Annotated in this window: 26 protein-coding genes (2 of these 26 cut by a window edge); 2 read left to right on the top strand and 24 right to left on the bottom strand. The window is 43.2% G+C overall.

All coding sequences use genetic code 11. The annotated features are described in order from the left end of the window. The 3 genes from K6V21_RS00200 to K6V21_RS00210 form a co-directional block, all read right to left on the bottom strand. Positions 1 to 1,934 carry the 5' portion of a DUF4978 domain-containing protein gene (locus tag K6V21_RS00200; RefSeq protein WP_224320483.1) on the bottom strand. It extends 43 nt beyond the left edge of the window, so 1,934 of the gene's 1,977 nt are visible here — the first part of the coding sequence; it begins with the start codon at positions 1,932 to 1,934; its stop codon lies off the left edge, out of view. 76 nt (positions 1,935 to 2,010) lie between these two features. Beyond that, positions 2,011 to 4,062 carry a RagB/SusD family nutrient uptake outer membrane protein gene (locus K6V21_RS00205; protein ID WP_224320484.1) on the bottom strand — a complete coding sequence of 684 codons (2,052 nt, stop codon included), beginning with the start codon at positions 4,060 to 4,062 and terminating at the stop codon, positions 2,011 to 2,013. Between the two features lie 12 nt (positions 4,063 to 4,074). Further along, positions 4,075 to 7,392: a SusC/RagA family TonB-linked outer membrane protein gene (locus tag K6V21_RS00210; RefSeq protein WP_224320485.1), complete on the bottom strand. Its 3,318-nt coding sequence runs from the start codon at positions 7,390 to 7,392 to the stop codon at positions 4,075 to 4,077. Positions 7,393 to 7,797: 405 nt separating this feature from the next. Here K6V21_RS00210 and K6V21_RS00215 point away from each other — a divergent pair, with 405 nt between their 5' ends. After that, on the top strand, positions 7,798 to 11,829 hold the full coding sequence (locus K6V21_RS00215) for a two-component regulator propeller domain-containing protein (protein ID WP_224320486.1): 4,032 nt from the start codon (positions 7,798 to 7,800) through the stop codon (positions 11,827 to 11,829). A gap of 201 nt (positions 11,830 to 12,030) precedes the next feature. Here K6V21_RS00215 and K6V21_RS00220 read toward each other — a convergent pair whose 3' ends face one another. From K6V21_RS00220 to K6V21_RS00290, 15 genes are all read right to left on the bottom strand, one after another. Then, positions 12,031 to 13,011: a glycoside hydrolase family 43 protein gene (locus tag K6V21_RS00220; protein ID WP_224320487.1), complete on the bottom strand. Its 981-nt coding sequence runs from the start codon at positions 13,009 to 13,011 to the stop codon at positions 12,031 to 12,033. Between the two features lie 120 nt (positions 13,012 to 13,131). Further along, the gene (locus tag K6V21_RS00225; protein ID WP_224320488.1) at positions 13,132 to 16,227 is read right to left on the bottom strand and encodes a glycoside hydrolase family 2 TIM barrel-domain containing protein; all 3,096 of its coding nucleotides are present in this window, start codon (positions 16,225 to 16,227) and stop codon (positions 13,132 to 13,134) included. 134 nt (positions 16,228 to 16,361) lie between these two features. Further along, the gene (locus tag K6V21_RS00230; protein WP_224320489.1) at positions 16,362 to 18,293 is read right to left on the bottom strand and encodes an alpha-L-arabinofuranosidase C-terminal domain-containing protein; all 1,932 of its coding nucleotides are present in this window, start codon (positions 18,291 to 18,293) and stop codon (positions 16,362 to 16,364) included. A gap of 33 nt (positions 18,294 to 18,326) precedes the next feature. Next, on the bottom strand, positions 18,327 to 20,846 hold the full coding sequence (locus tag K6V21_RS00235) for an alpha-L-arabinofuranosidase C-terminal domain-containing protein (RefSeq protein ID WP_007218902.1): 2,520 nt from the start codon (positions 20,844 to 20,846) through the stop codon (positions 18,327 to 18,329). 45 nt (positions 20,847 to 20,891) lie between these two features. Further along, the gene (locus K6V21_RS00240) at positions 20,892 to 23,813 is read right to left on the bottom strand and encodes a glycoside hydrolase family 97 protein (RefSeq protein ID WP_224320490.1); all 2,922 of its coding nucleotides are present in this window, start codon (positions 23,811 to 23,813) and stop codon (positions 20,892 to 20,894) included. 40 nt (positions 23,814 to 23,853) lie between these two features. After that, the gene (locus K6V21_RS00245; protein ID WP_224322105.1) at positions 23,854 to 25,746 is read right to left on the bottom strand and encodes a family 43 glycosylhydrolase; all 1,893 of its coding nucleotides are present in this window, start codon (positions 25,744 to 25,746) and stop codon (positions 23,854 to 23,856) included. Positions 25,747 to 25,980: 234 nt separating this feature from the next. Beyond that, positions 25,981 to 27,054 (bottom strand): glycoside hydrolase family 88 protein, encoded by a 1,074-nt coding sequence (locus K6V21_RS00250; protein ID WP_085959776.1) that lies wholly within the window; start codon positions 27,052 to 27,054, stop codon positions 25,981 to 25,983. A gap of 307 nt (positions 27,055 to 27,361) precedes the next feature. After that, entirely contained in the window at positions 27,362 to 28,648 is a 1,287-nt protein-coding gene (locus K6V21_RS00255; RefSeq protein WP_224320491.1) for a BNR repeat-containing protein, read from the bottom strand. A 40-nt stretch (positions 28,649 to 28,688) separates the two neighbouring features. Further along, positions 28,689 to 29,939 (bottom strand): DUF2264 domain-containing protein, encoded by a 1,251-nt coding sequence (locus tag K6V21_RS00260; RefSeq protein WP_224320492.1) that lies wholly within the window; start codon positions 29,937 to 29,939, stop codon positions 28,689 to 28,691. A 133-nt stretch (positions 29,940 to 30,072) separates the two neighbouring features. Next, the gene (locus K6V21_RS00265) at positions 30,073 to 31,200 is read right to left on the bottom strand and encodes a glycoside hydrolase family 43 protein (protein WP_224320493.1); all 1,128 of its coding nucleotides are present in this window, start codon (positions 31,198 to 31,200) and stop codon (positions 30,073 to 30,075) included. A gap of 145 nt (positions 31,201 to 31,345) precedes the next feature. Beyond that, entirely contained in the window at positions 31,346 to 33,385 is a 2,040-nt protein-coding gene (locus K6V21_RS00270; protein ID WP_224320494.1) for a RagB/SusD family nutrient uptake outer membrane protein, read from the bottom strand. A gap of 12 nt (positions 33,386 to 33,397) precedes the next feature. Continuing rightward, positions 33,398 to 36,739 (bottom strand): SusC/RagA family TonB-linked outer membrane protein, encoded by a 3,342-nt coding sequence (locus tag K6V21_RS00275; RefSeq protein WP_408912635.1) that lies wholly within the window; start codon positions 36,737 to 36,739, stop codon positions 33,398 to 33,400. Positions 36,740 to 36,934: 195 nt separating this feature from the next. Next, positions 36,935 to 37,150, bottom strand: coding sequence for a hypothetical protein (locus K6V21_RS00280; protein ID WP_224320495.1), 216 nt, complete (start codon positions 37,148 to 37,150; stop codon positions 36,935 to 36,937). 31 nt (positions 37,151 to 37,181) lie between these two features. Beyond that, positions 37,182 to 43,037: an InlB B-repeat-containing protein gene (locus K6V21_RS00285; RefSeq protein WP_224320496.1), complete on the bottom strand. Its 5,856-nt coding sequence runs from the start codon at positions 43,035 to 43,037 to the stop codon at positions 37,182 to 37,184. 177 nt (positions 43,038 to 43,214) lie between these two features. Then, entirely contained in the window at positions 43,215 to 47,414 is a 4,200-nt protein-coding gene (locus K6V21_RS00290; protein ID WP_224320497.1) for a hybrid sensor histidine kinase/response regulator transcription factor, read from the bottom strand. Between the two features lie 338 nt (positions 47,415 to 47,752). Between K6V21_RS00290 and K6V21_RS00295 the strand changes: the two genes are divergently transcribed. Then, complete coding sequence (locus K6V21_RS00295; protein ID WP_224320498.1) at positions 47,753 to 47,941, top strand: hypothetical protein; 189 nt, start codon at positions 47,753 to 47,755, stop codon at positions 47,939 to 47,941. Positions 47,942 to 48,186: 245 nt separating this feature from the next. Here the strand turns inward: K6V21_RS00295 and K6V21_RS00300 are convergent, their stop codons facing one another. The 6 genes from K6V21_RS00300 to K6V21_RS00325 form a co-directional block, all read right to left on the bottom strand. After that, positions 48,187 to 50,073 carry a family 43 glycosylhydrolase gene (locus K6V21_RS00300; protein ID WP_217712650.1) on the bottom strand — a complete coding sequence of 629 codons (1,887 nt, stop codon included), beginning with the start codon at positions 50,071 to 50,073 and terminating at the stop codon, positions 48,187 to 48,189. 93 nt (positions 50,074 to 50,166) lie between these two features. Beyond that, complete coding sequence (locus K6V21_RS00305) at positions 50,167 to 51,636, bottom strand: BT_3987 domain-containing protein (protein WP_217712651.1); 1,470 nt, start codon at positions 51,634 to 51,636, stop codon at positions 50,167 to 50,169. A 19-nt stretch (positions 51,637 to 51,655) separates the two neighbouring features. Then, positions 51,656 to 52,555 (bottom strand): discoidin domain-containing protein, encoded by a 900-nt coding sequence (locus tag K6V21_RS00310; RefSeq protein ID WP_224320499.1) that lies wholly within the window; start codon positions 52,553 to 52,555, stop codon positions 51,656 to 51,658. 33 nt (positions 52,556 to 52,588) lie between these two features. After that, positions 52,589 to 54,256: a RagB/SusD family nutrient uptake outer membrane protein gene (locus tag K6V21_RS00315; RefSeq protein ID WP_224320500.1), complete on the bottom strand. Its 1,668-nt coding sequence runs from the start codon at positions 54,254 to 54,256 to the stop codon at positions 52,589 to 52,591. A gap of 31 nt (positions 54,257 to 54,287) precedes the next feature. Next, on the bottom strand, positions 54,288 to 57,308 hold the full coding sequence (locus K6V21_RS00320; RefSeq protein ID WP_224320501.1) for a SusC/RagA family TonB-linked outer membrane protein: 3,021 nt from the start codon (positions 57,306 to 57,308) through the stop codon (positions 54,288 to 54,290). A 35-nt stretch (positions 57,309 to 57,343) separates the two neighbouring features. Next, on the bottom strand, positions 57,344 to 57,671 hold the 3' end of the coding sequence (locus K6V21_RS00325; RefSeq protein WP_217712655.1) for a RagB/SusD family nutrient uptake outer membrane protein. 1,598 nt of this gene lie beyond the right edge of the window; the window shows 328 of its 1,926 coding nt (coding positions 1,599-1,926); its start codon lies off the right edge, out of view; it ends in the stop codon at positions 57,344 to 57,346.

Below are 57,671 nucleotides of genomic sequence, written 5' to 3' on the forward strand. Positions count from 1 at the left end.
TAGACCACACGATTCACCCGTTTATAATTTCCTGTGGATTCTAATTTTATCAGATTGTCCATAGCAGCATTAAGAGTTACCATAGTTTCTACTGTACGATAATTAGTCCAAGAACCGGTATCTTCCAATTGAATCACCTGCATCTTTCCATTCACAAAAAGCAGGCATTTGACAGCTTTTCCACTCCCATTAGAATATCTTATTTTTAAAGTTTTCTTACCACCAGCTTTTCCATCAACTCTCTTCCAAATGATACACGCACCTTCAGAAGAAGGTAGTTGTGCATATCCATTACCGGCAAAGCCAACGCCTTCAATTGCAGCATCTGATTTCGTCCCAGCACAAAGGATAGCATTCTCTGCCTGATAAATGATATAGGGAATAGTAAGTCCCAAGTCTTTACAAATAAGCAGTACCGTTGTACCAGCTTCCACAGACAAAGACCTGTTAGTGGAAGGAGATGCATCGAAGAGTACTGATGAAGACAAAAGAACTTCCCCCTCATTTACCCAACAATTATTATCATCAAAATAACCTTTGCTGGCAGAAAGTACATCAATACCGTCTGGAAGTGTAAAACGCCCTCCTTTGGAACTCATTAACACAAGTTCGGTATTACTCCTCAAAATACTTATGCCTTGAGATGTCGGATAATTAGGTTCAAACACAATTCCTGCATTACTGACACTTGGAGTAGAATTTCCTCCTTCCCAATTGTGTACAAACAGACCATAACCGTGGGCATTTATAGCAAGATCAACCCTGTCACTACTCAATATCTTATTTACCAAACGAATATCCTCAAGATAGGCAACTAACGGCTTTACCATATCTCCATCCCTTCCATATAAACTTTCAATACTATAAAAGTCAAAAGCAGAATTTCCAGACAAAGCTGCCAGATGCATCTGTGCTGCATAAGGCACATTCGTATTAGTCTCCATTATCATACGAAAATTCTTACCCACATAAGGCATATTGTACCTCATACTTGCCACAAATGAGGTGTCTGACGAGAAATGATGCCGATAAGTATCGATACCCATAAAATCAAGATTTGTACCTTCTTTCGAAATACGACGTTCCTCATTCCCATACACACGAGCCATGACATTCCAATACACACAATTGGCCCGTGTCCACACAACATAGTCAGATTGTTTCACAGCACTTGCCACTTTACTTAAATAAGAAATGACTTCGGAGTTTGCGAATAGTCCCTTCTGTCCTATCGCTTCATTGTTTATCTGCACGCCGATAATCGGATGTTTGTTCCCATTAGCTTTATCCCATTCACTTATATGCTTCATCACCACTCCTAACACATATGTTTCTCTTGCACATAAACGATCATCCGTCATATCCATGCTATAATCCGACATATCACGACGGATGCGGTAATCGCTTGTCGTTTCTTTTGAATCCGGTGCAGGAGAGTAAAGTACATAGTCAGGAGTACGTAGATGGTTCGGCATCTCTTTCGAGCGACTCAGCCATTGCACATGACCTCCACTATTGGCACCAAACCACAGCATTTCCATCTTCAGCCCATATTTATTCACCAATGTCAGGTATTCATCCAAAATCTTCCAATCAAAGTTATCTTTTTCCGGTTCTACTTCATACCAATGTACGGGAATGGAAACTGTATTAAATCCATCGGCCGCAGCCTGTGCAACCAAGGCTTCACAAGCGGCATCACTCCATTTCTCGGAATAACGCAACAAATCAAGCCGTATCTGGATATTAATCATATAATAAGGGGTTCCATCTACCCGCAACACGTATTTCTGTGCTCCTTCCAAACTCGTATCAACCCATGATACCGCATCCACGTTCTTCTTACTTTCAGAAATACGATTTTTAGCATCCAGTAATAAAGAGACATTTAACAGCAAGACACAAACTAAAATCCATCTATATTTTGGCTTCACAATCATCCTTTTTATATTTAAAGATTATCCGCATATTTGAGCAAAGTATGCGGATAACCTGTTTTTATTCTAATATTTATTTCTCAGCAGGCATATCGGCTGTAACAGGCCAATATGGATTTTGATAAATAGGAGAAGTTTCAACCGAACGTCCATCAGTCGATGTTATGAGGAATTGATCTATTCGGATAGGTTCCAAATAATGAGCCATTTTCCAGACAAAACCATCATGACAAATCTGATTACTTCTTTTTCTATAAGGACGGAGATATTCACTGTCATCCGGTGAAGAAACATTGGCTTTGCTATCATTTCCATATACCAATATAGTATTTCCTGTATTATCATTATACCAGTTTTGCATAGGTGTATTCCATAGATGAAAACCTTCGGGGATATAAGGTTCAGTAAGCATCTGATCCATAGCTCTCCAACGACATAAATCCATCCAACGGAAACCTTCGGAAAGAAGTTCACAACGACGTTCCCGGCGAATGTTATATAGTGTTTTGTCAGTCAATATCTGTCCCGCAGAATAGGCTCCCCAGTCGTTTTCAGCCTCTTTACTCATATTAGTTGCCACTATAGTAGCGTCAATATCTGTACTAACTAAAGCCCTGCTACGAAGTTTTTGCCAATATTCACGCGCCAAAGCATCAAGTGTTCCATTTCTCTCATAACTGGCTTCCATATAGTTCAACAACGCCTCTACCGACCGATATATGACAAGTCCTAAATAACCCTTATTCTGAACCAGATACTTACTATCCCAAGCACCTCCCTTACGTAATGCATATCCTGTTGTATAGGCATATTGCAAAGAACCTGTTGTTATATCAGGATAGGGTTCATCCAACCAAATATTGGTAAGCCCGGTAACACTTTCCACTAAAACATTCTTTTGCCCTGGTTCTTTCAAGAAAAGACTCAAACGACTGTCCCGATTTTGACGTACATCATTAATAGTTTTGTCTCCCTTATAATAGCCGTCGCCATCAGCATAAGTACCATGAGCATAAACAGGAAGTCCATCAGCCATCAAGAAGTTCTGTACATACCCACGCGTCATACCAACTCCCCAGTTGCTCTCATCTGCTGCCAAAGCCACATCTTGTCCACTACCCAGACCCGATACATATTGACGCCACATCAAAACCTCGTCTACACCAGACAAATCCTCTGAACCAAACATTGCAAAGAAAGGATTCTCCGGAGTATTCACATCTTGTTTCAATATACCCGTATTCTCAGTTAACCGATCTTTATATTTCTCTGCTACTTCTTTTGAAGCAGCCATAGCTTCATCCAGGAACCAATTAATTTCATTGTCTATACTTCCACTGGGATATTGATAATTCGCATTGTATTCTTTACTCTTGCCTGGCCACCCTTCGCCATTGGGCACAAAAGCCGTACCTTTAAAATATTTCAGCCATGTACCTTCATAAAGAGCTACGCGTGATTTAAGCAATAAAACTACATCCCTATTGATACGGGTTTTCTGCATATCTTTTCCAGCCAGCAAGGCAGCAGCTTTATCCAAGTCTGACAGAATGAACCTTGCTACTTCATTACGTGGAGAACGCTTGGCCGCTTCAGTCAATACCAACATATCATCAGCCAAAGGCTCTGTTATAATAGGAAAATCCCCAAATTGCTGGTAACGGTTGAAGTATTCGAGTGCACGCAAAAAATACATTTCTCCAATATAGTGTTTCACATTCTGTAAATCACCAGTAATAGTATTCTGGCTTCCCGATAAATCTTCGCCGAACTTAGGCAATACACAAGAGAAAAAGAAATTCAGATTATAGATAGTTTTAAAGCTCCAATTTCCACTACTATTAGGTACTTTCCATTCACCCGGAAAGAAATAAGAGGGAGCACTTTCAGCAATCTGATTATCTGTACCCTGATCATTAGCATAAATACCATAGGAGTTGCCGGGACAAGAAGGAAGTACACTTGCATACCATTTATCGGCATATGCCTGCAATTGTGAGGCATCCGTAAAGTAGGTCTCGGGAGCAAGATCAGACCTCGGTTCCATATCAAGAAAATCATCACACGATGCAAACATGCCACCCAGTACGAAAGCTGTTAATATTATATATTTAGTCGTTTTCATTTTTCATGAAGATTAAAAAGTTAAACTTAAACCAAAAGACCATGTAGAAGAGAGTGGATAGGCATTCCCCCCCCAACCGCCAGTACAGGTTTCAGGATCAAACAAAGAATTTAAAGAAGTAAAAGTCAATAGGTTCTCACCGGAAACAAAGATACGACAGTTGGATACACCCACCTTTTGTAACAAAGATGCAGGTAAAGAATAACCCAATTGTAAGTTCTTCAGGCGCATATAACCTGCATTTTGCATATAACGGCTCTGTACTTTCTGATTCTTTGCACCGAAACTCGTTCCATCGGATGACTTGGAGAAAATAGGTCTTGGATAATAAGAATTCAAATTAGCAGGAATTTCATGCCCGTCCAGTCCGAGAGGTTCATCACGAAAGTAATCACCATGCTCTTCCAAGCCAATAGTGAACCATTTACTAAAGCCACCACGAACCCCCCAGAAATAAGAAGACATTCCTGGCCAAAAATCATGTTTAATAACCCCTTGCAAGAAACAACGAAAATCAAAGCCTTTCCAACTGGCGGTAAGATCAATACCATAGAAATAGTGAGGATTAGCATCACCCAGTAATTTTAAATCACCATGATCTTCTAATGTAGATGATCCTTCGCTGATTTTACCATCATTATTCAAGTCTTTATACATTATATCTCCCGCTGCCCACTGCGACCCCAGTGCAGTCTGACCGCCATTGGGCAAAGAAGCTAAATGAGCATCCATCTCTTCTTGCGTTTTAGCAATACCTATGGTCTCATACCCCCAAATCTCATTAATTTTGTGCCCTGTTATATAACCTGTTTTATATTTATTTTCCGTAAGACTATAATATGGCAGTGTTCCGGTCTTATTACCCGGATAACTGTCAATATAAGTCACTTGATCAGATAATGACACACTTATTCCATAATTCAGTCCATTATTCAAACGGTCTTTCCACGAAAGTGAGACCTCCCATCCCTTAGTCTTTAAATCACAGTTATTCTTCTTCGGCACATCCACCCCCAACGTATTGGGCAGTTGTTCTGCAGGTCCCACCATATTCTTAGTATAACGGATAAAGTAATCAAATGATCCTGACAAGCGATTATTGAAAAAACCATAATCCAATCCTACATCCCATGTACGTACCTTTTCCCATGTCAATGACGTACTAATCAGACTTCCTACACTAGCAGTATTAGGACGCGCACCGTTCTGAATCCAATCACCATTCAATGCTCCCAGATCCATTACACGGTAAGTAGGATACCATGAGTTTGTATTCTGGTTGCCTAACTCTCCATAAGAGAATCTCAATTTTAATTGATCAACAATATGGTTGACCGGGGCAAAGAATTCTTCCTGAGCAATATTCCATCCGGCAGAAAAAGAAGGTGACAGTTGCCAACGGCTGCCACGGCGGAAACGAGAAGTACCATCGTAACGCATATTCACTTCAAATAAATAGCGTCCTAAATAATCATAATTGAGACGACCGAAGAACCCTGCCGTAGCCCATTCGTTAGTATAGCCCTCTACTCCCGTATCTTTAGAATTACCTTTACCATCCAATCCATTCGTCAAGTCAAAATCCCAAAAGTCTTCTTGCTCTGTAATCAATCCATATTTGGTGACCGAAAAATAATGTTGCTTCATCTTCTCCGCCTGAAATCCAGCCATAAACTTAAGATTGTGCTTATCGGCAAAACTGTGAGAATAAGAGCTATAGACATTCAGATTCAAATAATTTTCCTTAAGTTGCGATTCAAATAAGCTAGTACTTTGGCTACCGTTATTTATTTCGTTACCTTGCGGATCATAATTATAATAAGTAAGCGTAGCTTCCTTCACGTGATCATTTTTAATATGATAATTGAACTCGACATTAGTAATCCAATTCTTTACAGGTTCCAGAATAAAAGCACCCTGATAATATTGGCGGTCAATTTGCTGATTCCTCTGTCCACCTTCGGCCAATTGGCGAGGACCATCCTGATTGATATGCCCGTTACGATCGTAGACAGGTAAATTGGGCCAGTTTCCTCTTCCCAAACCATCGTAATAACTATCCGTAAATGCTCTTGGTCTCCAACCGTCAGTACGCGTAAAACGAGTACTCCAGTTAAATTTCAGCCAATCCGTAAGGGTGGCATTGATTTTACCAGTGGCATTGTAGCGTTTCTGTCCTTCTTCACCGAACCGTATCAAACCCTCCTGATCCAAATAATTGAAAGAAGCGTAATAAGACATCTTCTCACTACCTCCCGTCACACTCATATTATGTTCGTGCGAGAATACGGAACTTTTATAAGTTTCCTTCCAGATATCAGTATTGGCATATCCTTTCGTCCAACGGTCCTCCCATGCTGAACTATTCTTTTCATCAAGTCCATACTGTAGTTTTCCTGCTTGGAAATCAAGCATTTTTTGTAATACATCATCAGTATAGTCTTGTCCTACTCCCTGGTTAACACCTGCATAATTCATCATGACTGCAAATGAATAGGAATCCATAGCTTCAGGCATATTGATTGGAGTGGAAATACGGAAACTATTGTTATAATTGACAGAGATTTTACCCTCCTTACCCTTCTTTGTCGTTACAAGGATCACACCGAAGGGAGCACGTGAACCATAAATAGAAGAAGCGGCAGCATCCTTCAAGACTGAGATATTCTCAATATCCTGCGGATTTACCGTATTAATATCTCCCTCCATTCCATCAATCAGAATAAGAGGTGCACCACTCGATCCATCACCAATCGTACCCGTGCCACGCACTGATATATCCATATTTTTTCCCAACTGGCCAGTATTCGTCGTAATCTTCAGACCCGGAACCAAGCCTTGCAAAGCCTGTGTTGCCGATGATACCGGACGGGATTCCAACTCTTTCGCTGTAGCAATTCCCACCGAACCGGTCAGATTCACCTTCTTCTGAGTACCAAAACCTACCACCACAACTTCATCAAGCATTTCAGTATCTTCTTTCAAAGTTACATCAATAACTCTGCCTGCCACTGCCTGTACTTCCTGCGCTTTATATCCTATATAAGAAATGAGAAGCGTTGCACCGGAAGGTACTGAAAGAGAAAAGTTACCGTTGACATCAGTAATAGTGCCATTAGATGCATTCCCTTTTTCTACAACACTGGCACCGATGACCGGCCCCAGCGCATCACTTACAGTTCCGGAAACTTTGATTTGTTGTTGAACCGTTTGCACACTTTGTTCATTGCCCGTAGCCCTCACCGTGAGGGGTTGTCCGGCAATGAAACCAGTGCAAAGCAATAAGGCCGCAAGTGCCTTCCGATTGTTTCTAAAAGAATCTGATTTCATTGTTTTCCTTTTAAATTAGATAATAATAATAAGGTTAATAGAATCTCAAAACTATGTCCCATTATGGGATATGCAAAGATATCGAAGTAATAAAGAAAACATAGGGGACAAATTCGCTTTCGAGAAAGGACAAATTTGTCATGGCTATTTTATCCCACTCTTTGACCAATCTGTCTTAGACTGATATAGGTAGACTAACAAAAAAGTATCAGCCAACTTTAATTTGTTCCTGCACAACCATCAAATGATATGAGAAAAAGGCAAGAGTGCTTATTACAGTAATACAAAGGCAAGGCAAATTCATCAAATCACAGAGGCAAATCGGGCAAAACCAAAGCAACAAGTACATTAAATACAGATTTATCGTATATTTGTTGCAAAGACAACCCTAAAACAGGAACAATCATGCGAAGCTACAAACTTCTTCTATTCTTGCTATGCAGACTGCTATTCTGTACTGATAGCATGGCACAACCTTATACCTTGCGACATTTGGGTGTAGAAGACGGATTGTCGAACAATTATGTCCGCGACATTGCACAAGATAAACAAGGCTGCATCTGGGTGGCAACAGAACTTGGACTGAACCGGTTTGACGGATGCAACTTCACCACCTATAAAAGTAATAACTCACAATTAATCAATGATGCACTAAACGTACTACTATATGACGAAACAGAAAATGTAGTATGGATAGGTGGAAAATTCGACGGTATAAGTGCATTGGACTGTTCCACTTACCAGTTCTACTCTTATACATCCCAAGACGAGATTAGGGCAGATAATATCGTGCACCTGTCGCATGCCTCCGATGGAGGGCTTTGGTTGACTCCACATTACGGGAACATTGTTCATTACGATAAACATAGCCGTACATTCACATCGCTCGCAGATATGGGCATAGAGAACCTGAATAAATCCAACTGGTGCTGTTTCGACGATGGAGAAGGGCACCTTTATATCGGACACGCCCAAAGCGGAATGAGTATTATCAACCTGAAAAACAAAACAGTACGTAAGCTCAGTCATGCAAACAATAATCCGCAAAGTTTGCCCGGAAACAGTATTTATTCCATTTATAAAGATCATTTGCAAAATATTTGGGTAGGCACCAACAGGGGGGTGGGCTTATTTAATCCGAAAACAGAAGAATTTACCGTATTCAGGCATGAATCCGATAACCCTCATTCTCTGATTGCCGACCATATTTATGATATTAAAGAAATGAATGACGGCACATTATGGATTGCCAGCGATATTGGGGGGATCAGTATACTCGATTTACATAGTATAACTTTTAAGAGTCCTGAAAAGGTACAGTTCTACAATATCACCGCCGACAATAGCAAGCACGGAGTTACATCAGGAAATATACGCACCTTGTTACAGGATTCTTTCGGAAATATCTGGATAGGCAATTACAGTAGCGGTATAGATTTTATCAGCCACAGCCAACCGGAATTCCACATATTGCCCTATATGACTGAAAAAGGGAATATCACTAAACACAAGCCTGTATGGGGACTTTGCAAAGATGAGAACGATCAAATCTGGTTGGGCGGTGAAAATGAAATAACATTATTCAAGGACAACAAAATCCTGAAAAGTATAGATATTACCAAACAACTTTCAAGACCATACGGACAAGTGTTTTCCATCATCAGCGACCAACAAGGCGCATTATTACTTGGAATATACGATGACGGTCTTCTAAAGTTCAATACCCGTAACAAACATATCGAACGTATTCCATTGGATATGGCTGATGTAGATATCATCACCTTTTTCAAGGAAAATGATGAAAAAATATGGATAGGTGCCGAATATGGAATATACAGCTACAGCAACGGTACTCTCCGCAAAGAAGACGAAATCAACCGGTTATTGCCAGACCGATCAGTATATGGCATTCTCCGCGACAAGCAAGGTAAGTTGTGGATAGGTACTTATGGCGGAGGAATAGCTGTCCTTGACAAAGAAAACAAGCTGGTAGCCAAACTGAACAAAGGCACTCGCTTCTGCTCTAATGCCATCAATAGTCTTTACATGGATTCTCAGGGGGGCGTATGGGCTGCCACACGCAACGGAATAGGATACATTAAAGATACAGCCCGTCCGGAAGAGTTTGAAGCATACGGTTATGAGCAAGGACTTGAAGACACCTTCGTACGTGCCATTCAAGAAGATGCATCCGGAAATATCTGGCTCAGTACCAACGATGGAATATCCTTTTGGAACAAGCAAAAGAAGAAATTCGACAGTTACGACTATCGTGACGGCATACCTATGGGAAACTTTATTGAAGGTTCAGCCTGCCGGGCAGAAGATGGCACACTCTATTTCGGTTCGCTAAACGGTGTCTGCTATTTCAATCCGGAGAATCTGATCGTAGAACGCCAAGTGGCTCCTGTACAGATTATCGAATGCAGAAGTCTGAACAACCAGATAGAAAGTCGTAATGAAGGAACTATCATTCCGACCTCTGAGGGAAGCATCAACCTGCCCTATAACCGGAATTCTTTCCGCATCTCATTCACCGTACCGGACTATTCGCAAAGCGGACAGGTGGAATATGCATATATGATTGACGGACTGGAAAATACATGGACCAATACTTTAGGAGAAAACATGATTACTTTCCGCAATATTTCCCCGGGAGAATATACATTCAAAGTAAAAGCAAGGTTAAGAAATCAGGAGTGGGACGATAGTCATATAGCCACATTACAAGTACACATCTATCCACCTCTATGGCTGACGTGGTATGCGAAAGTCTTGTATATTCTGCTGGTATTATTGTGTGTGTATATCTGGTTCCGTTTTTACAAACGTAAACTCATGCTGGAAAACTCCCTTGAACTGGAAAAAAAGAAAAGCCAAAACGAACAGGAACTTAACAACGAACGTCTGCGCTTCTACACCAACATCACACACGAACTGCGCACCCCATTAACGTTGATACTCGGTCCACTGGAAGATTTAGTCAATGACTCTAACGTACCTGCTTTTTATAGTAATAAAATCAAGATGATTCACAGCAGTGCTATCCGGTTATTGAACCTTATCAACCAAATACTGGAATTCCGCAAGACGGAAACACAAAACCGAAAACTAACAGTAACCAAAGGAGATTTAAGTAATCTGATTACAGAAATAGGTTTGCGTTACAAAGAGTTGAACCGAAATGATAGAGTAAAATTCCACATCCGTGTTCAGCCCTCAAAGACTAAACTCTATTTTGATACTGATATCATCTCTACCATACTGGATAATTTGTTATCAAATGCCATAAAATACACTCCGGAGGGAGAAATCAACCTGATTATGCATCCAATAAATCAGGAAGGCAAACAATATACAGAAATAGTAGTCAGCGATACCGGATACGGTATAGATGCTGACGCACTACCGCATATCTTCGACCGTTATTATCAGGCGAAAGGGAAACATCAGGCGTCAGGCACAGGCATCGGCCTTGCATTAGTCAAATCACTGGCCGACCTGCACGAAGGCAGTCTGCATGTAGAAAGTGAAACGGGTAAAGGAACGACTTTCACTTTCCGGATTCTCACCGAAAATACTTATCCCGATGCCTTGCATAAAGAAGAAAAAACGGAAAGTATTCCAGAAAAAACGGAAAGCTTAAAAGAGGAAGAAAATGATACTTGTCCGGTAATACTGGTCGTAGAAGATAATGATGATATTCGCGAATACATCGCTACTTCTTTCAGCAACAACTACCACATTCTAACTGCAACTAACGGAAAAGAAGGAATAGAACAAGCACTGAAATATATCCCTGATATCATTATCAGCGACATCATGATGCCTGTGATGGACGGTATTGAATTATGCAAACTGATAAAAGAAGATGTACGCACCAGCCATATACCTGTCATCCTGTTAACAGCCAAAGATTCCATTCAAGATAAAGAAGAGGGTTATGAAAGCGGTGCCGACTCATATCTTACGAAACCATTCAGCGCCAAGTTATTACATAGTCGCGTTCACAATCTGTTGGAATCACGGAAGAAGTTAGCCCTGCTGATAACCAACCGCACCAAAGAGCTAAAACCTGAACAATCTCAGGAATCAATGAAACTAAGTAGGCTGGATGAAGAATTCCTGAACAGGTTTACTGCAATAGTAGAAGAAAATATCGACACACCTCAATTGGACATGCCTTTCATGATAGGCAAGATGAACATGAGCCACTCCACCCTTTACCGGAAGATAAAGGGGCTAACAGGCATATCAGGCAATGAGTTCATCCGGAAAATAAGACTGAAAAACAGTCTCCGCTTATTGATGGAAGAAGGACTAAACATTTCCGAAGCTGCTTACGCAAGCGGTTTCAATGACTTGGGGTATTTCCGGGCTTGCTTTAAGGAGGAATATGGAATGGCACCGTCGGAGTACATAAAACAGAAGCAATAAAAAGATGAAGCGGACATCCCTTCTACCTGAAGGGACATCCGCCTCTTATAACAACTACCTACTGAAAACTGTAACTAAAAAAACTACCCTTTGTTTATTAATACCAATCTTATGTTAATCTATAACCTATTGTCGATGTTGCAAAGATAGAGTGAAATTTTCATTCAGTAGTAGCACAATTGTTTCATAAAAGGTGATAAATCAGTCAATTTTCAGTTTATCCCCCGATAAATCGACTTTAAACAGGTGCGGAATACGAATATATCGCCCGTTCACATCTTTATGACTATGAACCGACATCATCCACTCACCATCCAAAGTACGGAACAACATTCCATGTCCGAAGTTAGGCGGAGTGACCGGTTCTTTCTCTTGTATCCAAGGGCCATCCAAGGTTCCACTCTCGGAATAGGCAACGCCTTGTGTATAGTCCTGGAATACCCAGCTTGTCCATATCATACCTAACCGGCCCGTACCTGTGCGGAAAAGCCATGGTCCGTCGGTTACACGGTTGGGCAATACTTTGTCCCCCATCTTCTCACGGCTCCAGGGAGATTCACTGGCACGGAAAAGAATCTTTCCTTTGCCGATGGAACCGCTTAAATCGGGCTTTAATTCAATCTTTTCCATCGTACCGTTCCAGTTTTGCAGCCATTCGTGGCAATAGATCATATAAGGTTTGCCGTCACTATCCACCCAGAATGTCCCATCAAGGGTAGGCATATTCTCGGGTAGGTAAGTGGGGTCTTTCATAGGTTTATAAGGGCCATCCGGTTTATCACTGACCAGGATGTGGCTGGCACGACGGGGGATGACGTTTCCTTTTACGGTATCAATCTTGATGGCGTTGTTCGTAAAAGTGGCGAAATAGTAATATTTTCCGTTGTATTCGTGCAGCTCAGCTGCCCAGATTTCGGGTTTAGGGCCCATCCAGGAGTCAGGATCAGTTTCTGCTACACGATAAGGGCCTTCCCAACGGGCAAGGTCTTTGCTTTTCCAAAGGAGGCCGCCGGTACCGGTCATGTAATAAGTGGAGGTTTTCTTATCGGCCAGTATGCAGGGGTCACTCAAGTGGATGGAATCAAGAGGGATGTTGGTACGGAAGCGGTTTGGGACCTTCTGCTGGGCAGATGTAAGGACAGAACACAAGGTAAATATAAACACCAATAATTCTTTTCTCATATTAGTTCTTTTAATATAATGAGGATAGATACGCGGACGACGCGGATAAGGCGGACAAACGCGGAATAATCATAAATCCGCGTTTGTCCGCTTCATCCGCGTCGTCCGCGTATCTATAACTTATTCAATTTCTATACCGTGTTGTACCGGAGTAAGAATGAACGTAAATTCATAGTCACCATAAGGCAACTGATACTGTGGTAACGGCCATGCACCCCAACTGTTCACACATCCTAAGCCCATCTGAGCCTTGTCGATGCAGAGATTTGTCAGGTTAGCCTCTTTCACTTCGGGAGAGTGGCTCTGACCTTTGTCCCAACCATCATCCAGAGACTCGATAGTATAGTGCAGGGCTGATGCGGAGAACGGAGCGTCAGCTACAATCTGCAAACCGCGTCCGGCATCGTTCAGTTGCTTCCACCAGCGGATATCGGTCTTCGTACCTGTTTCCTGCGGACGGATATAAGAATAGAATTGTTCATCTACACTCTGGCGATACAATCCCAGATCTGTACAATGATTACGGTCACTGTAGTTCTCTACCGGGCCACGGCCATAGTATTCTACAGTTTCAAAAGTCTTGGGCATCTGCATCTGCATACCGAAACGGAACATATGAGATACTTTAGCCTGCGGATCGGCAGTCATCTTCTGAGTCACCTTTACAGCACCCTTGTTGTTGATTACATAAGTAAGATCCAGTTTGGCAGAAACATTCTTCATTTCGTATTCTGCACGTACCACTGTCTGATTGTCTACTGTCTCCCATTTGAAGGAAGTCAGCTTCAGACCCGGGTTCTTCCAGGCAGCGAATTTCTGTTGCAAACCTGCACCGAAATCATTGTCCGTAGGTGCACGCCAGAAGTTAGGTGCCAGTTCGGCATCTTCGTTCATCAATTCCGTGCCTGCTACGTTGTAGCGATTCAGGTAACCGGTATGTTTGTTGAATTCCAGACGGAAGTTATCACCGTTGATGATCAGATAACGCCAGTCGTTTTCCTGGATTTGAGGAGCAACGGTAGGAGTATTCACAACTTCCACATTCTTCAGGTCCATGGCAGGAGCCTTGTAGGGGTTCAATACAAGCTGGTCTTTGGCTACGGCATATCCGGCGGGAAGCAGACCTTCGCGGTTCTTCAGGCGATAAGTTACATTCAACAACCATTCTTTGCATTCGCAGGTTTTGCCGATGTTCAATTTCACTTTGGCAGTCTGCTGCGGAGCTACGTTGAGGTCTTCTACACGACCGGTACGAATTACTTTACCGTTAGCAAGCAATTGCCAATCCAGATAGTAAGCGGAAAGGTCACGGAAGAAGTTTTCGTTGTACACGTTCACTTCGCCGTTCTTCAGGTCAGCGGGAGTTGTCCAGATGTTCTGATAATAGTAACCCACTTCGTACATGTGCGGATTGGGAACACGGTCGGGACTGATCAGACCATTATCGCAGAAGTTCTTGTCGGAACCGTCGTAACGGTTGAAGTCACCGCCATAAGCGTAGATAGTTACACCGTCTTTGCCTTTCCAACGAACGGACTGGTCTACGAAGTCCCAGATGAAACCGCCTTGCAGGTTAGGGTATTTACGGATCAGATCCCAATATTCTTTGAAACCGCCCTGTGAGTTACCCATAGCGTGGGCATATTCACACTGGATAAGAGGCTTCTTGGCATCTGTACGCTGGCCATATCTTTCCATGTGCTTGTAATCGGCATACATGGGGCAGTCGATGTCGGTAAATTCGTTTCCGTGCGCCTGTTCGTATTGTACGGCACGACTGGAATCTTCATTCTTGATCCAACGGTAGCAAGCTTCAAAGTTAGGTCCGAAACCGGCTTCGTTACCCAATGACCAGAAAATAATGCTGGGATGATTGAAGCCGCGTTGTACGTTGCGCTGGTTACGTTCCATGTGAGCTTTGGCATAGTCGGTGCGTTTAGCCAGTGTCTTTTCACGATAACCCATACCGTGTGATTCGACATTAGCCTCAGCCACTACATACAAACCGTATTGGTCGCAAAGGTCGTACCACAGATTGTCATCAGGATAGTGACAGGTACGCACAGCGTTGATATTAAATTTCTTCATGACCTGGATATCCTGGATCATGCGTTCGGGAGATACGACATAACCACCATCCGGATCAATTTCATGACGGTCGGCACCTTTGAAGAGAACGGCCTGACCGTTTACTAATATCTGGTCACCTTTCAATTCAATCTTGCGGAAGCCTACCTTTACGGGGATTACTTCGTTGCTGCCTTGCAAAGTGGCACGCAGTGTATAGAGGTAAGGAGTTTCGGCTGTCCATTTATGCGGATTTTCCACATTCATCAGAATGGTACCGCTACCTTTGGCTGTTTCCGTAGCTACTGCCTTGCCGGTAGCATCCAGTAATTCCATATTTACGTTACCGCTGCCTTTCAGGTCGAGCGTCACACGCAGAGAACCATTTTTGTATGCCTCGTCCAGATCGGGAGTAATACGGATGTCCTGGATACGTTTCTTGTTGCGGGCATAGAGGTAGCAATCACGTCCCACACCACTGTAACGGAAGAAGTCCTGGTCTTCCAGGTAGGTTCCATCACACCAGCGAAATACCTGGAAAGCGATAAGATTCGTTTGTCCGGGTTTCAAATAAGGAGTCAGGTCGAATTCGGCTTCGAGCTTGCTGTCTTCGCTATAACCTACATAACGGCCATTTACCCAGAGATACATGTTGGAGGTTACAGAACCGAAATGAGCGATAATGTCTTTCCCTTTCCAGTCAGCGGGAACAATGATCTCACGACGGTAAGAACCTACATGATTGTTCTCTGTAGGAACTTCAGGAGGGTTGTTCTGGAACTGATTACGCCAGGCATAGCCAGTGTTTACATAAATAGGATCGCCATAACCATTCAATTCCCACACAGCCGGAACTTGCAGATTATTCCAGCCTTTGTCATTGAAACCTACTTTCCAGAAGTCGGTAGGACGCTGGTCGGCATTGCGTACCCAAGAGAATTTCCAGGTACCGTTCAAAGTCATGTAATTAGTAGATTGGGCTTTCTTGCCTTGCATGGCGGCATCTGCCGATTCATAGGCAAAGTAATTAGTGTGCATGGGAGCACGGTTCACGGCATTGATCTCCGGATCAAGCCACTCTTTAAAGGACTGTGCATTTGCAGTCAGAGCCAGGGCTGCAAAGAGTCCGGTAATAAGATGTTTCTTCATGGATATAAAATTAGTATGTTTGTAGCGGTACGAAGAATATTTTCTGCATACCGCTACAAAGATAGGGTGAATGAACTTTTTTTAGGGGGAATAATAGTTCAAAAAAGGGGGAATAGAGTTCAAAGAGCTTGTAACTATTCCATCCGGTACACTCCGAACGAACGTGGTTCAAGTTTCAGTTTCAGAGATTGCCCTTCTACCTGTACCGGACGTACACGGGGAACAATCGCTTCCTGATCCAGCGTATTTACTGTGCGCCAATTGTCATTCTGTAAGTAAGTGCAGGAACCGGCAACCAACTGACGTTTCTTCAAACCATTGAAATCGATCTGAACATCGGCAGGCTTACTGCTTGCATTCACCAGTTTCAGGATGATTTCTCCGGTAGGTGCATTCAGTGCAGCTGTTGCATAGAGGCTGTCCTGCCCCGCTACTGCTTTGCCATCCATCTTCAGGCTGAGTACATCGGTACCGGCATTCATGCCGTACATCTGCTGAACGTAATAGTTCGGTGTGCGCATCATGCGCAGGTTATCGAACCAGATCAGGTCGGGATTCCACTGCCAAGCGTCTACGTGAGCAAACAACGGCGCATAAGTAGCCAGATGAACAACATCCGCATTCCGTTCCAGTCCCGTCATAAAGGCAGCTTCGGAAAGGGCGGCGAGGAAGTTGTTATCCTTCTTCGTGGAATGATCGTGTGAAGCATATTCTCCGGCGAAAACCTTCGGACCTTTGCGGTCGTAATTGTCATAGCGTGACGCATTGCCAAAGAACCAATCAGGATTCATGTAGTAGTGTTCGTCCACCAGGTCTACACCGATACGCTTCATTTCGGGCCAGAGATAATCGAATTTATCACCGCTGGCACTCGGGCCGGAGCTACCTACAACCTTCACATCAGGGTATTTCGCACGGATAGCTTTTGTGAAAGCTTCCAAACGTTCTACATAAACCTTGTCCCACTGTTCATTACCGATACCGATCATCTTCAGATTGAAGGGTTCGGGATGTCCCATATCGGCACGCACCTTTCCCCACTTGGAAGTAACAGGGCCGTTGGCAAATTCAATCAGGTCGAGTGCATCCTGTATGTACGGATCGAGTTCATCCATCGGAACTACTTCGTTGCTTTCGTACTGGCAGGAGAGCCCGCAGCTGATTACCGGAAGAGGTTCTGCACCGAGGTCTTCGCTCAACAGGAAGTATTCGAAGTAACCAAGTCCCAAAGTCTGGAAATAGTCAGGGAAGGCTTTATGTTTGAAGGTGTAGTTCCAGCGGTTTTCATTCAGAGGGCGGTTTTCAACAGGACCTACGGAATTCTTCCACTGGTAACGGGTTTCAAGACTGTTACCCTCGATGATACAACCACCGGGGAAACGGAATACGCCCGGGTTAAGGTCATAAAGGGCTTGTGCGAGGTCGGCACGCAGACCATTCTCACGTCCTTTCCAAGTATTCACAGGAAACAAGGAGATATGATCCATATCTACCGTACCCTGTGTTTCGAGGACGATACGCAGGCGGGCATGAGCGTCTGTGAAAGGAGATTTCAGCACCGCCGTCAGCTTTTGCCAGTTATTGCCGCTGACTTCGATTTCTTTCTTCAACAGATTCTGTGCATTGGAGTTGACGAGCTCGATGGAGAGCTTCATCGGCTTCGCATCCGGCGTGCGGGCATAAACGGAGAAACGGTATTCTTCGCCTTGCTTCACACCGATGCCGCGGTAACCTTCATTATCCAGTCCGGCACGCAGTAGGCGGCCGTCGTTCACTACGCGTACATAGTGAGGATTGCGGTCAAAACAAGGGTCTGCATCCTGAACGGTTACATTACCGAAAGGCACCCAACCCACGAAAGGTTGTGGGAATTCAAAAGAACGGTTCTTTACCAGTTCGGCATACAGACCTCCATCGGCACCAAAGTTGATATCTTCGAAAAAGATGCCATACATTTCAGGTTGTATCTTTGCCGTCGGTTTGGAAACGTCGACGGTCATCACATGCTGCTGCGCCTGCACACCCAGTGCAAGGGACAGGACTAAAAGGGTGGTTAGTTTTCTCATGGTTGATATGATTAATAAGAATATTTTTAATTATCATTTACCAACGACTTGATGAATACGTATCACTGTAAACGAATAAGCCGGCATTGAGTAAGAAAAGTCATTTCCTTCTACCTTGAAATCAGAAGAAGCGGGTTTAGCTCCTCTGTCTTTCGGATCACCTGTCAATATCGTTTTTGTAGCCGAAGGATTTACCAAAGTAACTCCGTCCAACTTCACCTGGGAAGAAACTTCCACCGGAAGCATATTCACTAACTTCACGATATAATCTCCGGTATTAGCGTCTTTCACAACTGATACTCCGACACGTTTCTTCACGGCATCCCAACCATTATTCAGTTTTACCGTAGAAGACAGGTATTCGGTACCGGCGTTCTGACCATACATTTGTTGGGTATAGTAGCCTACTGTGGGTCTTACTTCCGTATTATTGAAATAGATCAAGTCCGGATTCCATTGTGTATGACCATCTTTAGCCAACAACGGAGCATAGGAAGTCATTTCTACCACGTCACCGTTACGTTCTACGGCAGTTAGATAGAGAGCTTCGGCAAGCGCAGTTTCTACATTATTGGGGCGTCCCGGCAGGTGGGCGGCGTATTCGCCTAAATAGACTTTCGCTTTGCTACGGTCGTAATGATCGTAATATTCCTGATTGTGAATCATCCAACCCGGTTCTACGTAATAGTGCTCGTCTACCATCGGTACACCCAGTTCGGTAGCAAGATCCCAACCTACTTCATAATCCGTACCTTCGTAGAACGGACCGGTAGTACCAATCACGGTAACTTCAGGATGTTTTGCTTTCACTGCATCAAATATCATCTTAAAGCGTTCCACGAAGACAGGTGTAATCATGTCCTCATTACCGATACCGATGAACTTCAGATTGAACGGTTTCGGATGTCCGGCTTCCGCACGCTTCTTACCCCACACGGTTTTGCGGGCATCTCCGTTGGCATATTCTATCAGGTCGAGAACATCTTGGATGTACTGATCCATTTCTTCCATCGGAACGCCACCCTGCTGTCCCATGCAAGTCAGTTCATCCTTGGAATGGTGGGCGCAGGTACCAGAGTTCTGACAAGGTACACCGGCTGCAAGCACAGGTACGGGTTCCGCACCCATATCTTCACAGAACAAGAAGTATTCGTGGTATCCCAGACCGCGTGTCTGATGGTATCCCCAAAGATTGCGGAGCGGCTTGCGGGCTTCCAACGGACCGATAGAACCTTTCCAATCATAAATATTATCTATTCCATCGCCATGAGCCACACAACCACCGGGGAAACGTACGAAACGGGGATGCAAATCGGCAAGCGTTTGTGCCAGATCAGCGCGGAGTCCGTTCTTACGACCTTTGAAGGTCTTTTGCGGAAAGAGGGAAATCATATCCAGCGCATACTTGCTGACAGCCTGGGGAACAATGGACAGAGATGCCGCCGCCGCATCGCTTGTGGCTGTCAAGACTGCTTTCTGTTGTTTCCAATCTTTAGATGTTACATTTACGGCAGTTTGTGCTATAATTGTTCCATCTTTATCAACCAAGTTCACAAGTACCTTGCCTCCTTTCCCCTCAAGCACTTTACCAAAGAGTGAGAAATCATATTTCTCACCTTTCTTCAGGGCTATGCCATCGAAACCGGCATTCACCAATGCTGTTTGTTCAGCTGCATTCACATCGAAAACAGCATAATGGGAGTTATTAGGATGAATAGGATTTTCCGTTGCAATGCTCAATGTAGCATCACTGCCCTGAACACTCCAGGAGTGAGTACTATTCCAGTTCTGATCGTTACCACGGTCGGTCGGGGTATACTCAAAGTCACGGTTCTGAACCAGTTCGGCATACAAGCCACCGTCTGCTCCATAGTTGATATCCTCAAAGAAAATACCAATCAGATGCTTGCTGATTTCTTTCGCCTGACCTGCATTCACCTGAATAGTAGCCTCTACAGGCTTGAGGTTGGCAAAACGTACAGGGTCTTGCTCGGTACGCTCGGCATTCAGTGACTGGCGGTATTTCTTATGTTCGGCATAGCGGATGATCTGCTGCACGGTAGTATAGGGAACTTCCTGTACCCAGCCTTCTTCTTCGGAACCATTCACCAATACCTTCTTCTGAGTGGTGGGATACACATCTTTGGGTTCATACTTGCTACGTTCTTCGGGAGAGAAATAACTCTGTGCTTCCCACTTCTGCAAGTCGGGAGAGGTTACATAGGCAAGTGCCTTACCGGTATTCGTAGCTTCCCAGATGCAATGCCATTTGCCATCAGCACGGGTTTGCATCAAATGGGGCTTGAACATAGTCTTTGCCCGTCCCCACGGACCGAAGTCGGAATTCACATAGGCAAATCCATCAGCCACGCTAAACCACTTCTCTCCGTCGGGACTCCAGGCAAACTTCAGGCCGCTGCGTCCGTCACGGTTCGAATAGGAAAAGAGGTACACCTGATTCGGTTCATTCGTCACGCCCTCCACCTTTGCCTGCACAGGGAAGACAAAGGACAGAAGTAAACATACACTTAAAAATCTAATCAATCTGTTCATGGTATTATTTATCGGGTTATTTGTTTTCAATACATTTGTATCGACCTATTTCCAGTACTTTCTCAGCTTCTCAGCCTCTTTCTTAGTGATGTGGATTACTGCTCCATGTTTCGGTGAAGAGAAGTTAGTCGCCTTCATCACACCTTCATTGAAGTGTCCCAGATCTTTGAAGTTCACAAAGTCAGTGGTTTCACTGAAACCGAAATTATGAGGATTGATACCATAGATGTCATACATTACCACCCATTTGTCTTCGCCGATGCGCTTCCACATGTTAGGAGCTTCGCAGGCTTTCGGTTCCGGATCTACCCATTCCGGCAGGTAAGCATATCCACGGTTGATATACTTCGATACAGCTTGTTTGATGCCCGGTGTTCCGTCGTGAGCAACGTAAAACATGTGATATTTATCACCTACTTTCGTGATGTCGGCATCAATAGCTGATTTGGTAGCATCGGGATATTGGAACAATAGCCGGGGTTCTGTTTCCAGACCGTCAAAATCTTCGTTTACATAAGCATAGTACAGCATATTCCGTGCATTGCCCATGCGCATGGTGAAGTAGATCATTATTCTGCCTGCATGTTCATCGTAGACCAGTTCAGGTGCCCAGGCACAACCGATCTCATCATATCCGGGGAAAGTCTTGTCAATACGGACCACATGGTGTGTCCAGTTTACAAGGTCTTTTGATTTCATCAGGACAAAACCACGGTTGTTACCCCAGCCGTATTTGGCTCCGTCACGCTCCCACTCGGTGTTGCGCAGACCTTTCTGCTGGGCAAAGATGTGCAGGTCGGTCATGGCAATGTAGAAAGTACCGTCCGGTGCACGATAGATATGCGGGTCACGGATACCTTTCTGTTCGGCAATCGTATCACCGGCGATAATGGGCTGACCGTTATTTACATCCGTAAATGTATATCCGTCATCGCTGACTGCGAAATATAAACTATGTGTATCGTCTTTGAAATAGGTAAACAGATAGGCTCCCATTTCCTTTTCATTCGTTTTCCAGTCCTGAACCAGTACGGCGCCACCTTGCGGTTGGAGGGTCAGTTGGAGTTTGCCGTCAGCTTTCAGTTTCAGAGTTTGCAACTGGGGTTGCAGTTCTTTATCATCATTATAGAATGAGAGAGTCTCTCCTGCAAGCATAGGTAATTCGAGTTTCAACTTCAGTACTTCTTTTGTACCGTTAACGGCAGCTACATACCATTGTTTGCCGTGACGACGTGCAACAACTGCATATTTTCCGGGATAACCATCAATAAAACGTGTTTCATCCCACGTAGTAGGCACCTGTTTCATAAAGTCCAGGCAAACTTGCGGGGCATCCGTCAGGTTGTTGGGTGCCAAAGCATAATTCTGAATAGGATTCTGGAACAACACAGCTGTTGACAACTGGAATACATCCGTCGTGCGACGGGTAGTTCCACCATTGTTCCCCCGGTTCAAACGCTTGTTCAGGAAAGTACCGCCAAATTCCATGCTGCCCACCGCATTACGGATAAAAGGATGCAGGCAGGCATTGAAAGCTTCTTCATCACAGAAATGTTGGTTGAAAATCAGATTCTCGGAAGCCAGTACCGCTTCGCTGCCTACATAGTTGGGATACATCCGCTCCCATCCGCGAGGCACTGTACAGCCGTGGAAGATTACCATCAGACCGTGATCGTCAGCATCACTCAGAATACCTTCATACAAACGCATGGTTTCCTGTTTGTCTCCACCGAAGAAATCGACTTTGATACCTTTCACACCCTGTTCCTGAAGCCATTTCATTTCACGCTTGCGGATAATCGGATCATCCATCATATTGACAGGCCCTTGCTCGATATCATTCCAGTAGCCGCTTGAACTGTACCACAGGAATACATCCACACCCTTACCTTGTGCATAGTCAATGAGGGATTCCATACGCTTATGGCCGATTTTCGTATCCCACCAGTTGTCAATCAACACATATTCATAACCCATTGCAGCAGCCAGATCAACATAACGCACCTGGTCATCATAGTTGATACTGCCGTCCTGCCAGAGTATCCAGCTCCAGGTTCCACGTCCCATCTGATAATCATGTTCCGTCTCATACAACGGTTCCACTACATCCCAGATAACAGTGGTTTCTACAATAGGCTTCAATGTCTCACCTACCGTAATCGTACGCCAAGGGGTAGAACCCGGTAAAGCGAAAGCGGGGGCAACTGTTCCGTTACCATTATTCTCTTCAGCCATCGGGAAAGCTACCGTATACAGATTTCCTTCTGTTACATCGCTCAGGCGCGAACCGCAATAGCGGCTGTCTACTCCTGTCTCGCTGACAAGTACCCAGCCATTATCTCCTACGCGGAACAGGCAGGGGAAAGTATATCCATGTCCGTATTGTGAACGGACATCCATCGGGGCATCCGCCTTATATTCTTCTTCATAACTCGGTTTTGTCCGCTTCCAGCCTATCATGGCGTCACTTTGCGGACATATGAAGGTAGTAGTCTGTTTAGGAAAACGGAAGCCGGTCGCTTCGCTGTTCACAACAAGGCTTCCCCGCTCGCCCTGGCGGGGCAACGTATAGCGGAAAGCAACATCATTATTGCTCACACGGAATATTACGTCCATCTTCTGCCCTTTTGCATTGACAAAAGCACATACCAATTCATTGGCCTGATAGTGTATCTTAGAAGCTTTGATACGCGATTGCATGTAAACGGTATCAATTTTCCTTTCTTTATACCCAGTCAGTTTCATTGCTTTCGCGAAGTCTCCCACATTGGTCTCCAGACCCAACGGAGATGATTCCAACATCTGTTTCCCGCTATAGGTGAGAGAATACGATGCTTCCTTCCCTTCCGGGCACGAAACTGTTAGTTGTAATTTACCGTCAGGCCCGCTGACGGTTACATTCTGTGCTGTCAGCGGCAAGACTACCGCCATACATAAAAAAACTAATCCCTTCAGTTTGTTTCTCATGATCAAATAATGTTTCTCTGGTATTTTAATAGTCATATAATTAAAGGGTTGGCACTACCGGCTTAATGGTTCCGTCCGCATTGAATTCCATGCGATCAATGCACACCTCGCGGTGCACGCCCGGACCATCTTTCAGGAAGTTCTTATTAATACGATGGTAAACGATATACCACTCATCCGTACCCGGAATTTGTAACACTGCATTATGTGCAGGACCGTAGATTTGTTTTTCCGGATTCTGAATCAGTACAATCGGATCTTTAGCCACCTCGATAGGTCCCAGCGGCGATTTAGATGTACCGTAAGCCACATGATAGTTGGGTGAACCGGTGTCATCTACCGACCACATAAAATAATAAAGTCCGTTACGGTAAAATACATAAGGAGCTTCGCGGAATGCATAATCCTGCAAGGTTCCTCCTTCGGGAGTCATTACCGTAAGTGTTTTCTTCTTGATGGAAATCATATCTTTATTCAGTTCGGCACCGGCCATGTAGCCATTACCCCAATACAGATAGGTTTTACCGGATACAGGGTCGGTGAAGACATCCACGTCTATCTGCTGTCCGTGTCCTACAGGGGAGTCTGTAATGATGGGTTGTCCCAGATCGGTAAACGGTCCGGTAGGTGAGTCGGCCATTGCTACGCCGATTTGCTTTCCTCCGCCTTTGGCAGGATTGCCGCTATAATAAAAGAAGTACTTGTATTCTCCCTTGATGAGTTTTTCCTCAATACACGGTGCCCAGGCATTTCCATTCGCCCAAGGTACCTGTTCGGATTTCAAATCCAGCATAACGCCTTCATAGTTCCAGTTCTTCAGATCGGTTGAAGAAAAAACAGTGAAGTACCATCCGCCCCAGCCGGGTTGTCCGTCGGTTGTGGAATAGATATAATATTTCTTTGTCTTGTTTGAGTATAAGATTTCAGGATCGGCATGAAATCCGGGCAATACAGGGTTGTTCGGTATTGCACCCAATTCGGCAGGCCTGCCCCATTTATCTGTGATACGGATCAATTCATCGCGCGTGATAGGAATAATCGTTCCGTGGCGGGGATGGAAATTCATCTTCACTTCACTGTCTATCACTTTGAAGTTCTTCAGGTCGGTAGTTTCCGTAAACTGATATTTGCCTTTCATGTATACATCATACATTAATATATACTTATCCTGGTTTATCAGTTTAAATGTGCCGGCGCCTTCTACAGCATCTTTTGTTTGCTGCTTGTAATCCGGTTCTTCTTTCCACTGGCCGGAAGTCAGCGAACGGGTGGTTGCCACTTTAATGCCGTTTCCATGTCCCTCTGTCTTATAGAACAGGTGGAAAACGCCGTCTTTATAGACAATATCCCCGTCGATACATGATTTCTTATTCTCCGGAATGAAGAGGGGCTTCGGTTCACCGATCAGATCTGTGAAGTCGTCATTGGCATATGCATAGTAGATGATATCGGCTCCACCGGCATACTGCATAGACCAGTACACCATATATTTTCCGGCTTCAGGATCAAAAACCGTCTGCGGTGCCCAAACACGCTTCAGCTTTTCCTGTCCTTTATAACGTTTCTGCATATTAATGATGGAATGCGTCCAGTTTACAAGGTCATTGGACTTCAGCAGCACCATTGCACGGTTCGAATCCCAACCATTGTCAGATACCATATCTGTCACCACCATATAAAAGGTATGCCCGTCCTGGCTTCTCAGGATATGCGGGTCGCGCACACCACCGGTCGAACTGATTACTTTCGAATCAAGAACGGGCTTGCCGTCATTCAGTGCCCAATATGTATATCCGTCCATACTTACGGCATAACATACGGCTTCTTCACTGATGTGGTTACCTGTAAAGTAGGTGAACAAATAAGCCACATAATCTTTTTCAACGATAGGATGTTGTTGCTGAGAGAATGAAGGCAATGTTATTGCCAACATCAAGCTAATTGCAATTGCAAATTGTTTCATAGTATTCCTCATAAAATTCACGTTAGTTATTGGGTGTCAAAAATACACATAAAATAAGAGATATACTACCACGAATCATGCAAAAAGGGAATAATTTTGTGTCATTTCATTAAAAAACAAAGTTTTACCCAGGTTATTAAACCAAAATGGAGCTTGCCAATGCCGACAAACTCCATTTTGTATCTTCTGGAAAAAATAGAATAATCAATTCAGGAATCGTACCATTTCGCAAGCCGCCAGTAAGAAAGCACCTACTCCAAAGTTAGCTGTTGAATTGGCATCTACCACTTGTCCCGGAATGGCCTTCTCGCCGATGGGTTGCACATAGCCGATGCGTCCATCCGGTTGCAAAGCAACAGTCGTCAGATACTTCCAGGCTTTTTCTATTACAGGCTGATAAGTAGCCTTATCCAAAAAGCCGTTATTCATTCCCCACAACAGACCATAAGTAAAGAAAGCAGTGCCACTGGTTTCCGGTCCGGGAGCATGCTCCGGATCAAGCAGACTCCGTGTCCAGTATCCTTCCGGTTGCTGACAGGCAGCCACAGCTTTTGCCATCGCACGGTAACGGTCTATATATTCCTGACGATATTTATCCGTTTCAGGCAAATCTTTCAGGACTTTAACCAAGGCAGCTAAAACCCATCCATCTCCACGAGCCCAGAAATCTTTCTTACCATTCACACTTTTATGTTTAGGATAGATATATTTTCCGTCACGATAATAAAGCGCATCTTCCGGATCGTACATCAGACTGTCGGCAAATGCCCAGTACTCATGCAGTTTCTCCAGGTAAAGCGGATTGCCGGTAATCTTATATAGTTTAGTCATCACAGGCATCACCATGTAAAGACCGTCAGCCCACCACCAATAATCATTCTTATCTGTACTCATCTGATATTCCATTACTTCGCGGGCACGAGCTATTTTTTGAGTATCCGGTTCTATATTATATAAATCGGCATACGTCTGAAAGCAAATCTGGTAATCACCAAAAAGCACATAGTCATCACTCTCGCCATAGCTGTATTTCCATTCGGCTTTATTATCCGACTTAGCACCCTTCCACTGATTATGTTCAGCCCAAGCCTTGGAGTAGTTCATGAAATCGGAGTCACCAGTCAGGAAGAATGCTTCCATATTACCACTATGATAAGCTGCATTGTCCCAGAAAGAGCGTCCGTGCTCTGGATTCTGGGTTTGCCAATAGTTGTTCACTTTATAAATAATATCCACAATCTCTTTGGCTTCATCCTTAGGGGAAGCACAAGCCGACATTCCGTTCAGACAAAAAGCCAGGACCAGAATGTTTCCGAAATACTTTTTCATACTAATATGCTTATTCATTTAATTAATCTATTTACCTTATTCATATTCATATCATTAGAGATGCTTCCCGTTTCCCCTAATAGAAACGCCCGTTCCCCCTAATAGAAACGTCAGTTTCCTCTAATGGGAACGCAAGTTTCCTCTAATGGGAACTATTGTTTCCCTATAGGGGAACTGTAATCTCCTCATATAGAAACGGAATTCGCCCTTCGTTGAGAATCAGAACATCCTACATGAACTCCGATTTAACTCACTGTCATCTCACTTCCAGCACATACACCGGCTGAGGAGCAAAGTCCACCATACGTTCTCCATCCCCTTGCTTGGTATGTTGCACAAAGAGATGAAGACGGCGTTTTTGCTTCCAAAGTTCCGTATCATGCGACGGTTCCCAGGCATCTACCGGAAAATCCGTCAAATCAGTAAAAGTCCATTCACCCGTCCCGACTGCTGACGCATGCGCTATTGACACCCGGCTTCCCCGTTCTTCGTCGCGGAAGATGTAGAAGATTTCACCACCATCTACCACGATACGCGGACGGGCAATGGGAATCATCTTGGTGCCGCCCCCTTTCAACGAAAAGGGCGTCCGGCGATCCGAAACCTGGCGGTTACGCCACATGGCACCGTCATGCCATACAATACGGTATTGGGGGATTTCACTGTCGGGATCACGCCAGTAAGTCGCGATATAAGGATTGCCGCCCGCATCGGCACTCATACTGGTCTGATTGATCAATTCAGAATTTTGCGGAATGCGGCAGGCATATTCCGCATTGTTATAGCGGATAGGCAACTCATACTTCTTGCCATTCGCCTTATACCATGTCACGCCATTGTCAAAGGAACGGGCATAACAAAGATCATGGTTCGTCTCCACATGCCACGTTTCACGCCACACCCAGGATAGGTGGATAGTGCCTTGCTCATCCACATAGAGTTGCCAGTAAGCATTCCTCTTATCTTCACCGTCAATCAGGACATCCTGCACCCGGCTCCATTTCTTCTCTTTCACGGAATAGCGGTTCATCACCAGATTGCCCCGGCCGGAAGAACCGGAACGGTAGACGAAAAGTAAATCGCCCCCTTTCAGCGGATAGAACTCCGGGTAAGTGACATTTCCTTCATCTACACCCGTCATAGGTTCCTTATCTCCGAGTTCCAGTGTATACGGAGCCGTGCTGCGGCAATAGTTCAACTTATGTCCGTGATGATCGAACGAGAGATGCAGATAACCATCCCCGTCCAGCATCATACTTATAATATTATGGGCGTCTTTTACGTTTCCTTTGTATTGTGTCCGGTTCAGCGTCCACCGGTCGGAATTCAGTTTCCGCTTACCCAGCACCAGATAACCATCCGCATCATAATAACAGATATATTGCTCATCCCCTTGTGTTACAAGGGAGTTGTTGCGGAATACAGTTGTGTTGACTGACGTTTGGCTATATCCCTGTCCCACTTCCACAAGCCGGGCCTGCTGTGCCCGGAGTGTGAAAGTCGTTGAGAGAATTAGAAAGAAAAGGAGAATGTATCTGTTCATGATATCCTTATTTAAGAGGAAAAATAGGCAGCTTACCGTTTTAGTCATGATAAGCGTGATCTTTCGGAAAATCTTCTCCGCCCCATGCTTTCTTTGATGTCCACGGTTGCGGTGCATCCGTCCAGAAAGGAGCGTCAGCGGGCAATCCTAACGGCAGGAAGGCAAGTGAGGCCAAATATAGGCTGCCATTATTGGTATACCAATCCGATATATTAGGTTGAGAACCGTTGAACCCCAATGTCAGATAGCCTTCCGCATTGAAGTTGTGATTATCACCGAACATACGCTGAATAACGGCGGTCATCGCCGCACGCACCTGTCCGGCAGGCAATTCCTTTGGCAACCAGCCACGCAATGACAGCAAGGCAAGCGGTTGCAGTACACCGGTACGGTAAGTAATCGAACGGCCAAAGACCGGGAAAGTACCTTCGGGAGAAACAAAACGTTCCAATATCATGCCGAAACGCTGCATACGCTTCAAGGCTTTCGGGAAGTTTCCACCTTTTACATTCCAGATATTCTGCTTTCCGCCATTTGTCATCACTTCAAGGCATTCCACATACATGGGATGAATCACAAAACTATTGTAATAATCGAAGGCGAAATCCTCTCCGTCACTGTACCAGCCATCTCCCACATACCATTCATCGACTTTACGCAAAGCTGAAGTGATACGGTAATAATCCGTCTGGGCACCCGCCTTTTTCAGGAAGCACTCAACAGTTGAAGAGAATAATAACCAATTCGTATAGGGGGGATCTACCCGACGCAGTTGCTGGAATTCAGCTATATAACGTTGTTTTGTCAAATCATCCAATGGAACCCACAAAGCGTCATATCCACGCAAAAAGCTTTCAGCTATATAAGCGGCATCCACCAGGGGTTGTCCCTCTTTCCGCCACAACAGATAATCTTTACTTTCCGGATCTACGGATTGAGCATAGCTCTTTAATGCCCATTCACGCAATTGTTTGCGTTGTTTTCCTTCCGCCGTATCATCATCGGGCAGTGACAGCCACGGAGCCAGTCCGGCCATCAACCGTCCGAAGCATTCCATATAAGTCACCCGTTTATCACGACCGTCCCATGTAGGGCTCAACTCTACCAGCATATTTTCCTGCAACTTGCCTTCGCTCATATTGCTGAGTACAGGCGCTGCCATCTGGTACAGAATTCCTGTCCAAAGTTCACGATCAGACTTTACTTTTTCCGTTTTCTTTTTTGCCGAAACATTGATGGGAACCAGCAAGGCTACAATCAATAGTAGCCACAAATATTTCCACGTTTTCATGATATTCAATTATAAGTTGTTTTTCATCGCTGCAAATATATCTGTTTTCAGACAAACCGAACTACTAAAATTATTTCAAAAAGGGTGCATAATCGACCATTCTATAGATAAATGGCAGATTTTCACTCCACACTCACCACTTATCAACCCACTCTATAAATGGAATTCCTTTTTCATTAAAACGAACAGGCAACCAAATATACCTCGAATCCGACAGGCTTTTCGGACGCCACGCATCTGCCATAAACATGTATCCACCATCCTTTAGTGGCAGTATGTAGGTACTTTGTCCTCCAAAAGTAATTTTCGCATCTTTACCTACACAAGGATTGGGTAATTGCGACCATTCCCCCAGAATTGAAGAAGCAGTCATCAGGCGGGCTTCGTTCGGTTCCCATCCTGTGCATCCGGAAGCTATCATCCAATAAGTTCCATCCTTCTTAAATATAGCCGGCGCTTCATTATGTCCGCCGGGAAATATACGAATGTACTTTCCGGTATGGCTCAGATAATCATCAGACAATTCTGCTATGTGGAGCGTCAGGTTCTCTTCTGAGGAATAAATATGGTAGGCTGTGCCGTCATCGTCCACAAACAAGGTCATATCGCGGGACATCTGCCCGTCACCTTCCAGGTCACGTTTCACAAACATTCCCTTATTGACAGCCTCACGCCACTCCGGAGTCCACCATTCATAATCTTTCGGATTCCAGGTAAGCTTCTGCTCCTCCCGTGTCATATTCAGCGGATAGACGCCTGGATTCACACGCCCCGAGCGAATAAACCGATAAGGTCCCGCCGGGGTATCGCTTACCGCAACTCCGGCACGGGAAGGGCCATATCCTCTTCCTTTAAGTTCCAAATGGAACCACATTACGTATTTTCCTGTTTTCTGATTATAAATAACTTTAGGACGTTCTATGATACATCCTTTCTCTATATCACTTCCTGTTTCGTCAGATACAGCCAAAGCTACACCTTCGTACTTCCAGTTACGCAAATCGGCTGACGAATAACATGTCACTCCCACCTGCGTCGTAAAACCGGAAGAAGGCCGGTGCTCTCCAAACCAGTAGTATTTTCCATTGTTGAAGAGGATACCGCCGCCATGGGCGTTAATAACATTACCGTCTGTATCTTTCCAGACTTCACCGGAAACTATATCTTTCGTACCAATCGAAGTGTTTTGCGCGAAAAGAATGGTTTGAAAGAAAAAAGAAAGGAATAAGAAACATCCTGTTATATTCAAATATTTACTCATATCTTCATATCTTTAAAAAGAAAAGAGGTTGTGTCAAAATCACTTTGTGTATTCCGAACGAATGACGATTCGCCTCTACAAGCACAGTACTTTTGACCCAACCTCTTTATTTAAGAACTAAACCTATAGAAATCCTCCAACCTGATTATTCACTCTTATCCTCATCAGCAACAGCTTCTTCCCAAGTTTCCCACATCGGTACACTAGCATCATATCCATCGTAACCGTAATTTTGAGCAAGCTGCCCTTTATTATTCGCAGTAATAGCACTATTCGGAACCGGCCAGAAAAGGTTACGCTTATCCATATAATAATTCAGAGTCTTGCCATTGGAAACGATGTCACCCTTATTATACAAAGAATAATGAATGATACGTTGATACCAGTAGCTTCCGCCAACATTATCCGTACCTTGCTGTTTATCCCAATTGTCTTTACTATAAATATTTCCCCATTCATCAGGTTTGCCGCTCAATGCCAGACAAAGAGATACGCGGGTCAACTCTACATTGCGCCATTCTTCCAGATAAAGTTCACGAGCGCGTTCGTTCATGATATCACCAATAGTCACGGTTCCAGCTGCATAAAGTTGTGAACATTTAGCACGTTTACGTACTTCATTTACATCTGATGTGGCATCCTTACCCTGATAATATTTAGCTTCAGCACGCAGCAGATAAGTTTCTGCCAAACGATACAGATACCAGTTTGCATTAGCACCGGAACCAGCTGCACCTTGAAAGTCATTGGCTCCCATATTAGCCTCATTGCGCACATCTTCCAAATAGATCTTATAGTGAGGGAAATCAAACCAATCACGAATTGTATCATTACAGAGTAAAGCTCCCTTAGGAGTTGTGATAACAGGTTTACCATCTTTATCTACCCCCCAAACATCTTCAGGTGAATAGAGCATAAAGTTCTGACCATAATATTTAGAATCCTTATTATTGTAAGTCAAGTCCTCCATATTTACCCAGTTTCCTACTTTTGAGTTATGGCGAAGGTCTTCCTTATCTTCCACACCATTCACTACCCAAAGTCCATGTTGAGCAAAATGAGTAGCACGAACAGTAGCAATACCACGGCCAAAAGCACGTGTAAAGTCAGTAGTAGCTTCATACTTGCCATTATTACGTGCATAACGTTCACCGGCTGTTTTACTATCAGGTGTCTTCAGGTTACCGTCACTCCAGAAAGGACCAAAAATACGCATAGATAAGAAGTTCACAAATGACTCATCCGTACAGTTAGGCATTCCCATAATAACTTCTTTATTCGCAGCGATCATCTTGTTTTCAGGACGATGCAAGTCCCAGATCACGTTACGGGTAATCTTCCATGTCTGCGTTTCACCGCCATCATTCGCATTACCAAAACTTTCCGTCATCAGTGATAATCCCGACTGATCAATCAAAATATCCGCTTGCTTCTCAGCCTTTTCAAACTGGCCCGTTGCCAAATAACATTTGATAAGCAATTGACGACATGCTTCTTTATTCACCATACCAATGTAACGGGTATCATTCTGCACAGGCACCCATTCCACAGCTTTCTCCATATCCTGAGTAATCATATCCAGGATTTCTTCTTTCTTGGTAGACCGATAGTTTCGTTTGGGCACTTCCAGCGTCTTTGTTACCAAAGGAATATCACCAAACTGCATCACCAGGTTCAAATAACGGTAAGCACGATGGAAATAAGCACGCCCTTTATAGGCATTTTTTGTTTCCTCACTCAATGCAGTCACTTTGTCTATAAAGGACAATATAGTGTTGGCATGCTTGATACCTGTGAAACCTTCGTTCCAGAAGTACATGATTCGGTTGTCATCACCGTTGTTCAAACCACTGGTAGGTTGCAACTGATTGGCAAAATTACCATACACACCACCTGTACCATCAGTTTTACCATACAGAGAAAGTTCTGAAAATAGATATTCCGTACCAAGAGGTATGCTGATATTACAATCACCACTGCTATAGTGGAATGCCCAAGTGCGGAGATGACGGTCAGCCATAGCCAATACAGCTTCCAGACCAGATTCAGTGGCAAAAGTAGTCTCAGGTTCATAGAACGACAGAGGATCCGGTTTCAAAAAGTTGTCAGTGCATGCACTGAATACTGCTATTCCTGTAAGGAGCAATACACCCTTAGAGAGCTTATTCTTAATATAATTATTCATTGTTTCAACAGTTTAAAGAGTTAAGTTTAATCCGAATGTAAAAGTACGGGTAGCCAAGCCACCGGTTTCCGGGTCTGCATATTCCCAGTCTGCCGCCCAGGTCGCTACGTTACGAACAGTACCAAAGAGTTTTACACGTTCCAGCTGTATCTTCTTCGTCCACGCTTGCGGCAAGGTGTAAGCCACAGAAATATTGTCCAGACGAATGAAGGAACGATTGTGCAACTTCTGTACACCCTTAGCGCCATTCGGACCATAGGCATCGAGACGCGCATACTCATTAGTCGGACTTTCAGGTGTCCAGTATCTCTTCTTGAAAGTATTGCTGTTATAAGTAATCAATGAACCGCCATTATCCTGATTCAGATAATAACCTTCCAGACTCTTATGTCCCATATAGGAATACATGCTGAAAGAAATATTGAGATCCTTCCAGAGAGTGAACTCATTACGGAACGACCAATGGATAGGCGGATTTTTCTTACCCAGGAACACTTTGTCCTTCTCATTGTAAACCGGCGTACCGTCTTCTTTATCGTCAGCAGTATAGTGGTTCACTACTTTCGGATCGCCCGGACGTTGTCCTACCTTAGCTGCTTCTGCAGCCTCATCAGCCTGCCAAATACCATCCATCTCATAATCCCAGATAGTACCAATGGATTGTCCGATAAACCAACCGTTGCTTGTGTCGTCCATCTCTTTACGACCAATCACTTCTCCGGCTTCATTGAGCACGTCTTCGTATTCATAATAAAGATGCTTGATTTCATTCTTATAGATGGAAAAGCTTAAAGTAGAGCGCCATTCGAAATCCCGATTCTGAATATTCAGGGTATTTAATGAAAGCTCGAAACCTCTGTTCTGCACTTCACCCAAATTGGTAGTAATGCTTCCAAATCCGGTAAATCCCGGCAGACGTTGTCCCATAATCATATCATGCGTCTTCATAATATAATATTCAGCACTACCCGTGATGCGATCATTCAGGAATCCGAAGTCCAAACCAAAATTTAAAGCTTCCGTTTTCTCCCATTGCAGATTCGGATTAGACAAACGGTCCATACCCAAATACTTAACATCTACTGTACCGCCATTAGCAACCAAATACCCCATTGTAGCCCCTGCTCCGGCACCCAGATTGGCAAGAGCAATATAAGGGTCTTTCAACGAACGGTTACCGTTCTTACCCCAAGAGACACGCAATTTACCGGTACTCATCGGCTCCCAATTAAAGAACTTTTCATTGGTAAAATTCCATGCAGCAGATATAGAAGGGAAGGTAGCCCACGGATTGTTGGCACCGAAAGCGCAATAACCATCACGACGAACCGTACCAGTAATCATATAGCGATCATCGTAAGAATAGAACAGACGTGCCATATAAGCAGCAGCCGTTTCGTGCGTATCATTTGAAGAAAAACTACTCAGCGTCTTGCTACCATTGCTGGTATTATGAAATCCCAAGGCATCCGAGGGTAATATCTTGCGTGCGTTAATCTTATCCTGCCAAAAACGGCGTTCTTCTGCTTCCTGCACCAAAGTAAGAATAAAGTGATGCTTTTGAGCCAATGTATAATCCCATGTAATAGTATTATTCAAAGACCAATCAAAACGTTTACTTTGTTCACGATTTACGCCCTGGCTATCCGGATTAGAGTCAGGTTTGGCAGCTGACATAAAGTAGCGGTCATAGAAAAATTGATAACGAGGAGCTATATTGAAATCATAAGTGATTCCAAAAGGCAATTTTACTTTGGCATTGAAAATAGTATTCAACACAGTATAGCCCTTCTCCAGATCCAGATACTGACGTTCAAAGTCATAGTTGTAGCCCCATTTCTTATTGGAACCCATCGGATATTGGCAATAGCTACCATCTTCGTTACGATAAGTGGAGTAAGGACTGTTTCGCAACATATTGGCATCCCAGTAATCCGTACCAAGATTTACAGAAATATCACCGTCACTACGATCCTGGAAATTAACGTTCGTTCCTATTTCCAACCAGTCGGTTACTTTGCCATTCACCTTCAAATTGGCACGAATAGCATTGTAATCATTGCCTCTCACTGCTCCTTCATTCTTCAGATAACCGATAGACATATAATAATTCATCCGGTCACCGGCTCCGGAAATGCTTGCCGTATAATCCTGATTGATGCCTGTTCGGAAAGTACGATCGTACCAGTCGTACGTGTTTCCGGCCAAATAGTTAGCCAAAACACCATCTTCCAGTCCCAAACGCTTTGCATAAATACTGGCATCCGATTCCCCACTCTCATTTGAAGTGAACGCTCTCCATTGGTCAACAGAGATGCCATACCGACCCAAATTCGCAGGATTATCATAATAACCGGCAGCACGGTTATATATATATTCTTGTACGGGCTTGCCATCAGAGCCTATTATATCTTTACCGTTCTCATCCTTCTTGTTTTTCCATTGTCCAGCTGCATACGCTCCATAAACACCGGTAAAAGGGTCAGTGGCATAAGTATCTTTCTTATACCAGTCTTCACGATATCTCATATAGCCGTTGGCATCATAAACATCACGATATTCACTCTTTGTATTGATACCAAGAGTAGCAGTAAAATTGATGGTCGGCTTACCTGACTTACCTTTTTTAGTCGTAATAATTATAACGCCATTGGCAGCTTTAGCACCATAAACAGCAGCAGAAGAGGCGTCTTTCAATACATCAATCTGGCCAATATCATTCGGATTAATTTCAGAAAGTTCACCATAAAACTGCATACCATCAAGGATAATCAACGGATCATTATGTCCACCATCCGTATATACAGAACGCTGACCACGAATCTGCATAGAACCACCACCCTTAGCAGAAGCATCGTAACCGACATTCAACCCCGGTGTACCACGCAATACATCTTGCACAGTCTTGGGAGCCTCATTTGCCAACTTATCTGGACGAATCTGGATAACAGAACCGGTCAGGTCTTTTTTACGCATTTGACCATAACCCACAACCACAACCTCATCCAGCATTTCACTATCCTCCTGTAGTGTTACTTTCACATTCCTTTGCCCTTTTACAGGAATTTCCACCGTTTTATAACCAATAAAACTCACTACCAATGTAGCATTCGGGTTTACTTTAATGGAGAAGTTACCATCAATATCGGTAATTGTACCATTAGAAGCTACACCTTTCTCAACAATACTGGCACCAATCACAGAACCCATCGTGTCCTCAACTTTACCCGTTACTGTAACTTGAGAATTTTGAGCGCCCAGATATGGGACGTTCATCATGAGAGTCAGACAAACCATTAAGGTAAAAAGCACCTTGCTTAGCCCTGCTCTTGAGGAAATCTTTCGTTTTTCCATCGTATAATTTTTAAGATTAAAAAAATAATATAAGTTCTCTATCTTCAATCCGGAAACTGCATGCCTGGCTTCCGAACTGCATGGCAAATGTATGGAAAGGAAACACATTACGGCATTACAAAAATGCCAGAGATGTTGAAGAATGGTGCATGAAACATTCTTCCATCAATAATGCACCATTCTTCAACAACCTGACTATTTATCTATTGTCAGTATATCCTCGATCAGTTGTTCCAAGTCACTGACAGAGCTCGAATTTCCTCCGTAGGTTCTTCCCCGACTACGTCCATAACCAGAACGTGTACCCGGATTTATCTGTCCGCCACCAGTAAAACTACCGGTCATGACACAACCTTCATTCTCCATAGAAATCAACTCGACAGTTGGCTTCACATAAGTTTCTTTTTTCATATATTTGTTCATTTTGAGATTTACACTTTTCTTATTTGGAATATATCACGACTTTCTGACCTTCCACAACATAGAAACCGGGAGCAAGACCGGTAACAGTATTCACACCTTCCTGCAACTGCACTGTACGTACCAATACTCCATCCGCACCATGAATCTGAACTATAGCTACCTTAGGGGAAACAATCTTCAGATTGCTGGCTTCCGAATACACACGCAATTTACCGGCATGATCCTTAGTTCCATTCTCTAAACCGGTGATTTCGCCATTTCCACCACCTATGCTAAAACTTTTCGGCATCGACATTGATTCTACATCCGGAAGCAAGTAGCAACGGAAAGGTTCAACTGTAGCTCCATCATCATGTTTAATGAAAGTATTTCCCTCAGCATTTAGTATATAATGAGTTCCGACAGGTTGAACAACTGCATAAGTTCCATTAAAGCTATAATCATCTGCCGTAACTTTAGCAATGCCCTTAGTGGCTGATACAGTTACATCCGTACCACGAACCTCTATTTCCTTATCTTTAATACTATTTTCCACTCCCCAGCGTTCCCCTGGCAAAGCTATGATGTATGGTATATCAGCTTCAATTGAGCTTGCATATTCAAAGTTCATAGTCCCGTTTGTTTTACCAGCAAATGTCTTCAGCCAGTAATTTCCGAATGCGTCATCATCACTGATAAAAGGCTTCTTGGCATCTTCACCGGCATACAAGGTACCTGCAAAAGGCAGTACAAGAGAACTCCAGCCATTTGCACCATCAGCATATACATATCCGGTCAAGTCACGTCGATAAACAGCAGATGCAGCCGTAAAACTGACAGGCGAATAAAAAGGCTGTTTATCCGTAAGCAATAAACTGGTACAAGAATAAGTGTTTGCCGCATTCTTTACGACAACGTTGTTCTGTCCCTCCGGAAGGTTAATACCATCTGCATCGTCCACTACGGCAATAGTATTGCCGGTGAGTATGTCAGCCAAACCACTACCATCTCTATAGACTTCTACTGTTTCTTCAGTATTATTGCCTTTATAAACGGAAACAGTAACTATAGCGTCAGCCAGCTTTGCCACTTCCAGGTCGGACAATGCTTTATTATATATCCTAAAATCATCATAGATATGGTCGCAATAGGCATCGCTCGACCACTGAGATTTCCCCAAATAGTTTTGTGTAGTGATTCCCATATCTTTAGGAGAAATTTTATCCGTATTTTCACCTGTACCTACACAAGTACCATTCAGATAAAACTTAACCGAAGTACCCGCCTGTGTCATAGCAAAATGTACCCATTCCTTAGTTTTTATCGCACAAGGAATAGTAATATCAAATGTGCCGGCTCCGCATGTTATTTTATAGCGTATCTTGGTTGTAGCCGGTGCCAGCATCATAAATGTGCCTGTCCCGGTACCGAAATCAAACAAACGTCCCATTCCTCCGTTAAAGTTAACCCAAGTGGCAATGGTGAAATCTTCCAAACTGCTAAGTGCACCATCCTGCAATTGTATATAAGAACTTTTGCTCTTAGTGAGCGCTACCGCGCTTCCCGTTTTACCAGTAGTCCATTCAGCACCCTCCAACAGTGTTCCATGATATCCACCCCATGCATCAAAAGCAGTTGTTCCTGCATTTTCATCAAATGACATATATATATGTTGTCCACCAACAGGCATAGCCGACAGAACTTCACTTTCCGGACCATCACCGGCCGTATTATAGGCTTGTACCTTATAGTAATAAGTAGTTCCTTCGACAAGCCCATTATCCGCATAGCGTGTAGTCTCAATAGCATCTGCTATTTGTTTATATGAAGCATCCTTCTCCTCGGCACGTAATACCCTATATTTAGCATCATAAGCGAAATCCCAGGTTAAAGTCAAACGACCGTCTCCTGCTGCTATACGCAGCCCGTCTATTGCCGAAGGAGCTATCAATTCCTTCGTACTTACGGTTAAGACATCAGAAACCGGTTCAGTGGCTGCTGTGCTCAATGCATAAAGCTTATAATAATAAGGAGTATTCACTGCTAAATTCTCATCCATATAAGTCGTACCAGTGAGTAGGTTTGCTATTTCCGTATATTCTCCGTTTGCACTTTCCGCACGTTCCAATCTGTAAGAACGGGCATTATCCACAGCACTCCAAGTCAATTTTATAATTTTAGAAGAGAGTGCTTCACCTTGCAAGACTGGTTTATCGGGTACAGCATCTCTGGTCACACTTACTGTACGTGAATAAGAAGACTGCGTATCTTTATAGCTCAGCGCGATGATACGGTAATCAACCTTCGATATGCAATCAATTTCTTCGGTATAGGAAATTGTACTTCCATATGTATAGACCAAAGGATTATCAGGATTCATCTCAGCTGCTGCAATAAATACCTTTACATCTGTCCATTCTCCACCATCCACACTCTTCTGCAATGTGTAATTCTTACCCGTCTCTCCATTGTGGTCATACCAGCTAATGGTTATCGACTTATAGTCTTTCGACAAAGTATAGTTGGGAAGAGGAGGAGCTATTTTCCAGGTATGGGTATACTCCCGCGCTTTTGAAAAGCCCACTTTCGATTTATATGCTGCAAAGTTTTTCCCCGCAGGAGTCAGTTTATTGTCCAACACCATAGCTCTTGCATCCTGTACCCAGTTATAGAGTGAATGTCGTTCAAGATATTCGCAACGTTCAAGCCCATCCAGCGCATCCAATATCCATGTAGCTTGTTTTGCTGCGTTTTCGGGCGACAACGGTCTGGTCACTGTTTTTTCATTTCCATCCTCATCATAAATGATGTTCAAATCCGCATCTCTCTGAGGGCCCGAATTAGTAGGCCAGTTTTCAGTTGTCCAGTTGGCACCGTTGTTCCATTCAGTTATCCACATCGGACGTCCTCCATACAGGCGAGTGCAAGCATCCACCACTCCATTATACAGGTTTTGCCCCGATTGCCCATTCCAGTACATGTGTCCCACCACAAAATCAACACGATAGTTCAAACTATCTGCTAACTCCAAGAATTTGACCAGCCAATCTTTTCTAATAGCATCAGGTGTAGGCGACCCAAGCCGCAAACCCGATTTAAATAACTCAGGCCACTGCCTAATCGCCTGTATCGGCGTACAATTCGCCTGGTCAGTATGATCCGGTTCGTTATAACCTAAAACATGAGATACATTGGTTCTCGTATTGATGGTTTCAAAAGAGTCCCAACCTAAATTGTGACGCATAGGAACATATTCAAAATCAGGATTATCCGTAGCACCACCAGCAGCCCAGTCATTGTACCAGGAAGAATTAGTGATTGCAGCAAGTCCACCGTTACAAATTCCCTTTTTGCCAACCCATTCCCAACGGAATACACGCACAAATGAAACAAATTCCAATCCTTCGGGCATTTCGGGCACTTCAATATCTGCATCACTGGCAATGTACACTCGTGAAAAGCCTGTACCATCAGGATTATTGGCAAGCGTGCAGGAATAGCCTTTCTTCAGTTTAAACGAGCGGATCTTGTTATCGAAAGCAGCCCCAAGTTCGGCTGTTCGATAATATTTCTCTACTTCAAATTCCATGGATTCACCTCCATAATTATTCCCGGTATAGGCTATCAGAGCATGTTTAGAAACTTGTTTCCCTTGGGGAATAATCACCGTACCACTTCCGTAAATGGCCATACGATCCGTTTCGGCATTGAAAGCTTGTCCATTGATTTTTATAGAACTCAGATAATTGGAAGTAACTTCCGAAGGTTTAACAGATTCAAGATAGAGCCAAGCATTGTCCGAAGCAAGATTAATAGTACTGCCCACCAACGGACTTTCGCCTGAAATGTGTAATTCAGAAGTCCCATTAGCTGTGATATTCATATATTTAGCAGATTGAATGGCAATCGTTTCGTTGTTTATGGTAAGGCTCGTCATGGTAGGATTTTCATCCGGTACAAACCGTGCATAAATGATTGTATTCTCCAGAACCGGAATATTGAAATTAAAAAGTGATGTATAAGTATTGTCCTTATACCAGCCACTAAATACATAGCCGTTTTTGGTAGGTTCAACAGGAGGATTCACTGCATACGATTCTCCTTCTACAAAATATTGTGTAGCTACTTCACTTCCCCCATCAGTATTAAAAGATACATTGAGGGCATTCCCCACTTCTGTAAGCAAGAAATCGGTGGCTATATTTCTATCTGTGCCATTTGTCGTTTGCCATACCATATAGTATGTGCCGGACACTGCTGCCGCAAAGTTGAAGTTAAATGTCGTCAGTGAGCTCCACTTCGCAGAGGTCTTGCTTTGGGAATTCAGCATTGTGCCCATTGCGTCTTTTGACGTATTGATGCCAAACATTGTGGTACAGGTACCGTTTACATTTGAGTTGCGACAAGTGAAATTATAGACTTTGCCTCCGGTTAAAGAAACCGGAAAAGAAAAGACACTATTATTAACAGGATGGGTAATCACACGCCCCACACCACTGCCAAAATTATCTCTATATCTATATGCATAAGTGTCGTTACTATTATCTGCACTCACCCATATCACGTCACTACTACACTGCCAACCAAAGTTGTTCGGAATATCTGTAGTTGTCCCCATGCCGTTACCATCCCAAGCAGCCATATAGTTTACCCTAAAAGTTACCGTATAGGTTTGGGTAGAACCGTCACCAGCCATAACTGTTACTACAGTGCTACCCGGAATAGCAGATGCTTGCTCAATACCGGCCGATGCAACCGGAGCTATAGCCGCAGCTGTAACCGTTGGAATAGAAGCCTCCGGAGCAAGATCATAGGTATATATGTAAGTCGTAGCCGAGAAACCGGGAATAATGGTTCCCCCCACCAACAGTTCTTTTAAAGAATGATCATGATAAACAGCAAGAGCAGCATTCAGGTTACTAATAGCTGCCGTGAAATCGCTGATTGTAGAACCGGAATTATCGACAATCGCCTGCGCTTCTCCGATAACAGTTTGCAAATAGTTTATTCCGGCTTCCGTACCACCTTCTTTGGCATCTTCCACCTCAGATATCAACGTCTGTAACTGAGCTTTTACCACACTCGCATCTTCCCACTTGGCATAAACAGTTGTTGCAGTAGTAATAGAAACCGAGAAGTCGTAAGGTATAGTAAATTCTTTATCGGCATACCAGCCATCAAAAGGAGAGCCATCGTCTTTAACAGGATCGGCAGGTTTACTTATCGTATAAGATTCCCCATCTAAAAAATATTGACTGTCTACTGAACTGCCTCCATTGGTATCAAACTTTACGGAAACAGCATTACCTAATTCAGTAAGTTGCAAAAGCCAGATGCCAGCCTCATTCCAGTTACCACTATTAACATGGACATCCCAAAGAAAATAGCCTGACGTAAAACCCTCCGGTGCAACAAAACGTAAACTATTGAACGTATTTACTACATTGTTTCCCGAAAGAGTCAGAGAATTTTTTGAAACAGGCTTTGTTGCCAACAGATCGTCAGCAAAATAAAAATTGAAGGTTGCACTTCCAGATCCCCCATTCCTTCGCCACACTTTGCCAGAAAGTTGATAGAATTTATTTTCCACCGGTCTTACCGGATAGCCGTACTTGGTATCCGCCTCTGTTATATACAACATCTGATCTGCTCCATTACTGGCAGGACTACCTACATTTATGCGATACCGATTGCCGGAGGAAGCAGCGAGATTTCCCCAAGTAACAGAGATACTTTCATCTACCCGCCAACCGGCATCATAAGGAGTCCCAGTGGTATCGTCCCAACCGGCAAGTAAATTCTGCGCCTGTATCGGCACACTCATCACCAGAACTATGCAAATCATCCAAGCTGAGATCATCTTGCACAATCCAGTTTTTTGCTTTTGTTTTTCCATACGTAATAACTTTTAAGATTAATATTCTGCGAACGAAACAAGCATTATTGTTTCAAATTCATAGAAGCAAAGTTATTCCGCGTAAGCGTAAGCAACACGTAGAAATGTTTCAAAATGATTTAATTATGATGAATGGCACATACACCTCCACTTTTTGCACCTTTCCTCAACCTAGTTTCACTCTCCCTCAATCGTTCCTCCCGAAGTAAATCGTTCCATATATTCAGAAGGTTGCATTCCTATCTCTTTTTTAAAGATGCTACTGAAATAGCGCGGGTCGTTATACCCTACCGCATACGCTAATTCCGAGATACGCACATGCTTTTTCTCTTCCATAATCCGGCACGCTGCCTTCATACGAATATTGCGGATAAATGAAACATAAGTCAGTCCGGTAAGAGACTTCAATTTACGGAAGAAAGTGGATTTAGTAGTATTCATTTCTTCCAGAAATTGAGTTTGGTCAAAATTCGGATCATCCAAATGGCGATTTACACAGTCAATGGCACGTTGCAGGAAATCTTCGTCCATACTGGTATAGTTCAGTTCTTTCGCCTCAAACACCAGTTGTTTCTTGAAGTCTTTCATGACCCGTTCACGTGACTTCAGTAAATTGCCGATACGGGCATGGAGCACACTCAGGTTGAACGGTTTCGTTATGAAAGCATCCGCTCCCGATTCATAGGCCTCCACACGGTCCTCTTCCTGCTTTTTAGCTGTCAGCAGAATTAACGGTATGTGCGAAGTATCGAAGTTTCCTTTTATGTTCCTGCAAAACTCAATGCCGTCCATCACCGGCATCATTACATCAGATACAATCAGATCGATGTCTTCCAATTCTACGACTTCAAGCGCTTCTTTGCCATTAGTTGCAGTATGAATTGTATAATCACCGCCCAGAAGTTTCACCATCAGGCCCAATAGGTCTTCGTTATCTTCAACTAATAATAAGGTGTGACTCTTCTCCGCTACACTTTGTTCAACCGGAATTAGATTTTCTTCCAAAATGTCCGCCTGAGCATCCGTTATCACTACATCTTCCTGCACGGCATCTATTCCGTCCGAATCCAACAAAGTCACGGCATCATCTATCTCGTCTTCCGAATAGGCAAACCGATGAACCGGGAATTGTATCTTAAAAGCAGCCCCTTTACCTTCTTCACTCTCTACCGATATGGAACCATGATGCAGAGTAACCAAATCGCGCACCAACGACAACCCGATTCCCGTACCAATGGTATTAAACTTCCTATAATCTCCTTCATAAAAGCGTTTAAACAAGTTCTTCTGCGACTCTTTCGGAATACCGGGACCGTTATCCTTCACTATTATGCAAGCTATTCCGTTAACTTCATCACAATTGAGTTCAATTCCGACCTTACCACCGGGTTTGTTATATTTGGAAGCATTGGACAGCAGATTATATAATATTTTATCCAGTTTATCCGGATCAAAGAAAGCCAAGCATTTATCCGCATCGCTTTGAATGGTGAAACGAATATCTTTCTTCTTCATCAACGGGCGGAAACCATCCAGACTCCGGCGTACAAACAAGACCAAATCCCCTTGCAATACCTTCAACTTCAAGTTACCCGTCTCCGCTTTACGAAACTCCAATATCTGTTGCAGCAGACGTATCAATCGATTGATATTGTGTGTCATCACATCATACTGCTCCTTATAAGCGGGTGCCGTCTGCTTCAGCTCATCCACAGAAGCCGAAATAATGGTCAGCGGAGTCAGCAACTCATGTGTGATATTTGTGAAGAATTGCAGTTTGGCATGATTTATTTCCTCCGATTTTGCCTGCTCCATCTCGCGCAGGTGCAAGGCATTGCGCAGGCGGATACGGTTGCGGACAATCCGGTAAATATACCAGGAGATACCGAGAAGTACTATTATATATAAGGTGTAAGCCCACCAGGTTTTCCAAGGTGGCGGCAGAATGACGACTTTAACAGTTTGTATATTCTCGTCCCAAATGCCGTTTGAATTGGAAGACTTCACATAAAAAGTATAGGTGCCGGACTTCAGGTTATTGTAATATGCAAAACGTTTGGATGCATCCGTATATTGCCAGCCTGCATCAAAACCATCCAACCTGTAAGCATACCGATTCCTTTCGGGATTGGCATACTCTAATGCGGAGAACTCTATGCTAAAGTTGTTACGCTTATAGTCCAGGACTATTTTATCTGTGAACCTTGGTGACAAATTCGATATTTCGGAACGTTCTTTGTCAGAGAGAGCCGTCCAAGACTGATTAAACACTTTAATATCAGTGATTACAACCGGAGAAGAAAAGACCTGTTCATCCTGTTTATCAGGGTAGAAACTATTATAGCCCCGATGCCCTCCAAAGAACATCTCTCCATCGGAAGCTACAAATGACGCTCCCCTATTGAAAATATTATCCTGTAAGCCATCAGAAGTAGTATAAAGACGATAAGTCACATTCTGCAAGTCCCGTGGCACAGTGAGGCGCAACAGACCAGCATTAGTTCCCAGCCAAAGGTTTCCTTTCTTATCGCTCTGAATATTGGTTACTGCATCTCCCGGCAGATTCCACAATTTGTGTGCCGGCAAAAATACATCTTCCACAGCATCATAAAGACTCAATCCGCTTCCACCGGTTCCTACCCAAATACGTCCCTCAACATCCTTATAAATGCAGTTTGCATAATCACTGTTCAGTTTTCCATTGGAAACCGAATAGCCTGAGAAAGTATATCCACTTAAAGAATTCCCACTACCCTGAATGCGAATGACTCCATGTGTATTGGAAGCCAGCCACATCTCACTGTCATGTCCTTCAACAAGTTGCATGACCACCATATCCCGCACAGCCACGTCTCCAACCTTCAACGAATCGAAACGTACCGGAGTTCCATCCGCCGCACGCATCGAAACCCCACTCTTAGTGGCAAACCATAGGTTTTGCTTGGAGTCTTCACAAATATAATAGATACAGGAATTGCACATCCATGGAGCATTCGAAGAATTATATGCTTTCACACGCTTTCCTACAGGAGCTGATTTATCTATTTCATAAGCTCCTCCGTTGTACACTCCAATCCATATATGTCCAGTAGAGGGAGATTGCATAATGGACATTACTGTAGAAATCCCCCTATATGAACTGAAGTCGGGCATTTGACCATGATGAGTAAATTTCCCGGTCCTGCGATCTTCCACACCAAAGCCGTATGTACTGATTCCCATCCAAAGTTGCCCTTCATCATCCAACAGAATGCTACGGACAGAATTACTCTTGAGTATCCGTTTTGCTTCAGATAGACGATCAAGGTTAAATTTTGCCTTACGGGTATTCGCCATATTGACGCCACCACCAATCATACCTACCCACATAATACCTTGCCTGTCACGCAACAAAGAAGCGACCTCACTACTGGTTATAGAGTTTTCTGATTCACCGGAATAACAGTTTTCAAAACTCCAATGCAACATCTCCATATCCCGCAATGAAAGTATACTTAGACCACTACGAGTCCCCACCCATAAAGAATTCGTATTGAGATCCTCGGAAATAGCATAAATCAGATTGTCGGAAATTGTACCCGACCTGTTTTCATCATGGGTGAATGTTGTCCAAGTGGTTTTCTCCGGATTATAAGCATCATGCAGCAAATGTAATCCCGCCCCCCAGGTTCCTACCCATATATTTTTATGGCTATCCTGAAATACAACATGAGCTGAGTTACCAGAGTTCATTTGCGGATACTTCCAGTATTCACCGGTTCTCTTTTCATAACGGAACAATCCCTGGCTCCATGTACCAATCCATATATCCCCCCGATCATCTTCAAACAAAGACTTTACTGTTGTCTTAGGAAAAACGCCACCGGTATTATCCTGATTAAAAACAGAAAAACGATTACCATCCTCCAGATATTCGAGCAATCCTCCTTCTGTAGCAAATAAAATACGATTGTCACTTGTCACCAATATTTGGGATATGCCAATGCCATTTATTTCCGGATCATCTATTTTCCAAATCTGTCCAGTTTGCTTATCCAAAACATTCAGTCCGCTGTAAGTGCCAATCCACAGCCGATGTTGTGCATCCTCTGCCACACAATAAATATTATTATTAGTCAATAAATCCGGACGGTATAAATTGGATTTATAGGTAGTGATAGAATAGCCGTCATACTGGAAAAGCCCATTGCGGGTAGATATCCAGATATAGCCATCCCTATCTTGGTAAACCGACTGTACGTCCTTGCTTGGCAAGCTGTTCAGAATAGATGAAGATTTGAATGCCAAAGAATTAGGTTCGGGCATCACCATAGCTTGGCATACCATGGAAAACAATACCCCAAAGATAAAGAAGAAACTCCAGATCTTTTCTTTCATAGTCGATAGTTAGCAAATATTATTAATCTACGCCGACAAATATACATAAAAAGTTCTAAAACTATCTTATTTGTTCGATAGTATTATTTTCAGGAGTGCTACACTAACACATTAAGTAATCGTAGATTTATACTATGCCATGTATGTAAATGTATATAGATCAGAGATTGACAAAATGACAAATTGATAATTCTATTCCGTCACATTCTTTTCTTTCCACACTGATTACGACATCACACAGAAAAACGCAAGGATTCCTTATTTAGAAAAGCACAAAAGAATACAAGAAGAAGGAAATACCAGAGATTTAATAGTAAAAAAAATATTATTGTAACAACATGCAATATATTCTTAATAGAATACAGAAAAAGGGTTCTTTCAGTCAGCTTCCTATTTCCCACCGAAACAGCGAAAACTTTGCCAGCAAAAGGCAAGGCTACACCCTTTATGCCGGATGGTATCGCCCTTCAGTCAACAAGACTACACCCTTTTGGACCTATGGTGTAGCCCTTCGGAAAAAAGAATAAGTCTTTTTGGAAATTACATGGTATGTTTTAGAGTAAAAGACCGTTTGTTGGAAGGTAAAAGACCGTCTGTTTAGGAAAAACAGACGGTCTGAATTGAGGGAAAAGACAGGTAGAATCTTCCAGAAGGCTCTATTCCACAGGAAGACTCGTTGTTAATAACAGACAAAAGCGCACATTAAGTCATTAAAATCAACTATTCAGCATCATAGTGACAATTCAACAAACTTAGATTCACTCGTCTTAAACTATTTCTGATATACCCTAACGTAATCTATTTCATAACGCATAGGAATACCTTTATCATCAATTTCGCCACCATTTATGCCACCAAGAGCCAAGTTCAGCAAAAGATATTGTGGCATGCGGAAGGGATTCGTTCCTTTTCCGATGATACCGTTAACAGTTTCGCTCAAAGGAATTTCATTCAGCAATTCATCATCCAGATAGATTTTAATGGCCGTTTCATCCCAGTCCATACGCCAGATGTGAAACTTATCCGCCCACGCCGGATCTTTATCTGTAAAATGAGTAAAAGGAATCGCTTTACTATTCCATTTTGCATTCCACTGCCAGTCAGTTCCCCAGGCAGCATTTGCCAGAATATGCGGTTCACCTTTAATACGATAGTATTCCATTATGTCAATTTCACCACACGAAGGCCATTCCATACCGCTACCCAAAGCCCAAATAGCCGGCCATGCCCCTCCGCTCACGGGAATCTTGGCACGAACCTCGAATCTGCCATACAGGAACTCTTTCTTACCGGCCGTAGTGATGCATGAGGAAGTGTACTCAATGAACTCCCGCTTCTTCCGCCAATCGTTACTTCCGGCCTCATACCAGGGATTTTTACGTCCTTTTTCTTTTCGTGCTTCAATAATCAGCTTTCCATCTTTGCAGTAAGCATTACCTTTCTGATACCACTGGGCTTCTTCATTGCGTGCAAAACCATTATCATAGCTCCAAACAGTCGTATCCGGAAGACCGTCTGTATTAAATTCATCACTCCATACCTGTTTCCACTCCGATTGAGCAGACAGATTTACCTCGTCCGTCCACTCAATAAACGGAACACCCTGTTCATCAAACTGTATAGGCAGCCAAATATGCCCGGAATACATCAGACTCTTCGGTTTCCAAACATCAGCCATAAATATAAAGCGGTTCTCCGGCAACTCTAATACGAACGTACTTTGTCCACCAAAGGTTTTCTCACTGTTCTGTCCGCGGCATGGATTAGGATGTTGCTTCCACGGCCCCCAAATGGAAGACGCTGAAAACATACGGGCTTCATTAGGATCCCAACCGGTACATCCGGAAGTAATCATCCAATACATATTATCTTTTTTGAATAGGGCCGGTGCTTCGTTATGTCCACCGGGAAAGATACGAATATAGCGCCCTGAATGCTGCAAATAATCATCTGTCAGTTCTGCAATATGCAGAGTCAGATTCTCTTCTGAAGAATAAATGTGATAAGCTTTACCATCGTCATCCACAAATAAAGTCATATCACGAGACATTTGTCCGCCTTCTAAATCGCGTTTCACAAACAGTCCCTGATTAACGGCCTTGTACCACTCCGGAGTCCACCACTTTTTATATTTCTTCATATTCCATGTCAGCTTCCGATCTGCCTCAGACATATTCTCCGGATAGATTCCAGGGTTCACCCGCCCGGAACGAACAAAGCGGTAAGGTCCCTCCGGTCTGTCACTGACGGCCACAGCCGCGCGGGCGGGTCCATAACCTTGGCCTTTCAGTTCCAGATGGAACCACATTACAAACTTCCCGGCCTTCTTATTATATATCACTTTGGGGCGCTCCATGATGCAACCACGTTCAATATCGCTTCCGGGTTCTTCGGATACGGCAAGTGCTATGCCTTTGTGAGTCCAATTCTGTAAATCGGAAGATGCATAACAGTTCACTCCCACTTCGGTAGTGAAACCGTTTTCAGGGCGATGTTCGCCAAACCAGTAATATAATCCGTTATGAAATAAAACGCCGCCACCATGGGCGTTGATATATTCATTATTAACATCTTTCCACCGTTCTTTAGTCTGCGATAATAGAGGAAGACAAATAATTGCCAATAATAAGAATCCTCCCAAATACTTTATATATTTCATATACTATTACCTATTTTACAAATATTCCGTACTGCCCCAATGTCTGTTAGGCTCATAGGACAATACGGAATATAAATTGAAAGATTTTATTTATTATTTCTGATAAACTCGCACATAGTCTACACGATATTCAAGCGGGAATGTCGCTTCTACAGGTCTTCCATTAACCCCACCAATAGCCAAGTTTAGCATCATAAGCTGACCAAAACCTACCATATCATTTGAATATGGGTTAATATTTCCACCATCTCCGGCACCATGATCGCCTTTATTATTAGTTGTACTCAAATCTGTTTCATTAAGAAGTACATCATCCAGATAGATACGAATATATTTTTCATCCCAATCCATACGCCAAATATGATATTTCTCTGCCCACTTAGCATCTTTAGAAGTAAAATCAGTTATAGGATAATTTGCCGAATTCCAGCTTCCATCCCACCGTTTACTTCCACCCCAGCAAAGGTTAGCATGAATTTTCTCTTTATAGAATTCAAGAATATCTATTTCACCACCTAAAGGCCATTCATACCAGTTACCGGTAGACCATATTGCAGGCCAGCCGCCTTGTTCGATAGGTATTTTGGCACGCACAATTAATCTTCCATATTTAAAGGCATAATTGCTCGTAGCAACAACACAAGCGGAAGTATATTCTGCATATTCACGGGTCTGCTTCCAGGAATTACCACCCGTTGCATTCGGATTGTAGTTCGGATTCTTCACACGTTCTTGTTTCGCAGTAAAGACCAATGCATTTTCTTTCATCTCGGCATTTTCCTTCTTATACCACTGATCTTCTTCATTACGTTGGAAGCCTTCTTCAAACCTCCACATTTCTGCATTAGGCGCACCTGTTCCATTAAACTCATCGTGCCACAACAATTTATAACCTCCTTCTAATGTATGGTCGTCGGGGACCCCTTCACCGTCAGCAACATATTCTGGTCCTGGATCTACGTAAGTCACATTAAAGAAGAACATAATTGTATTCGTCTTTCCATTAATAGCGTATGAAGTTGAATTTTGAATTCGCACAGGCAACACAAATTTCATATCCTTTTTGTATTCCTCCTGAACTAATGCAATCAATTGGCTTGAATAAACATTCAGTTCCACTTCCTCCGACTTTGTATTACCGGCATTAAGCTGCATTTTGTTGGCAGAAAGGTTATAATATTCTTCCGGCAAAAGTAGTGCATTGGCATACACGTCATATACTGAAGAGGTGCCAACATTGGCAATCGCTTTATTCAACGAATCCACAGCTACTACCAAATCGACTGTAGCATCTTTCTCGGCTTCCCGATTCTGATAAAGCGCCAGATTCAACCGATAATTGAAATTATTGACTTTCTGCACTTCACCAGCTTGCGGTTCTTTCAGATTTGTAGATACATTGCATTGCGCTCCGTCCCATATCTCACTGGCTTGCTTAATTCCCAGCATATTCAAGTCCAAGCTTCCTTTATAACTGAGATCTTTATCGTCATCACAAGCCCCAAAAGCAATTGCACAGACAGCTGCACAAAGAGCTGTCCAGATTTTTATCTTATTATTCATATTCTTATCTCAATTTAAATTAGTCTAAAGGCACCGTTTCCGGATCATAAACTTCAACCTCTACATCATAGAACTTGAATTCAGCCAGATTAAAGTACTTAGTATTACCCGAAGTTGCAGTTACATTAAAACGGAAATAAGTAAATGTCTTTCCCGGCATCACAAAATCAGAAGTATATTCAGTGCTATGTGCGGAAGGTAAACCGGATAATGTACCCACAGTTTCCCAGTTTTCCGCATCATTACTAATCTGCAATTCCACTACTGAGGGACGGCCATCCGAAGTCCAGGTATTGTCAGTACGATTCTGATAGTAAATAGCAAAATTCTCATGACTTTCTTTAAAATCTATTTGAATATGATGAGGCAATTCTATCTGAGGACTACTCCATCTTGTATGGAAGAATGTCCCGCTATTGCCATCTATCAGATTTTTAATCGGGCCTTCGGTAGGTTCCTGAGCATTTGTACTTAGTTGATCTCCAGCCAACTTTACTTCCGTACGGGATTTCTCCGTTGTAGTAGCGGGAGCTTCTCCCGATTTAGCTTTCACTTCCGTCACAGCACTTCCCTGATGAGCAGCATTAAAGGTTTGAAAATAAAAGGAGTAATCTCCAAAACGGGCACGTGTATCATCTATCAACATCTCAGTTGTGCCAACAGAAGCTATCTTACAAACATCCTCTTTTGTCAACGGATCATAATACTTTATTTGAAGATAGTCAAAAGCATTCTCTGCAGGTGCCTCCCAGGACAACTTGATTTGTCCCGGCAAAGCCTCAGAACTTACGACTGATGCTGCAAGAGCGGTGGGAGTTGTTACACTCCCTGCCACTTCAAAAGTCTCTAATTTATCATCGCATCCTGTCATTCCAACCAACAGCCCGGCAACGATTATATATTTAAATTTCAAATTCATAATATCTCATTTAAATTGTTAAACACGCATGTATTACCAACCTGGATTCTGAGTTAGGTTCGGATTTTTACGACGTTCTGCGTCCGGTATAGGATAAAAATACATCTTATCATCCCAAACCAATGATTTGGTATTACGGGTATAAGTGAATGAATCATCGGTATTCTTTGTTATCACTACACGAGCAATACTATTGAAACCGCCTTCTTTCCAACGGCGCACATCCCAGAAACGATGTCCTTCAAAAGCCAATTCCACCATACGCTCATTCTTATAGCGCTTCCAGAAGTTGTCACTACTCATTCCTTCGGGGAATTCCGGCATGTCTACGCCTGTCCGTTTACGGATTTTGTTTACGGCTTCACGGGCTGACATCGTAAGTTCACCATCTTTGTTATCAGCCCCTCCGAAATATTTGAATGTGGCCTCCGCATAATTCAGTAAAAACTCTCCTAAACGGAATGTCACCCAGCTATGCACTTTACCTCCACTACCAGTGCTGGCACTAATATCCGTAGAACCATCTACATATTTTTTTAGATAGTAGCCTGTTTGAGTTGCATAAGGAATAGGAGAAGCATTTCTACCTCCCACATAAATTTCCAGCGGATTAGGATTTGTATTCGGCCATTTATCCCCATTCACAGCAATCGTCATAGCAAAACGCGGATCTCTACCTGTATACGGATCCTTCGGATTGGGTTCACTGCCATTCTTCATTTCATAAGCATCAACCAAAGTCTGTGTTGGGCAATTTCCTGATCGCGCATTTTCCAAACCTATCGGAAAATTAGTAACTTCAGGATCAGTCGTTGCACCTACACGACGCACAAAGATCATTTCAGATGCTTTCCAGTTATTTTCACCCCACAAATCAGTATACTTTCCTAAAGAAATACCATTCTTGCTACAGAAGTTTATTACATCTAAATTAGCCTTTGCAGCCTCTTTATAGAGTTCTTTGCTTTCACTTTCATTGAAAAGTTTACTGGCACGATAAAGCAAAGCACGTGCTTTCAGCGCCAATGCCGTACCTTGAGTCACACGACCGGTTTCCGGTTTTTCCGAATTACCGGCAGCATCATTTTCAAGTTTACTGTAATCTATCGGAAGTTCCGGAGCCACTGCATCACATTCGCTCACAATAAAATCAAAAATCTCCGAAGCAGGTGTACGTTCCAGACTATTGGCTTCTGCCTCGGTCAGTATGGATGTTGTGAAAGGAACATCACCATACGCACGTACCAGTTGGAAATAATAATAGGCGCGTAATAGGCGTACCTCATACTGGTAACGCTTAAAACGATTCATTTGAGCTTCATAATCTTCTGTAAAACGCAAGTCATAGAAATCCAGATCTTTTGCATTCTTCAGATAATAATTGACCGCACGAATAAGTACATAATAATTCCATAGCGACTTCGGATTCAACGCATTCCAGTTTCCATTCGTATAGTCTAGTACGCTCGAATAAGTCAATGCCATTTCTGCCTCATCACAGGCGGATGCCAATGATCCTGAACCGGGCAAATCATAGTCCAAATAGGAATAGATGTTATTCACAAATCCGGAAGTACGGCCGAAGTCAGAAAATACATACTCCTTATCGTAGCTGGTATATTCATGATAGTCCATCTTGTCTGTACATCCGGCTAACGCTGCCGCACAAACAATACCGAAACATATATTCTTTAATTTCATATCTTAGTTTTTTTTTATTAACTTATTTCATTTAGAGCCCCAGTGATAAACCGATATGTATAGAGCGGGTAGCCGGATAAACGTCTCCTATAGCTTCCGGATCAGTTAAATCGATTTTGTCAATACTGAACAAGTCTGTACCTCTTACATAAACCTTCGCTGTTTTCATCTTGATCTTATTCAACCAGGCAGAAGGTATCTTATAATATACTTCACAGTTACGCAGCTTCAGGAAAGAGCGGTCTTGCAACCATACAGAGCTGCTTTGTGTGTTATTATCCACATTTTCCGTAGTCAAACGCGGGAAGCGGGCATTCGGGTTTTCAGGTGTCCAACGATTCTCATAAGCATACTGTGAAATAGAAGTATTATTTATCAATGGACGATATACACTGGATGTAAGCCAAGCCGTATAATTACCTACACCTTGAAAATAAGCGTTAAAGCCCAAACCTTTCCATTCTAATCCTACATTGAAGCCATAATAAATTTCCGGCCAGACAGAATTATAGCCCATGGGGATCATATCGTTGGAGTTAATGACACCATCATTATTTACATCCTTATACTTAATATCACCCGGCTTTACCGGACCAAATTGTTGAGGTGTACTATTATCAATATCTGCCTGATCTACAAAATGACCGATAGCTTGCAAGCCCCAAATCTGTCCAACCGGTTTTCCTTTCGCACTTAAATACTCATAAGCTTTGGGTTCTTCCAAATTTTCGATAATCTCACTACGGTTGAATGAGAAGGTTCCGCCCAAACGTAACTGGAAATCTCCAATACGTTTATTATAATCCAAACCCATTTCTGTACCCCAGCTATCTACTATACCGGCATTCTTATAAGGGCTACCAACACCTAATACCGCCGAGTTCTGTCCTGCTGCACTTACCCAAATATCCGAGCGTCTTTCATAAAAACCATCAATAGTGAAGGTCAGTCCTTTCAACAAAGACATATCCAAACCGACATTATATTTATAGGCTTTCTCCAACACCCCGTTCAATGAAGGTAACCGGCCTTCAGCCCATCCGCCATCTCCATTTCCAAAGTTATTACCGCCTACTACAGGATAAGTTCCTCCGCCTTCCATTTTATTAAGCCAATAGCCATCAGCCGGCGTGTTATCCGTATTGATAATACCAAATGAAGCACGCAGTTTCATGAAGTCTATTACATTTTGGTTTTTCATGAAAGCTTCGTTGGAGATAACCCATGACAACCCTACAGTGGGAGCCGGTAACCAACGGCTATCAGGATCCAACTTATTAGAAGCGGAAAACATTAAAGTAAAGTCTGCAAAATAGCGATTATCATAGCCATAATGAGTGTACCAACCTGCATTCTGAGTAAACAAAGTTACATTTACTCCATTTCTATCGTCATATTTATACGTATACAACAGCATAGAGTAAAGGTCATGTTTGCCAAAGCTGCGGTTCCAATCTACATTTGCCTGAAAGTTTAAAGAGCGATACTGCCAATCCAATTTTGAACTTTCGCTAGTACCTACCGAACCTCCCTCAAAATTAGTGAAAGCTGATGGTTCTCCATTAGTCCATTGGCTAACAGACTGCATGCCATATTTTTCACTTCTACGGTGATCTTCCCAATAAGAAGCTAAATTATCATACCCGATACGTACCGATCCACCCAATCCTTTGGTAATGGATGACAAATCCTGACGCAATAACATGTCAGCATACAGAGCGCGAGTGTGTCCCTTAGTATAGCCATGGCCTTGTGCCAGATATACAGGGTTATAATCACCATTCCAAGTACTATTACCACCCCACAAGCCCTTTTCTGTTTTAATTGGGAATGCTGCCGACGGCACTGTATACAACTTACCGATCAGATTATCACCACTTGAGCTTGGACGGCTGAATTCATTCAGTACACCTGATATATTAGCCTGTAATCTCGTTTTGGGTGTCAGGTCAATATCCAGATTTGAACGGAAATTGGCTCTTGAATATTTGTCTTGCGTAGAATACCCATCATTGGAATTGGCATTCTTAATAAAACCACGATTATTCTGCAAATTCAACATCGTGAAGTAGCGCATCTTGGTAGAACCTCCACGGAATGTCAAGGTTGCTATATCCGTAGTTCCCTGATCACGGAAGACCTCGTCCATCCAGTTCACATTAGGATAGAGATAAGGATACTTCCCACTTTTGAAAGCATTCAACTCATTCTGAGAATAACGTGCCGATTTCCCATCATTAGCCAAAGCTTCATTGATAGCATTAGCATAAGTAGAAGCATCCGCCATTTTCGGAATTCGTGTCTGAGAATTAAAACCATGATCATAAGAGAAGTTTATCTCACGACTTTTGTACTTACCACGTTTAGTCACGATATTCACTACACCGTTTACACCCCGGAAACCATAAAGAGCTACTGCCGCTGCATCTCGCAGGATACTAACAGATTCAACTTCTTCTGGAGAGATATAATTCAATGCCTGATAGCCATTATCCCGTTCCAGACCATCCACTAACAGCAATATACCATTTTTATCATTTAGTGTCTTTTGTCCACGGATAGCCATAGATGAAATCTGATCCCAAACATTACCCGTCTTCTGCATAGTATAAAGCCCCGTTACATTACCATACAATGCATTACCTACATTGAAGGTAGAACGGTTGTCAATCTGGTCTGCATAAACCGTAGAGACAGCACCTGTAGATTCGGCATTGGTCTGATTCAAACCAAAGCCGTAGTTGACTTTCTCACTGGAGAAATCCATAACAATCGTCAGGTCTTTCCCATCAGCTACAGGCACAATTTTAGTATCATCCTTACCAGTACGTACCTGCAAGCGTTGAGTATGATCGGCTATAATTTCAAATTTACCATTACGGTCAGTCGTCGCCTGTACCAACGGATTGTTTTCAACGGAAATCAATACACCTTCTATCGGATTGCCTAGTTTATCAACCACTTTTCCGGCTATATTGCCTTCCTCTTGCGCCCAGCTTTTCAGAGAGACACAAGCCAACATTGCTAAAACTATTATTTTATATTTTTTCATGTTGTTCTTTCTTTATTATATGGTTATTTTTACCTTTATTTCCAACCCGGGTTTTGTGTCAGTCCATATCCTTTGTTTACTTCCGAAGGCGGGAAAGCAGCTAAATACCATTTAGGATTAAAATTGCTCCACCAGGTGCGAGCTATGTTTTTAAGTTCGAACACTTCGTACTTGAAATTAGATGGTTTATTAGGGTATTCAGAAGCATTACCACTGGTACCCGACCATGGTTTGTTTCCACCACCGTCATTACGATAAACTTTCAGTCCATGAAGTTTCTTCTGGAAAAGATCAGCACGTTTGTAACGAATCATATCAAAGAAACGTACATCTTCCAAACCAAGCTCACAAGCACGTTCGCGG

The organism is Bacteroides cellulosilyticus (assembly GCF_020091405.1).
Lineage (GTDB): Bacteria > Bacteroidota > Bacteroidia > Bacteroidales > Bacteroidaceae > Bacteroides.

Coding starts and splice junctions, on each gene's coding strand:
- K6V21_RS00270 (WP_224320494.1), bottom strand. CDS start 33,385: ATGAATAATTATATTAAGAATAAGCTCTCTAAGGGTGTATTGCTCCTT.
- K6V21_RS00225 (WP_224320488.1), bottom strand. CDS start 16,227: ATGAAGAAACATCTTATTACCGGACTCTTTGCAGCCCTGGCTCTGACT.
- K6V21_RS00210 (WP_224320485.1), bottom strand. CDS start 7,392: ATGAAATCAGATTCTTTTAGAAACAATCGGAAGGCACTTGCGGCCTTA.
- K6V21_RS00235 (WP_007218902.1), bottom strand. CDS start 20,846: ATGAACAGATTGATTAGATTTTTAAGTGTATGTTTACTTCTGTCCTTT.
- K6V21_RS00220 (WP_224320487.1), bottom strand. CDS start 13,011: ATGAGAAAAGAATTATTGGTGTTTATATTTACCTTGTGTTCTGTCCTT.
- K6V21_RS00305 (WP_217712651.1), bottom strand. CDS start 51,636: ATGAATAATAAGATAAAAATCTGGACAGCTCTTTGTGCAGCTGTCTGT.
- K6V21_RS00280 (WP_224320495.1), bottom strand. CDS start 37,150: ATGAAAAAAGAAACTTATGTGAAGCCAACTGTCGAGTTGATTTCTATG.
- K6V21_RS00290 (WP_224320497.1), bottom strand. CDS start 47,414: ATGAAAGAAAAGATCTGGAGTTTCTTCTTTATCTTTGGGGTATTGTTT.
- K6V21_RS00300 (WP_217712650.1), bottom strand. CDS start 50,073: ATGAAATATATAAAGTATTTGGGAGGATTCTTATTATTGGCAATTATT.
- K6V21_RS00275 (WP_408912635.1), bottom strand. CDS start 36,739: ATGGAAAAACGAAAGATTTCCTCAAGAGCAGGGCTAAGCAAGGTGCTT.
- K6V21_RS00315 (WP_224320500.1), bottom strand. CDS start 54,256: ATGAAATTAAAGAATATATGTTTCGGTATTGTTTGTGCGGCAGCGTTA.
- K6V21_RS00255 (WP_224320491.1), bottom strand. CDS start 28,648: ATGAACAGATACATTCTCCTTTTCTTTCTAATTCTCTCAACGACTTTC.
- K6V21_RS00285 (WP_224320496.1), bottom strand. CDS start 43,037: ATGGAAAAACAAAAGCAAAAAACTGGATTGTGCAAGATGATCTCAGCT.
- K6V21_RS00240 (WP_224320490.1), bottom strand. CDS start 23,813: ATGAGAAACAAACTGAAGGGATTAGTTTTTTTATGTATGGCGGTAGTC.
- K6V21_RS00215 (WP_224320486.1), top strand. CDS start 7,798: ATGCGAAGCTACAAACTTCTTCTATTCTTGCTATGCAGACTGCTATTC.
- K6V21_RS00250 (WP_085959776.1), bottom strand. CDS start 27,054: ATGTCGGCTTGTGCTTCCCCTAAGGATGAAGCCAAAGAGATTGTGGAT.
- K6V21_RS00310 (WP_224320499.1), bottom strand. CDS start 52,555: ATGAATTTGAAATTTAAATATATAATCGTTGCCGGGCTGTTGGTTGGA.
- K6V21_RS00260 (WP_224320492.1), bottom strand. CDS start 29,939: ATGAAAACGTGGAAATATTTGTGGCTACTATTGATTGTAGCCTTGCTG.
- K6V21_RS00265 (WP_224320493.1), bottom strand. CDS start 31,200: ATGAGTAAATATTTGAATATAACAGGATGTTTCTTATTCCTTTCTTTT.
- K6V21_RS00320 (WP_224320501.1), bottom strand. CDS start 57,308: ATGAAAAAATATAAAATAATAGTTTTAGCAATGTTGGCTTGTGTCTCT.
- K6V21_RS00230 (WP_224320489.1), bottom strand. CDS start 18,293: ATGAGAAAACTAACCACCCTTTTAGTCCTGTCCCTTGCACTGGGTGTG.
- K6V21_RS00205 (WP_224320484.1), bottom strand. CDS start 4,062: ATGAAAACGACTAAATATATAATATTAACAGCTTTCGTACTGGGTGGC.
- K6V21_RS00295 (WP_224320498.1), top strand. CDS start 47,753: ATGCAATATATTCTTAATAGAATACAGAAAAAGGGTTCTTTCAGTCAG.
- K6V21_RS00245 (WP_224322105.1), bottom strand. CDS start 25,746: ATGTTGGCAATAACATTGCCTTCATTCTCTCAGCAACAACATCCTATC.